The sequence below is a fragment of the Blastococcus sp. SYSU DS0669 genome, assembly GCF_054050895.1.
The window spans coordinates 56105-102994 of the sequence record NZ_JBJHAE010000014.1 but is presented as its reverse complement, the minus strand read 5'-3'; the positions used below and the strand labels follow the sequence as shown (position 1 = coordinate 102994).

Here is a 46890-nt window from a genome sequence, read left to right as displayed (position 1 = left end):
GCGAGCTGACACTCGCGATATCAATCAACCAAAGGAATCCCAGCCACGACCACAAGAATCGCGGCACGGGGTATTACTTGGCACTGACTTTCGGCACGCTGTTGAGTTCTCAAGGAGCGGACGCGCAGAAACTCGACCCTTCCGGGCTTCGTCCCTGGCTGGAGGTCCCACTCTACGCCGGTTTCCAGCAGCCCGTCTAGCGGGGGGCTGGTCCGGCGGCCCTCCCGGGCCGCGTGGCGCAGATAGAAAGTTACGTGCCCCCGCAGGCGGTGTCAAACGAGCTGCAGGTGACGCGCGCCACGCCCCCCCCCGCCGCCTGGGGTCGGCCCGTCCAGAGGCTCGCGCCGAGCCTGCGAGGCGTGAGGAGGACGGGGCCCTCTCAGAGCCCCAGGAAGCCCTCGATGCCGACGGTGAGACCGGGCCGACGCCCGATCTCCCGGACGGCGAGCAGCACCCCGGGCATGAACGAGGCGCGGTCGAACGAGTCGTGCCGCAGCGTCAGCGACTCCCCCGCCGCCCCGAGCAGCACCTCCTGGTGCGCAACCAGACCGGCCAGCCGCACGGCGTGCACGCGCACCCCCTCGACGTCGGTGCCGCGCGCCCCCGGCAGCTCGTCGGTCGTGGCGTCCGGCGCCGGCGGGAGCCCGGCCGCGCGGCGCGCCGAGGCCACCAGGCGCGCGGTCCGCACCGCCGTCCCCGAGGGGGCGTCCACCTTGTTCGGGTGGTGCAGCTCGACGACCTCCACGGACGGGAAGAAGCGAGCCGCCTCCTGGGCGAAGCGCATCAGCAGGATCGCCCCGATGCCGAAGTTGGGGGCGATGACGACCCCGAGCTCCGGCTTCGGCTCGAGCCACTCGGCGACGGTCGCCAGTCGGGCCTCGTCGAACCCGGTGGTGCCCACGACGCAGTGGATGTTGTTGTCGATGCAGAACCGGATGTTGTCCATCACCACGTCGGGACGGGTGAAGTCGACGACCACCTGGGCGCCGGCGTCGGCGACGTTGAACAGCCAGTCGCCGTCGTCGACCATGGCCACCAGCTCGAGGTCGTCGGCGTCGTTCACCGCCCTGACCACCTCGGTGCCCATCCGGCCGCGGGCGCCGAGCACTCCCACCGGGATGAGGGAGGACTCCCCCTCGACGGAGGCGGGCTGCTGGCCGGGCGCGCTCGTGGTCACGCGGTCAGGTTTCCCGGCTCGGCCCCGCGATGCAAGACAGGGCCCCGGTCAGCGCGTCCGCCGGGCGAGGGCGGCCCACGCGAGCAGCCCCACGAGGATCCCCGCGACGTCGGCGACGACGTCGGCGAGGGACATCGAGCGGCCGAGCGGCGTGAACCCCTGCACCAGCTCGCTGGCCACCGCGTAGGCCACCAGCCCCGTCGCCAGCGGCACCCCCTGCATCCCGGCCCACCGGCCGGTCAGCGCCAGGGCGCCGAAGACGAGCAGGTGGACCGCCTTGTCGGTCCCCGGGGGCGCGGTCGGCACCCCCGAGGCCGGCAGGAAGAGCACGACGGCCGAGACCAGCACCGCGAGCGCGAAGGCGGCCTGCGGCAGGGAGGTCCGGGTCGTCGGCATCCGCGAGGTCAGAGCCGGTCGAGGTCGGACTCGCGGTAGGGCCCCACCACGGCCAGGCAGGTCTCCCGGCCGAACAGCTCCCCTGCCACCGACCGGACCTGCGCCTCGTCGACGGACTCGATGCGCGCGAGCACGTCCCGCACCGGGACGTACTCCCCGTAGGACAGCTCGCTCTTGCCCAGCCGGCTCATGCGCGAGCCGGTGTCCTCCAGCCCGAGCACCAGCCCGCCCTTCAGCTGACCGCGCGCCCGGGCCACCTCCTCGGTGGTGAGCCCCTCGGCGGCGACCCGCCCGAGCTCCTCCCGAACCAGGCGGAGCACCTCGGGCACGCGCTTTTTGGAGCAGCCCGCGTAGACGGAGAAGGCGCCCGCGCCGGCGTAGTGGGTCAGCGCCGACCCGACGCTGTACACCAGCCCGCGCTTCTCCCGGATCTCCTGGAACAGCCTCGAGCTCATGCCGCCTCCGACGGCGGCGTCCAGCACGGCGGCGACGTACCGGCGCTCGTCCAGGCGCCCCATGGCGGGCGTGCCGAGCAGCAGGTGGGTCTGCTCCGTCCGGCGGGAGATGAGCCCGGCCGGCCGCGCGGGCCGCTCGAGCGCCACGTCGCCGGTGCGCAGCGGCGCGGGACGGGCCGTACCTGACAGCCGGTCGCCGAATGCCGCCGTCACCAGGTCGAGGACCTGCCGGTGGTCCACCCGCCCGGCCGCGGTCACCACGATCGAGGGCACGGCGTAGCGCGAGCGGTACCAGCCGTCGACGTCCTCCCGGGTGAGCCCCTCGATCGACTCGACGGTGCCCAGGACCGAGCGCCCGAGCGAGGTGTCGCCGTACAGCGTCTCGGCGAAGAGGTCGTGGACGGCGTCCGAGGGCTCGTCGTCGCGCATGGCGATCTCCTCGAGCACCACCGTGCGCTCGGACTCCAGGTCCGCCGCCGTGTTGGTCGCCTCGGTGACCAGGTCGGCCAGCAGCGTCACCGCGAGCGGGAGGTCGCTGGCGAGCACGTTGGCGTAGTAGCAGGTGTGCTCCTTGGCGGTGAACGCGTTCATCTCACCGCCGACGGCGTCCATGGCGGTCGCGATCTCCAGCGCCCCGCGCGACGTCGTCCCCTTGAACAGCAGGTGCTCGAGGAAGTGCGAGGCCCCCGCGACGGCCGGCGTCTCGTCGCGCGAACCCACGCCCACCCAGATGCCCAGGGTCGCCGACAGCACCCCCGGCATCGTCTCGGTGAGCACCCGCAGGCCCCCGGGGAGCTCGGTGCGCTCCACCCGGCCGCCGACCTCGTCGAGGTCCAGCAGCGCGGTCGTCCCGACGGGAACCGGGGTGGGGGCCGCTCCCGGAGAAGCGGCGCCCACCCCGGCCCGGATCAGATCAGTCGTGGTCACTCACCCGCAGGGGCGGACTCGGCCGGGGCCTCGGTGGAGGCCTCGGCGCCGTCGGCACCGTCGGCGGCGACCGGCGCGAGGCTGATCTTGCCGCGGGCATCGATGTCGGTGATCTCCACCTGCATCTTGTCGCCGACGTTGGCGACGTCCTCGACCTTGCCGATGCGCTTGCCCGCACCGAGCTTGCTGATGTGGACCAGCCCGTCCTTGCCCGGGAGCAGGGAGACGAAGGCGCCGAACGGCGTGGTCTTGACGACCGTGCCGAGGAAGCGCTCGCCGACCTTGGGCATCTGCGGATTGGCGATGGCGTTGATCCGGTCGACCGCGGCCTGGGCCGAGGGGCCGTCGGACGCGCCCACGTAGATCGTGCCGTCGTCCTCGATCGTGATGTCCGCGCCGGTCTCGTCCTGGATCGCGTTGATCATCTGGCCCTTGGGGCCGATCACCGCACCGATCTTGTCGACCGGGATGCGCACCGTGGTCACCCGGGGGGCGTACGGGCTCATCTCGTCGGGGGCGTCGATGGCCTCGTTCATCACGTCCAGGATGTGCAGCCGGGCGGCGCGGGCCTGGGTCAGCGCCTGGGCGAGCACGTCGGACGGGATGCCGTCGAGCTTGGTGTCCAGCTGCAGCGCGGTGACGAACTCCCGCGTGCCGGCGACCTTGAAGTCCATGTCACCGAACGCGTCCTCGGCACCGAGGATGTCGGTCAGCGCCACGTACTCGGTCCTGCCGTCGACCTGGTCGGAGACCAGGCCCATGGCGATGCCGGCGACCGGGGCCTTGAGCGGCACGCCGGCGTTGAGCAGCGCCAGCGTCGAGGCGCAGACCGACCCCATGGAGGTCGAACCGTTGGAGCCGAGCGCCTCGGAGACCTGCCGGATGGCGTAGGGGAACTCCTCGCGGTCGGGCAGCACCGGCAGCAGCGCACGCTCGGCGAGCGCACCGTGGCCGATCTCGCGCCGCTTGGGCGAGCCCACGCGACCGGTCTCGCCGGTGGAGTACGGCGGGAAGTTGTAGTTGTGCATGTAGCGCTTGCGGTTGTCCGGCGACAGCGTGTCGAGCTGCTGCTCCATGCGCAGCATGTTCAGCGTGGTGATCCCCAGGATCTGGGTCTCCCCGCGCTCGAACAGCGCCGAGCCGTGCACGCGCGGGACGACCTCGACCTCGGCGGACAGCGGCCGGATGTCGGTGACGCCGCGGCCGTCGATGCGGACCTTGTCGCGCAGGATCCGCTGCCGGACGACCTTCTTGGTGACGGCGCGGAAGGCGGCCGAGACCTCCTTCTCGCGACCCTCGAACTGGTCGGCGAGCGAGGCCTTGACCTCGTCCTTGAGCGCCTCGGTGGCGTCCTCGCGCTCCTGCTTGCCCGCGATGGCCTGCACCTCGCCGAGGCGGGTCAGGGCGGCGGACTCGACGGCGGCGTAGACGTCGTCCTGGTAGTCCAGGAAGCGCGGGAACTCCGCGACCGGCTTGGCGGCCTTGGCGGCCATCGCGCTCTGCGCCTCGCACAGCGCCTTGATGAAGGGCTTGGCGGCCTCGAGGCCCTGGGCCACGACCTCCTCGGTCGGGGCGCTGGCGCCACCGGCGACGAGCTCGATCGTCTTCTCGGTGGCCTCGGCCTCGACCATCATGATCGCGACGTCACCGTCCGGGAGCAGGCGACCGGCGACGACCATGTCGAAGACGGCCTCCTGGAGCTCCGAGTGCGTCGGGAAGGCGACCCACTGGCCGCGGATGAGCGCGACCCGGGTGCCACCGATCGGGCCGGAGAACGGCAGGCCCGACAGCTGGGTCGAGGCCGACGCGCCGTTGATGGCCATGACGTCGTAGAGGTGCTCGGGGTCCAGGGCCATGACGGTGATGACGACCTGGACCTCGTTGCGCAGCCCCTTGGCGAAGGTCGGCCGCAGCGGGCGGTCGATCAGCCGGCAGGTGAGGATCGCGTCCTCGGACGGCCGGCCCTCGCGGCGGAAGAACGAGCCGGGGATGCGGCCCGCGGCGTACATCCGCTCCTCGACGTCGACGGTCAGCGGGAAGAAGTCGAAGTGCTCCTTGGGCTGGCGGCCCGCCGTGGTGGCCGACAGCAGCATGCTGTCGCCCATCGTCACGACGACCGAGCCGGCGGCCTGCTTGGCCAGCCGGCCGGTCTCGAAGGTGATGCTGCGGCTGCCGAAGCTGCCGTTGTCGATGACCGCGGTGGCGGTGGTGACCCCGTCCTCGGGGTCGAACTCGGCAGCGATGCTGCCCTGGGTGGTGGGTGCGGACACGTGTCCTTCTCTCTTCGTCGCATACCGCGACGTTCCTCTTGCGGCGCCTCGCGCCGACCTGCTTCCGGGGGCGACCGGTCTTCGATCGAAGCCCTCGGGCGGTGCTGTTCCCCGGAGGTGGGGAACCGATGCGTCCCGGGGGCCACTACCGAGGACCGGCCCTTGGCGGGGCGGTCGGCCGGAGGGCCTCGAACTCGGACGGCGGGTGCCGTACGAGAGAGGGGACCGCCCCGGATCGATCCGGGAGCGGTCCCCTCGACGTGCTAGCGGCGCAGGCCGAGCCGCTCGATCAACGACCGGTAGCGGTTGATGTCGGTCTTCGCCAGGTAGTTCAGCAGCCGGCGACGCCGGCCCACCAGCAGGAGCAGGCCCCGCCGGCTGTGGTGGTCGTGCTTGTGCGCCTTGAGGTGCTCCGTCAGATCGCTGATCCGGCGGGTCAGCATCGCGACCTGCACCTCGGGCGAACCGGTGTCCTTGTCGACCGTCGCGTACTCGGTCATGATCTGCTGCTTCGTCGCGCTGTCGAGCGCCATGGTTCGCCTCCTGGGCGGGTCACGTGTGGCCCCCGGTCTGACTCACGAGGGCAGCGTTCACACAGCCGTGCGTGCACGGCTGCCACGAGACTACCAGCGGTGATCAGCCGGTCGGACCGAGTGGCTGCCGGCCGGGGTGCCGTCCGGAGGACGACGCCGTCACAGGCCCAGCAGCGCCCGGGTGTCGGCCACGTCCTTGGCCATGGCGGCCAGGAGCCCGTCGACGTCGGCGAAGGCGGCCATCGCCCGGAGCCGGTGGGCGAACTCGACGCCGACGTGCTCGCCGTAGAGGTCGCCGTCGTAGTCGAGGACGTAGGCCTCGACCGTCCGGCGGCTGCCCTGGAAGGTGGGGTTGGTCCCCACGGAGATCGCCGCGGGGAACCGTTCCCGGCTGGCCGCGCTGCGCGGGTCGCGGGTGACCAGGTGCCCGGCGTAGACGCCGTCGGCGGGGATGGCGGTGTACGGCGGGGTCTCCACGTTGGCGGTCGGGTACCCCAGGTCGCGGCCGCGGCGGTCACCGCGCACGACGACGCCGTCGACCCGGTGCGGCCGGCCGAGCGCGCGGGCCGCCGGGACCATGTCCCCCGCGGCGACGCAGGCGCGGACGTAGGTCGAGGAGATGGTGACCTCGCCGTCCTCCGAGGCGTCCTGCGCCAGGGACACCCCCTCGACGGCGAAGCCGAAGCGGCGCCCCTCCGCGGTGAGCGAGGAGACCGTGCCGGCGGCGCGGTGGCCGTAGGTGAAGTTCTCCCCCACCACCACCTGCGCGGCGTGCAGCCGCTCGACCAGCACGGTGTGCGTGAAGGTCTCCGGCGGGAGCTTCATGAACTCCGCGGTGAACGGCAGCACGCACATGGCGTCCACGCCGAGGTCGGCGACGAGCTCGGCCTTGCGGTCCAGCGAGGTGAGGATCGCCGGGTGCGACCCCGGCCGCACGACCTCCGCCGGGTGGGGGTCGAAGGTCAGCAGCAGGCAGGGGCGGCGCATGGCCCGGGCCCGCGCGACGGCGGCCCCGATGAGCTTCTGGTGCCCGCGGTGGACGCCGTCGTACATCCCGACGGTGACCACCGTGCGCCCGAGATCACCCGGGGTGGCCTCGAGCCCCCGCCAGCGCAGCACGCGACAACCCCCGCCGCGGTCAGGAGACCTGGTGCAGCCAGCCGTGGGTGTCGGCCACCCGCCCGTGCTGGATGTCGAGCAGCGTCTCGCGCAGCCGCATGGTGACCGGGCCGGGCTCGCCGTCGCCCACGGTGAAGTCGCCGGTGCGGGCGCGGATCTGACCGACCGGGGTGATGACGGCGGCCGTCCCGCAGGCGAAGGTCTCGGTGATCGAGCCGTCGAGCGCGCCGCTGCGCCACTCGTCGAGGGTCACCTTGCGCTCGGTCACCCGGTGTCCGAGCTCCCGGGCGACGGTGATGAGCGAGTCGCGGGTGATGCCCGGCAGCAGGGTGCCGGAGAGCTCGGGGGTGACCAGCTCGGCGTCCTCGCCTGAGCCCAGGACGAAGAACAGGTTCATCCCGCCCAGCTCCTCGATGTAGCGCCGCTCCACGGCGTCGAGGTAGACGACCTGGTCGCAGCCGAGCTCGCTCGCCTGCTGCTGGGGCCGGAGGCTCGCCGCGTAGTTGCCGGCGCACTTCACGTCGCCGGTGCCCCCGGGCGCGGCCCGCACGTAGTCCTCGGAGACGAAGACGGAGACCGGGTGCACGCCGCGCGGGAAGTAGGCGCCGGCGGGGCTCGCGATCACCAGGAAGAGGTACTCGTGCGCCGGGCGGACGCCGAGGAAGGACTCGCTGGCCAGCTGGTAGGGGCGCAGGTACAACGTCTGGTCCGGCCCCGTGGGCACCCACGCGCGGTCGGCGTCGACGAGCGCGTCGACGGCGGCGAGGAACGCCTCCTCGGGCACCGGCGGCATCGCCAGGCGCTCGGCGCTGCGGATGAAGCGCGCCGCGTTGGCCTGCGGCCGGAAGGTGGCCACGCTGCCGTCGGGCTGGGCGTAGGCCTTGAGCCCCTCGAAGATCGACTGGGCGTAGTGCAGGGCGGCGGTGCCGGGGTCCATCGGCAGCGGGCCGTACTGCGTCAGCCGGGCGTCGTACCAGCCGCGACCGGCCTGGTACCGGGCCACGAACATGTGGTCGGTGAAGTAGCGGCCGAAGCCGGGGTCGGCCAGCAGCTCCTCGCGCTCGGTGGTGGAGCGGCGCTGCACGTCCTCCACGACCACCGGCACGCCCTCGACGAACGTCCGGGACGTGGTTCGGCTGTCGGCGAGCGTGTCGGTCATGGCTCCTACCCGGGCGTGCGAGGGGACGGCACCGGCCCGCGGGCGTGCGGGGCCGGTGCCGTCACACTAACCCGGCTCAGGCCCCGTCTTCGTGCTCGCCCTTCGGGCCGGCGGTCTCCAGCACCTCGTAGGTCCAGACGTGCGCCGAGTGCGGGGCGGCCGAGGCGAGGGTGTCACCGCCACCGGAGTGGGCCCGGTCGAAGTCCTGACCGGACTGCCAGGCCTCGTAGGCCTCGACGCTGCTCCACCGCGTGTAGACCAGGTACTGGTCGGTGCCCTCCACCGGCCGCAGCAGCTCGAACCACTCGAAGCCGGGGGTGGTCTCCACGGCTCCGGCGCGCCCGCGGAACCGCTCCTCGAAGCGCTCCTGCTTGTCCTTCGGCACGGTGATCGCGTTGATCTTGACGACGCTCATGGTCGTGCCCTTCCCGGGCGGGGTGGCCGCCAACCGCACGACCACCCCCGCGTGCGGCAGGCTGGTGCAGGTGAGCGCACCCCGCACCGCAGACCTGGGCTTCGCCCGCCTGGACCTCGACCGCGAGACCCGGACCGGTACGCCCGAGGTCGTGTTCGCGGCCGGCAAGACCCCCGCCCAGACCGTGGCCTGCCTGGCCGCCCTGCTGGAGGGGTCACCGGCGCCGTTCGCCTGGGCCAGCCGGGTCGACGACGCCACCGCGGCGGCGGTGCTCGAACGGTGGCCCGACGCCGTCGTCGACGCCGAGGCGCGGTGCGCCTTCGTGGGCACCCTGCCGGACCCGGTCGGCGAGGTGCTCCTGCTGACCGCGGGCACCTCGGACGGCCCGGTGGCCGCGGAGGTGGCGGCCACGCTGCGCGCGTGCGGCGTGGGCTGCCGCCGGGTGGACGACGTCGGGGTGGCGGGGATCCACCGCGTCCTCGGCGTCGCCCCGGACCTCGGGGCGGCCGACGCCGTGGTCGTCGTCGCCGGCATGGACGGTGCGCTGCCCAGCGTGGTCGCCGGGCTCACCGACCGGCTCGTCGTCGCCGTCCCCACGTCGGTGGGCTACGGCGCCGCCTTCGAGGGGCTGGCCGCCCTGCTGACCATGCTCACCGCCTGCGCCCCGGGGGTGCTCGTCGTCAACATCGACAACGGGTTCGGGGCCGGGGTGGCCGCCGCGCGGATCGTCCGCTCGGCTCAGCGGTAGCGCACGGGGTCGGGCAGCAGCTCGTTCATCGCCCCCGACCGGAAGCCCCGCGGGTCGAGCTCGACCCGGGCGAAGCCGGGGACGGCGGCGTGCAGGTCCACCCGCGCCGCGAGGTCGGCCACCAGCGCGGCGTCGACCTCCACCCGGGCGACGTCGTCGCCGAGGTCGCGCACCCGCAGGTCGCGCACCGGCAGCCCGGCCGCGACGAGTGCGGTGCGCAACGCGGCCTCCGCGTGCTCCACGCGGGCCAGCCCCGCGGCAGACACCGGCACCCCGTAGGCGATCCGGCTGGCCAGGCAGGCGGCCGCGGGCTTGTCGGCCAGCGGCAGCCCCCACCGGCGGGCGGCGGCGCGGACGTCGTCCTTGGTGAGCCCGGCCCGCGCCAGCGGCGTCCAGGCCCCGCGCCGGGCCGCCGCGCGGATGCCCGGCCGGAACCCCGCGACGACGTCGCCGGCGTTGGTGCCGGTGACCACGTCGGCGATGCCGAGCCGGTCGGCCAGCGGGCGCAGCACCTCGACCAGCTCGGTCTTGCAGAAGGCGCACCGGTCCCCGCCGTTGGCCCGGTAGCCCTCGCGGGAGAGCTCGTCGGTGCGTGGCCGCTCGTGCCGCACCCCCAGCGACGCGGCGAACTCCCCCGCGCCGGCGAGCTCGGCGGCCGGCAGGCTCGGGGAGACGGCGGTGGCGGCGACCACCCGGCCGGCGCCGAGCGCGCGTACCGCGGCGGCGAGCAGGACGCCGGAGTCGACCCCGCCGGAGAACGCGACGAGCACCCCGGGCAGCGGGCGCAGGAGCGCGTCGAGGTCGGCCAGGCGGGCGGCGAGGGTCACGGTGGCCAGGCTGCCACCGCCTCAGGCCGGCGGGAAGCCGACGACGACGCGCGCCGTGCGACCGGCGTCCTCGACGAGGGCCGCCAGCCGGCCGTCGGGGTCCACGGCGGCGTGCAGCCCGGCCGCCCCGGTCGCGGGGATGCGCTGGCCGTAGCCGAGCGCCCGCGCCTCCTCCGGGGTGAGCGGCCGCTCGGGGAAGACCAGGCGCGCCGCCTCCGTGAGCCCGAGGAACCCGGGCCCGCCGCCGGCGACCAGCGAGGCGGCTGCGTCCTCGACCGTGCCGGACTGCGCGACCGCGAACGGCCCCGAGGCGGTGCGGCGCAGCGCCGTCAGGTGGCCGCCGACGCCCAGCGCCGCGCCCGCGTCGCGGGCGATGGCGCGGATGTAGGTCCCGGCGGTGCACTCGACCGTGACGTCGACGTCCACCAGGTCTGGCTCCGGCCGGCTGAGGCGGTGCACCTCCAGCCGGTGCACGGTGACCGAGCGGGGGGCGAGCTCGACGGCCTCCCCCGCCCGCACGCGGTCGTAGGACCGGCGGCCGTCGACCTTGACCGCGCTCACCGCCGAGGGCACCTGCTGCAGCGGTCCGGTCTGCGCGGCGAGGGCCGCGCGGACGGTGTCGTCGTCGAGGTGCGCCGCGGAGGTGGTGGTGAGCACCTCGCCCTCGCGGTCGTCGGTGACCGTCGCCTGCCCCAGCCGGATCCTGGCCTCGTAGGTCTTGCCGTGCCCGCCGACGTACCCGAGCAGCCGGGTCGCGGTGCCGACGCCCAGGACCAGCAGCCCGGTGGCCATGGGGTCGAGCGTCCCGGCGTGCCCGACCTTGCGCACCGACAGCGCGCGGCGGGCGCGGGCGACGACGTCGTGGGAGGTCATGCCGCCCGGCTTGTCCACCAGCAGCAGTCCGGGCGGGACGTCGGCATCCGGGCGTCGGCTCATTGCTCGACTCCGCCCTCGTTCCGCTCCTCGGTCGCTGGCGCTCCCTGCGATGCTCGCTCGGGCGTCGTTCTCGCGGTGCTCACGGGGCAACCGTCTCAGGCGCGCCCACCCACCGGTCACCCGCCACCCGCAGCAGCACCGCGACCAGCCGCAGCACGATGAAGAGCGTGAGCCCGGTCCAGATGCCGGCGAGGCCGAGGTCCAGCGGCCCGGCGAGCAGCGACAGGGGCAGGAATCCGACGAGCGCGGCCGCGATGGTGACGGTCCGCAGGTAGCCGACGTCGCCGGCCCCCATCAGCACGCCGTCCAGGGCGAACACCACCCCCGCCAGCGGCTGGAAGCAGGCGAGGAACCACCAGACGAGGGCGGCCTGCGCCAGCACCGCCGGGTCGTCGGTGAACAGCGGCGGCAGGACGTCCCGCAGCGCGATCAGGACGGCGGCCACGAGGCAACCGGTGACCAGGCCCCAACCCACGACGCGGCGCGCCGTCGCGCGGGCCTCGTCGGGCCGCCCGGCACCGAGGGCGTGGCCGACCAGGGTCTGCGCCGCGATGGCGTAGGCGTCGAGCACCAGGGCGAGGAAGAAGAAGAGCTGCAACGCGATCTGGTGGGCACCCAGGGCCGCCGTCCCGGCCCGCGCGGCGACCCCGGCGGCGACCAGGAAGGACAGCTGCAGCACCGCCGCCCGCAGCAGCAGGTCGCGGCCGATGACCAGCTGCCGCACGATCGCCCGCGGGTGCGCGCCCCAGTCAGCGCCCTCGCGCAGCAGCGCCCGCACGAAGAGGGCGGCGGTGAGCGCCTGCCCGGCGACGTTCGCCACCGCCGAGCCGACCAGGCCCAGCCCCACCGGGTGCACGAGCAGCGGGCAGAGGACGAGGCTGAGCAGGCTGCCCGCGACGACGTAGCGGACCGGGCGGCGCAGCTCCTGGACACCGCGCAGCCAGCCGTTCCCGGCCAGCGACACCAGCAGCAGCGGGGCCCCGAGCGAGGCCACCCGCAGCCAGCCCTCCCCCGCCTCCGCGACCGGCCCCGCGCCCCCGGCGAGGACCCGGGTCAGCGGCCCGGCCAGCAGCTGGAAGAGGGCGAGCACGAGCACCCCCAGGGCGAGCGCGAGCCAGGTCGCCTGCACGCCCTCCTCGACCGCGCCGGCCCGGTCACCGGCGCCGGCGCGGCGGGCGGCGCGCGCGGTCGTGCCGTACGCCAGGAAGTTCAGCAGCGCGGCTGCCCACGCCAGCAGGCCGCCACCGACGGCGAGCCCACCGAGGGCGACCGTGCCCAGGTTGCCGACGACGGCGGTGTCCACGAGGAGGTACAGCGGCTCGGCCGCGAGGACGACGAGCGCCGGGGCGGCGAGGGCGAGGACGGACGGGGAACCGGATGGCGGGGGCCGGACGCCTCCCGATCCGGTTCCTGGATCCGGCTCGGCGGCCTGATCGGCCCCGGTGCGGGGGCCCACGCCCGGCCGGCGAGGCGTGGGGGGCACGGAGATCCTTCTACCCACCTGGTCGCGGTGGCCGGCCCGCGGCCGACAGATCGCAGAGCTCCCGGCGCAGCGCCGCGACGGTGCCCTCGCGGTCGAGGTGCGAGGTGTACCCGGCGGCCGCCCGGTGCCCGCCGCCGCCGAGCGCCGTCGCGACCCGCGCGACGTCGCTCCCCCCGCGGGACCGCAGGGAGACCGACCAGGACCCGTCGTCCTGGCCCTTGAGCACGCAGGCGACGTCCGCCTCCTGGGTCGAGCGGACGACGTCGACCAGCGCCTCGAGCTGTTCCCCGGGCAGGCCGTGCTCGGCTGCCTCGGCGGTGCTGGACCACGTCCACACCAGCCCGGCGCCCACCTCCGGCTCGAGCACCGCACGCCCGGCGACGACCGAGAGCAGGCCGAGCCAGCCGAAGGGGGCCGTGTCGAACAGCCGGCGGCTGATCGCGGCCTGGTCGATGCCCGTGGCGAGCAGTCGCGCGGCGAGCTCGTGGGTCTCCGGCCGCGTGCTGCCGAACCGGAAGGAACCGGTGTCGGCGGCGAGCCCGGCGTACAGGCAGGTGGCCAGTTGGGCGTCGAGCGCCACGCCGAGGCCGTCGAGGAGGTCGGCGACGAGGGTGACCGTGGCGGGGGCGGCCGGGTCCACGAGCCGCAGGTGGCCGAAGCCGGGGTTGCTGGCGTGGTGGTCGACGACCACGGAGGTGCCGGCGCGGTCGAGCAGCGGAGCCAGCTCGCCGAGGCGCCCCGGGGAGGCCGCGTCGAGGCTGACGAAGACGTCCGGGGACGAGGGGACGGCGCCCGAGGGCACCAGCCCCTCCGCGCCGGGGATCCATCCGAGCGACGCCGGGAGGGTGAACGGGCCCGGGAAGGTGGCGAGCACCCGGGCACCGCGCCGGCGCAGCCCCTCGGCGAGCGCCAGGGTGCTGCCGAGGGCGTCGGCGTCGGGTTGGACGTGCCCGGAGAGGACCACGGTCGCCCGCGCATGCGCCGCCTCGGCGAGCACGGCGGCGACCGACCTCGTGGCGGTGGTGAGGTCCGGGACCGCACCGCCGCCGGGGTTGGCGGGGGTCACCCCGCCGGGTCGGGGTCGGCGACCCGGCCGCCCTGGTGCTCGGTGATGTCGCCGCCGCCCACGGGATAGCCCGGGCCGCCGTCGTCCGGCTCGTCCTCCGCGATGCTCGGCGCCTCCCCGATCTCGCCACGCTTGCCGCCCTGGGTGGGGTCACCGGCGTCGGGGGCCGGGCGGCCGCCGAACTCCGAGCGGCCGTGACCCTCGTCGGGCAGGTTCGGGTCGGGGTCGTTCTCGCTCACAGCGCACTCCTCGTCCGGGGCGTCAGGTCCTCGCCGCTGTCATCGGCAGCCCCGCCGCCGGCCGGTGCGTCGTCGTCCCCGTCCTCCGCGGGGCGGCGGTAGGGATCGGGCTCGCCGGCGTAGCTGGCGCCCTCGCGGGCGCGGGCCAGCTCCGCGTCGGCGTGCCGGGCCCGCTCCAGCGCCTCCTCGAGCTCGCGCGCGGTGTCGGGGACGATGTCGGCGACGAAGGTCAGCGACGGGACGAACTTGATCCCGGTCTGCCGGCCGACGGTGGAGCGGAGCACCCCGGTGGCGCTGGTGAGCGCCTTGGCCGAGTCGGCGACCTGCGTCTCGTCGCCGTAGACGGTGTAGAACACCGTGGCCTCGCGGAGATCGCTGGTCACCCGGGCATCGGTGACGGTCACCATGCCCAGCCGGGGGTCCTTGATCTGGGACTCGATCGCCGCGGAGACGATCTGTCGGATGCGCACCGCCAGCTTGCGGGCGCGGGCCGGATCGGCCATCAGGGACCTCCTTGGGACTGCCAGGTCGCTACCTGGGTGGGTCGGGCGGCCTCGTCGCCGGGGCCCGCCCCCCAGACTGCGAGGGGGTTGTGGGCGACGAGGTCCTCAATCGGTGTCGCTGACGAGCTGCCGGTGCGTCGACAGCAGGGTCACCTCCGGCCGCTCGGCCAGCAACCGCTCGCAGGCGTCGAGGACGTCGGAGACCTGGGCGGCGTCCCCCGCGACGGTGGCGACCCCGATCTGCACGCGGCGGTGCAGGTCCTGGTCGCCGACCTCCGCCGCTGCGACGGCGTACCGCCGCCGCAGCTCGGCGACGATCGGCCGGACGACCGACCGCTTGCCCTTGAGCGAGTGGACGTCGCCCAGCAGCAGGTCGGCGGTGAGCGCGCCGGTGAACACTAGGAGGACCCTCCTGCCCCCCACCGCTCGCGAGCTCGCGCCGGGACCCTGCAGGAGGGCCGTTCCAGCACGTCACCCGCTCGCAGTGGGGGGCAAGGGATCATCTGGTTCAGTCGCGCGGCTTCTCGCGCAGCTCGAAGGTCTCGATCACGTCGTCGACCTTGATGTCGTTGTACGACCCCAGGCCGATACCGCACTCGTAGCCCTCGCGGACCTCGGTCGCGTCGTCCTTGAACCGGCGGAGGGACTCCACCGACAGGTTGTCGGCGACCACGGCACCGTCACGGATCAGGCGCGCCTTGGAGTTGCGCACGATCGTGCCGCTGCGGACCAGCGAGCCGGCGACGTTGCCGACCTTGGGCACCCGGAAGACCTCGCGGACCTCCGCCGTGCCCAGCTGGACCTCCTCGTAGATCGGCTTGAGCATGCCCTTGAGCGCGGCCTCGATCTCGTCGATCGCCTGGTAGATGACCGTGTAGTACCGGACGTCCACCCCTTCGCGGTTGGCGAGCTCGGTGGCCTGGCCCTCGGCCCGGACGTTGAAGCCGAGGACGATGACGTCGTCGGCCAGCGCCAGGTCGATGTCGCTCTTGGTGATGCCGCCGACGCCGCGGTGGATGACCCGCAGCGAGATCTCGTCGTCGACCTCGATCTTCATCAGCGCCTCTTCGAGCGCCTCGACGGTGCCCGAGTTGTCGCCCTTGATGATCAGGTTGAGCTGACGGTTCTCCTTGAGCGCCGCGTCGAGGTCCTCCAGGCTGATCCGCTTGCGCATCGAGGCGTTCTGCGCGTTGCGGATGCGGGCCTGGCGGCGGTCGGCGATCTGCCGGGCGACGCGGTCCTCGTCGACGACGAGGAAGGTGTCGCCGGCGCGGGGCACCGAGGTGAGACCCACGACCTGCACGGGGCGGGCCGGCAGGGCCTCCTTCAGCTTGTTGCCGTGCTCGTCGAGCAGCGACCGGACGCGGCCGTAGGCGTCGCCGGCCACGATGGAGTCGCCCTGGCGCAGCGTGCCGCGCTGGACGAGCACCGTGGCGACGGGGCCGCGACCCTTGTCCAGCTTGCCCTCGATGACCACGCCCTGCGGGTCCTGCTCGGTGTTCGCGCGCAGGTCCAGCGAGGCGTCGGCGGTGAGGAGCACCGCCGCGAGCAGGTCGTCGAGGCCCTGCCGGGTGATCGCCGAGACGTCGACGAACATCGTGTCGCCGCCGTACTCCTCGGCGACCAGGCCGTACTCCGTGAGCTGCTGGCGGATCTTGGCGGGGTTGGCCCCCTCCTTGTCCACCTTGTTCACCGCGACCACGATCGGGACCTCGGCGGCCTGGGCGTGGTTGAGCGCCTCGACCGTCTGCGGCATGACGCCGTCGTCGGCCGCGACGACCAGGATGACGATGTCGGTGACCTTCGCGCCGCGGGCACGCATCGCCGTGAACGACTCGTGGCCCGGGGTGTCGATGAAGGTGACGGGACGCTCGTTGCCGTCCAGCTCGGTGACGACCTGGTAGGCGCCGATGTGCTGGGTGATGCCGCCGGCCTCGCGGGCCACGACGTTCGCGTCGCGGATCGCGTCCAGCAGCTTGGTCTTCCCGTGGTCGACGTGACCCATGACGGTCACGACCGGCGGACGGGCGGACCAGTCCTCCTCGTCGCCCTCCTCGTCACCGAAGGTGAGGTCGAAGGTCTCGAGCAGCTCGCGGTCCTCGTCCTCGGGGCTGACGACCTGGATGACCCAGCCGATCTCGGCGCCGAGCAGCTGGAGCGTCTCGTCGTTGACCGACTGCGTGGCGGTCACCATCTCGCCCAGGTGGAACAGGGCGGTGACCAGCGCGGCCGGCTGCGCGTTGATGCGCTCGGCCAGGTCGGTCAGCGAGGCGCCACGGGGCAGCCGGACGGTCTGCCCGTTGCCGCGCGGCAGGCTGACGCCGCCCATGCTGGGCGCCGCCATGGAGTCGAACTCCTGACGCCGCTGCTTCTTGCTCTTGCGCCCGCGGACCGGACCCCGGCCGCCGGGACGCCCGAAGGCACCGGCCGTACCGGCTCCCGAGCCACCGCGACCACGGCCACGACCGCCGCCACCGCCGCGGAAGCCACCGCCGGCGGGCGCGCCGGCGCCGGGAGCGCCACCGCCACCGCCGGGACGGAAGCCACCGCCACCGCCACCGCCGGGACCACCCGGACGACCGCGACCGGCACCGCCGGGCCCACCGCCCGGTCGGCCGCCACCGGCGGGTCGGGGCGGCATCATGCCGGGCGAGGGGCGCTGCGGCATCATGCCCGGGTTCGGGCGCGGACCGCCGGGACCGGCCGCCGGACGGGGACCACCGGCGCCGGGACGGGGACCGCCCGGACCGGGGCGCGGACCACCCGCACCGGGCGCCGGACGGGGGCCGCCCGCGCCGGGCGCCGGACGGGGACCACCAGCGGGGCCCGGACGCGCGCCACCGGCCGCGGGGCCGGGGCGGGGCGTGCTGCTGAAGGGGTTGTTGCCCGGGCGCGGGGCCGGCCGCGGACCGGGACGCGGACCACCCGGGGCAGCGCCACCGGCGGGAGCCGGCCGGGATGCCGCGGGACGGGGAGCGGACGGCTGCTGCACCGGGGCCCCAGGAGCCTGCGCGGCCGGGGCCTGCGCGGCCGGGGCCTGCGGAGCCGGGGCCTGCGGAGCCGGGGCCTGCGGAGCCGGGGCCTGCGGAGCCGGGGCCTGGGCGGCCGGGGCCTGCGGGGCGGGCGCCGCGGGGCGCGGACCCGGACGGGGTCCGGGAGCGGCCGGGCGGGACGGGGCCGACGCCGCCGGGGCCTGCGGAGCAGCAGGGACCTGCGGGGCCGCCTGCGGCGCCGGAGCGGCGGGACGGGGAGCGGGCGCGCTCGGGCGCGGGGCAGCGGCCCCGTCGTTGCCGCCGCTGGTGGCGGCGCCGAGCGCCTCGCGCAGCCGACGGGCCACGGGGGCCTCGACGGTGGAGGACGCGGACTTCACGAACTCGCCCTGCTCCTTGAGCTTGGCGAGCACGGTCTTGCTGTCGACACCGAACTCCTTGGCGAGTTCGTGTACGCGGGCTTTGCCTGGCACGGGTCTCCTCTTGGTGAGGCCGGCGGCTTGCCCGCTCGACCTCGTCGTTAGTGGCGCATGGTCATCGTGAGAACTTCACGGCTGAGTCATCCGACGGTGTCCTGTCGACGTGCGGACCGGCCTGGTGCCGGCCCGACTGTGCAGTGCTGTCGCCCTCTCCCGGCCCGGTCCCGGCGACCTCCGCGGAGGCGCCCAGGACGTGGGCCCGGAGCGGACCGACCTCCACGGGGGCGCTGGTGCGCAGCGCCCGCGGGAAGGCCCGGCGTCGCTCCGCTGCGCGCAGGCACTCCGCCGTCGGGTGCAGCGAGGCACCGCGACCGGGGAGCCGCCGCCGCGGATCGGGAACCAGGTTCCCGTCCACGACGACCACGCGCAGCAGGTCATCGACCGAGGTTCGCTTCCGGCACCCCACGCAGGTGCGGACCGGATCCGACTTTTCGGCCACCCGTCACTCTAGCGCGTGGCCGGCCCGCGGTGTTCCGCGCGGCGTGGAGCCGAGCGCGGACCGCCCGCGGGAGCCTGCGCGCGGGACCCCGGAGCCCCGCCGCGCCCCCCGCCCGGGTGAGGCGGCAGGCCGGAGCGCAGCGGCGGGCGGCCCACCCCCGGCGAGGGGGTTGCGCCGGCGTCCTCGTCCTGGGCGTCGCTGCGGATGTCGATCCGGCAGCCGGTCAGCCGCGCGGCCAGGCGGGCGTTCTGCCCCTCCTTGCCGATGGCCAGCGACAGCTGGTAGTCGGGGACGACGACACGGACGGCCTTGGCCTGCGGGTCGACGAGCTGGGCGCTGGACACCCGGGCCGGGCTGAGCGCGGAGGCCACGAAGGACGCCGGGTCCTCCGACCAGTCGACGATGTCGATCTTCTCGCCGTGCAGCTCGCTCATGACGTTGCGCACCCGCTGGCCCATCGGCCCGATGCAGGCACCCTTGGCGTTCAGCCCGGGGACGGAGGTGCGCACCGCGATCTTCGTGCGGTGCCCCGCCTCGCGGGCGACCGCGACGATCTCGACGCTGCCGTCGGCGATCTCCGGGACCTCGAGCGCGAACAGCTTGCGGACCAGGTTCGGGTGGGTCCTCGACACGGTGACCTGCGGGCCCCGGTAGGTGCGGGAGACGGCGACGACGTAGGCCTTGATCCGGCTGCCGTGCGGGTAGGACTCCCCCGGCACCTGCTCGGCGGAGGGCAGCACGGCCTCGACCTTGCCGATGTCGATCATCACGATGCCGCTGGCGTTGCGCCGCTGGTCGGCCTGGACGATGCCGCTGACGATGTCGCCTTCCTTGCCGGCGTACTCGCCGAAGGTCTGCTCGTGCTCGGCGTCGCGGAGCCGCTGGACGATCACCTGCTTGGCGGTGCTCGCGGCGATCCGGCCGAAGTCCGAGGGGGTGTCGTCCCACTCGCGGACGACCTCGCCGTCGGGGCCGATCTCCTGCGCCAGGACGGCGACCTCGCCGCTCTTGCGGTCCACGTGCACGCGCACGTGCTTGGCCGCCCCGTCGGCGTGCCGGTAGGCGGTCACGAGGGCGGTCTCGAGCGCCTCGATGACCGTGTCGACCGGGATGCCCTTCTCCCGCTCCACCGCCTTGAGCGCGGTGACGTCGATGTTCACTTCTCTCCTCCGTCGTCGTCCGCGAGCGCGGCCTGGTCCAGGTCGTCGCGCTCGTCGGCGTCGTGCTCCGCGGTGTCGCCCGCGATCTCGTCGGTGCTGTCGTCGGCGTGGGAGTCGGCCCGGCCGAACTCGACCTGCACCCGCCCCGCGCCCAGTTCGGCCCAGGGCACGCGGCGCGGCTGCGGCGGACGCTTCTTCGCCCCCGGCTTGCCCTTGGCCTCGACGGCCAGCGTGACGCCGTCGCCGTCGACCTCGGTGATCCGCCCGGTGAGCTGCTCGGCCGCCCCCGCGGCACCGACCGCGACCACCACCAGCCGTCCGGAGTTCCGGCGCCAGTGGCGCGGCTCGGTGAGCGGGCGGTCGACCCCGGGGCTGGTCACCTCCAGCACGTAGGGGGTGCGGCCCATGCCGTCGTCGTTGCGGTCCAGCACGTCGGAGACCGCCCGGCTGACCTCGGCGATGTCGTCGAGGGTGATCCCCGCATCGCGGTCGACGACGACGCGGACGACGCTGCGCCGGCCGGCGGGGGTGACGACGAGCTCCTCGAGGTCGTACCCCGCCTCGGTGACGACCGGGCGGATCCAGCCGGTCAGCCGGTCGGTGGCGGGGTCGCTCCGCTGGGTTCCGCGAGAGGCGGACACGCTGGCCTCCTCAGGCTCGGTCGGCGGCACGGTGCCGTGCGCGCAGTTCTGCGGCCCGGCGCCGCGGACCTGCGTCGCTGGCCGGGCCCGGTGTCGAGGGGAAGTGCTCAGGCTACCGCCCGCACCGGCACCCCGGCCCGGCGCGGGGCGGCCGGACGGGACCGGCCGGGTGGTGCGCCCACCGGCGGGCACGGCGGGTGCGGTGCACCTCACGTCCACGCGGCACGCCCGTCCGACCGGAGGACCGGCTGCGGGGGCCGGCGGCTGCGAGGATGGGGGTGATGTCTTCCACCCCCCGTCCCGGCCCGCGGACGCTCACGCGCCGGACCCTTCTGGTGGCCTCCGCCGCCGGCGTCGCCGCCGTGGCCACCGGGTGCACCTCCTCTCCCGCGGTGGAGGAGCGCGACACCGTGACCAGCGCGCAGGCCGACGAGCTGGCCGCGCAGGTCGGCGTCCAGGAGACCCTGGTCCGGGCCTACGAGCTGGCCTTCGCCGCCGATCCCGCGCTCGCCGCGGCGGTCGGTGTCCTCGCCGACCAGGCGGCCGAGCAGCTGGACCGGCTGCGCGCGGCGGCGCCCGGCAGCAGCCCCTCGGCCGCCCCGCCGGCGGACGCGCCCCTGCCCGGGGAGGCGCAGGCCTGGCTGCGGGCGCAGGTCGCCGTCGCGGCCACCTCCCACGCCGCCGCGGCGCTGGGCCAGGCCGGTGCGCGGGCCGCCCTCCTGGGCTCCATCGCCGCGGGGCTGCGCGGGCACGAGGCACGACTGGCATGACGGAGGACGGCCATGGCTGACGAGGACACCACCGCCACCTCCGCCGAGGACGCCGCGCTGGATGCCGCGCTCGCCGCCGAGCACGCCGCGGTGTGGGGCTACGGCGTGGTCGGGGCCGCGCTGCCACCGGAGCAGCGCGGCGCGGCCGCGGCCGCCGAGACGGGCCACCGCCAGGTGCGCGACCGGGTGACCACCCTCCTCGGCGAGCGCGGAGCCGATCCGGCGCTGCCCGAGGCCGGGTACGCGCTGCCCTTCCCGGTGCTGTCGCCGGTGGACGCCGCAGCGCTCGCCGCCGTCCTGGAGGAGGGCGTCGCCGCCGCCTGGGTGCGGGTCCTGGACCGGGCGGCGGAGCGGACCACGCGGGCGCTGGCCGTGGAGGCGCTCACCGCCGCCGAGGTGCGGGCCGTCGCGTGGCGCCAGGCCGCGGGCCTGAGCCCCGTGACGAGCGCTCTCCCGGGGCTCTCCGCGGGGTAGGCCGGGGCCGAGGTCAGCCCAGGTTGCCGAGGAAGGCGTCGGTGACGGCGACCGCGGCGCTGCTGGACTGCCCGGCCTCGACGAGGGTCGCGAAGGCGATGTCCCCCTGCGGGCCGGCCAGCTGGTAGCCCATGAACCAGCCGTGCGACTCCGGCGGGCTGGCCGTGCCGAACTCGGCCGTGCCCGTCTTCCCGTAGACCTCGCCGCGGTCGGCCAGCGCCTGCGCGGTCCCCGACAACACGACCTGGCGCATCATCGGCCGCAGGCCGTCGAGCACCCCGGCGGCCGGGCCGCTGGGCACCGGCCCCGCCGCCTCGGCGCCCACGACCTCGACCGGAGCCACCGGGGTACCCCCGGCGATGCCCGCGGCGACCAGGGCCAGCTGGGCGGGGCTCATGAGCACCTGCCCCTGCCCGATCGCGTTCGCCGCCTTCGCCGTCCCGGTGCTGTCGCCCGGGACGCTGCCGCTGAAGACGTCGACCGGCAGGTCCCAGTCGGTGCCGACGCCGTAGGCGGCCGCCGCCTCGGCCAGCGCGGCGTCCGGCAGCTGCAGGCCCTGCTGGATGAACGTGGTGTTGCAGGACTGCGCGAAGGCCTCGGTGAAGGGCACCGTGCCGAGGTCGAACTGGTCCTGGTTCTCGAACTCGCGTCCTTCGACGACCGTCGTCGCCGGGCAGGGCACCGGTGTCTGCGGGGTGAGTCCGCCCTCGTCCAGCAGTGCGGTCGCCGTCACCGCCTTCATGCTGGACCCCGGCGGGAACTGCCCGGTGAGCGCGTTGGCGGGGTTGGCCGCCTCGTTCGAGGCCACCGCGAGGATCTCGCCGGTCCCGGGGCGGACGACGACGAGGTGGGCGGGCAGGGGCTGGGCGGCGACGGCGGCCTCGGCGGCGGTCTGGATGGCCGGCACGAGCGGCGTCCGCACCGGCTCCCCCGCGACGGGCGGCACGGAGGCGATCTCCCGGCCGGACCCCTCCTCCGTACCGGCCACCGCGACGGTGAAGCCGGCGGTCCCGCTCAACTGCTCCTGGTAGGCCCGCTGCAGCCCGGACAGCCCCAGCTGGTCTCCGGCGGCGTAACGGGGCTCCCCGTCGACCGCCGTCTCCTCCAGGAGCTCCGCCGTCGCCGCGCCGACCCGGCCCAGCAGCGCGACGGCGAACCTCGACGAGGGCGCCAGCGACCGGGTCTCGGTCGGGAAGACGGCGCCGGGCAGGTCGAACACCTGGCCGCGGATCTGCTCGAACTGCGGCCGGCGCAGGTCGATGACCGGCACGAACTGCCCCTCCGGCGCGGCCTGCACGTCGGCGATGATCTCCTCGGCGGCGACGCCGGTCGCCGCCGAGAGCGCCGCCGCCAGCGCCGGCAGGTCGGTCACCTGGGCGGGGTCGACGCCCACCCGGACCACCTCGGTCGGCGTGAACAGCGGGGCGCCGGAGGCATCGGTGATCGCCGCCCGCTCGGGCAGCTGCCGGTCCAGTTCCAGGTGCTGCCCCTCGCCCAGCTCGGGGTGGACGACCGCCGGTTCGGCGACCACCTGCCACGCGTCGTCACCCTCGCGCAACCGAAGGGTGCCCTCGTAGCTCCACTCCGGCGCCGCCTCCAGGTCCCAGGTGGCGGTCCAGCCGACGGTGGCGACGCCGTCGTCGACGGCCACCTCGCCGATCTCGGCGGTCAGGGCCGCGCCGGGGAGGTCGGCGGCGGTCTGCTCGAGCAGCGCGGTGGCGGCGGCGGGGTCGGTCGTGGCACCGGCCGCGGCGCTGAGGTCACCCGCCGTCCAGTCCTCGAGGAAGGCCTCCGCCGCCGCGCGCACGTCGTCCTCGCTGCCCGAGCAGCCGGCCAGCACCGGGACGGCCAGCAGGATCGGGATCAGCAGAGCGGGGGCCGGGCGGGTGCGCACCCACACAGGTTCCCAGACGGGAGCGACGGTTCAGAACAGGACGCTGGCGTACTCGCCGACCTCGCGGAAACCCACCCGGCGGTAGGAGGCGCGGGCCCGCGTGTTGTAGTCGTTGACGTAGAGGCTGACCACGGGGGCGATGACCGCGCGGGCGTACTCGACGACCGCGGCGGTGCAGGCCGTGCCGATGCCCTGGCCGCGCAGCGCCGGCGCGACCCAGACGCCCTGCACCTGGCACGCGGCCCGGCAGGCCGCGCCGATCTCGGCCTTGAACAGGACCCGCCCGTCCTCGATCCAGGCCAGCGACTGGCCGGCCCGCACCAGCTCGTCGACCCGTGCGCGGTAGCCGGCGCCGCCGTCGACCCGCAGCGGGCTCACGCCGACCTCCTCGGTGAACATCGCCACCGCGGCCGGGAGCAGCACGTCGAGCTCCCCGGGGCGCACCGGCCGCACCCGCGGCTCGGGGGCGACGGCGGGCGGGCAGTCGATCGCCATGAGCGGCTGCCGGGGCCGGTGGTCGCGGGGCGGCCCCCACGAGGGCGCCAGCAGGTCCCACAGCGGCGCCACGGCGGCGGAGGGGCCCACGATGGTGGAGCAGCGGCGCCCGGCCCGGCGGGCCCGCTCGGCGAAGGCGACGGCGGCGGCGCGCTCGCTCCCGGGCAGCGCGAAGGGGATGAGGTTCGCGCCGGCCAGGCAGACCGCGTCCAGCTCCCGGCCGCTGCCGATGCCCCACAGCGGGGCGCCCAGCGAGACCGCCGCCGTACCCGAGGCCTCGACCCGGCCGGCGATCACGCAGGCCGCGACGGGGTCGGTCGCGAGCAGCCGGTGCACGGCCGGCTCGTCGGCCTCGTCGAGGACGCGGGCGGCAGGCGTACGGAGCACGGGTCAGCTGACGGAGACGACCGGCGGCCCGGAGGGCTCACCGGCGTCGACGTGCTCGCCGGCGATCCGCATGGCCTCCTCGATGAGGGTCTCGACGATCTGCGACTCGGGCACGGTCTTCACGACCTCCCCCTTGACGAAGATCTGCCCCTTGCCGTTGCCGGACGCCACCCCGAGGTCGGCCTCGCGGGCCTCACCGGGGCCGTTGACGACGCACCCCATGACGGCCACCCGCAGCGGGACCTCCATGCCTTCGAGGCCGGCGGTGACCTCGTCGGCGAGCTTGTAGACGTCGACCTGGGCGCGCCCGCACGAGGGGCAGCTGACGATCTCCAGGCCGCGCTGCTTGAGGTTCAGCGACTCCAGGATCTGGTTGCCGACCTTCACCTCCTCCGCCGGCGGGGCCGAGAGGGACACCCGGATGGTGTCGCCGATGCCCTTGCTCAGCAGGGCGCCGAACGCGACGGCGGACTTGATCGTGCCCTGGAAGGCGGGCCCGGCCTCGGTGACGCCGAGGTGCAGCGGGTAGTCGCACTGCGCGGCCAGCAGCTCGTAGGCGCGCACCATGACCACCGGGTCGTTGTGCTTGACCGAGATCTTGATGTCCCGGAAGTCGTGCTCCTCGAACAGCGAGCACTCCCACAGCGCGGACTCGACCAGCGCCTCCGGGGTCGCCTTGCCGTACTTGGCGAGCAGCCGCTTGTCCAGCGAGCCGGCGTTGACGCCGATCCGGATCGGGATGCCGGCACCCCTGGCCGCCCGGGCGATCTCGCCGACCTTGTCGTCGAACTTCTTGATGTTGCCGGGGTTCACGCGGACGGCGGCGCAGCCGGCGTCGATCGCGGCGAACACGTACCGCGGCTGGAAGTGGATGTCGGCGATGACCGGGATCTGCGACTTCTTCGCGATGATCGGCAGCGCCTCGGCGTCGTCGGTGTCGGGCACCGCGACCCGCACGATCTGGCAGCCCGACGCCGTCAGCTCGGCGATCTGCTGGAGCGTCGCGTTGATGTCCGCGGTCTTCGTCGTGCACATCGACTGCACGCTGACCGGGAAGTCGCTGCCGACACCGACACCGCCGACGTCCAGCTGCCGGGTCTTCCGACGCGGGGCCAGCACGGGCGGAGGGGCAGCGGGCATGCCGAGGCCGACGGGGATCGCCATGTCGCCAGTATCCCCCGCCGGACGGCCGGGCCGCTGTGACGTGCGCGTCCGCAGGGTGCAGGGCGTGCGCCGGCGCCTCAGGCCGGGTAGGCGGCAGCCTCGGCCACGCCCTCGCCGACGACCGCCCGCACCGCGCGCTTGTCCTTCACGAACGTCGACCGCAGGCTCGCGGTGTGCCGCTCCGCGACCGCCTCCTCGCCTGCTTCGTCGCGGTGTGCTGGGGGCTCAACTTCCCGGCCACGGCCCTCGCCCTCGAGCAGTTCCCGCCGCTGTCCATGGTCGCGCTGCGCTTCGCGCTCGTGGGGCTGCCCGCGCTCCTGCTGATCCCCCGGCCGGTCGTCCCCCTGCGCTGGCTGATCGGCGTCGGGGTGGGCATCGGGATCCTGCAGTTCGCCTGCCTCTACGCCGGGATGGCCGCCGGCATGCCCAGCGGCCTGGCGTCCCTGGTGCTGCAGGCGTCGGCGCCGTTCACCGTCCTGATCGCCGGGGTCTGGCTGCACGAGCGGCTGTCCGCGCGGCAGCTCGGCGGGGTGGTGCTCGCCGTTCTCGGTCTCGCCGCGATCGCGGTGCACCGGGCGCAGACGGCCGCGTGGCTGCCCGTCGTCCTCACCCTCTGCGGGGCGCTCGGCTGGGCGATCGGCAACGTCTGCAGCCGCCGGGCCCAAGCGCCGAACGCGTTCCACCTGACGCTCCGGACGGCGGCGATCCCGCCCGTGCCGATGCTGGTGCTCGCGCTGGCCGTCGAAGGGCCGGACCGGATCGTGCGCTCGCTGGCGACCGCTGCGACGGCCGAGGCGCTGCCGGCGGTGCTGGGGCTCCTCTACGTCGTCGTCGTCGCCACGCTGGTCGGCTACGGGATCTGGAACACGCTGCTCTCCCGGCACCCGTCGAACGTGGTGGCGCCGTTCTCCATGCTCGTGCCGGTGGTCGGCGTGCTCGCGTCGTGGCTGGCGTTCGGCGAGGTGCTGGACCCGGTGGAGCTGGTCGCCGGCATCCTCGTGGTGGGCGGCGTGCTCGTCGCCTCCCGGCCGGCCCGCGGTGCCGCGACGCCGGCCGCGCCGATCACCCAGCCAGCCTGACCGGGTTGACCACGTCCGCGATCAGCAGCAGCAGCGAGAGCCCCAGGAAGAGGCCTGCGACGGCGTAGGCCACCGGCATCAGCCGGGCGATGTCGAACGGCCCGGGATCGGGCCGCCCCCGGAGCCGCGCGACCGTCGAGCGCGCCTTCTCGTACAGCGCGCCGGCCACGTGGCCCCCGTCGAGCGGGTAGATCGGGAGCAGGTTGAACAGGAACAGCACCAGGTTCAGCCCGGCCAGCAGCTGGATGAAGTAGCCGATCTTCTGCACCGGCGAGAGCTGGTCGAGGGCGAAGACCTCACCGGAGATGCGGCTGACGCCGACCACGCCGATCGGGCCCAGCGGGTCGCGCTCCTCGCCGAGGAACGCCGCGCGGAACAGCTGCGGCACCCGCTCCGGGATCTCCACCAGCCGGTCCACCGACCGCACCAGGATGTCGCCGAAGTGACCCGGCACCTCGCTCAGCGGCTGGCGCACCTCGCGCTGCAGCGGGCTGATGCCGACGAAGCCGACGACCTGCGTCGCCTCGCCCTCCTCGTCGGCGTAGACGACGTTCTCGATGGGGGTGACGGTGAGGTCGCGCCGCTCCCCGTCGCGCTCGACGGTGAAGACCACCGGCTCGTCGGCGCTGGTGCGGATCGCGTCCTGCACCTGCTGCCAGCCGACGTCGGTCTCCTGGGAGACGGGCTCGCCGTCGAGCGCGAGCACGGTGTCGCCCGGCTGCAGGCCGGCCCGCGCGGCGGGGCTGCGTGCCGGCAGGGCGCAGCCCGCGGCGCCGGCCTCGCACAGCTCCCCCTCGGACGTGATGGGGATCGAGCAGGGGTCCTCCGCACCGGCGCTCGCGGCGCCGGCGGGGAGGACGCAGTCGGGCACCTGGCGGATCGTCGTGGTGATCTCCGGGATGCCGAAGCCCATCAGCACGACCGCGAAGAAGATGACGGCGAGCACCAGGTTGTGGAACGGCCCCGCGAACATCACGACGACCCGCTGCCACCAGGGCTTCTTGTAGAAGACGCGGTCGCCGTCGCTGGGGCGGACGTCGTTGAGCGCCTGCCCGCGCACCTCGGCGATGAAGCTGCGCATGCGCGTGGCGCGCTTGCTCTCGTTCTCCTCGGCCGGCGGGATCATGCCGACGATGCGGATGTAGCCGCCGAGCGGGACGGCCTTGATGCCGTACTCGGTCTCGCCGCGGCGCCGGGAGAAGACGGTGGGCCCGAAGCCGACCATGAACTGCGGCACCCGCATGCCGAACTTCCGGGCCCAGTAGAAGTGCCCCGCCTCGTGGAAGGCGATGGAGAACATCAGGCCGAGGGCGAACAGGACGATCCCCAGGATCGTCAGCAGGAATCCGCTCAGCTCAGCCTCCGCCGATCACACCCCGGGCGTGCTCCCGGGCCCACTTCTCCGCCGCCAGGACGTCCTCGACGCAGGTGGGGGCGCCGAGGTCCGGCGCGGCGTCGAGGGTACGCGCGACGAGCTGGACGATCCCTGGGAACGAGAGCCGACCCGCCGTGAACGCGGCGACCGCCTCCTCGTTCGCGGCGTTGTACATGGCCGGGACCACGCCGCCGGCCTCCCCCGCCGCGCGGGCCAGCCGCACAGCGGGGAAGGCCTCCTCGTCGAGCGGCAGGAACTCCCAGGTGCTCGCTGCCGACCAGTCCAGCGCCGGCTGCACGACCGGCAGCCGGTCGGGCCACGCCAGCCCCAGGGCGATGGGCAGCCGCATGTCCGGCGGGCTGGCCTGCGCGATCGTCGCGCCGTCGGAGAAGGTGACCATGGAGTGCACGATCGACTGCGGGTGCACGACGACGTCGATGTCGGCGTAGGGGACGCCGAAGAGCAGGTGGGCCTCGATCAGCTCCAGCCCCTTGTTCACGAGCGTCGCCGAGTTGATGGTGACGACGGGCCCCATCGCCCAGGTCGGGTGGGCGAGCGCCTGCTCGACGGTGACCTCCGCGAGCTCGGCGGCCGTCCGGCCGCGGAAGGGCCCTCCGCTCGCGGTGAGCACCAGCCGGGCGACCTCGGCCCGCGAGCCGCCGCGCAGGCACTGTGCGAGCGCGGAGTGCTCGGAGTCGACCGGCACCAGCTGACCGGGGGCGGCGGCGGCCAGCACCAGGTCACCACCGGCCACGAGCGATTCCTTGTTGGCCAGGGCGACGGTGCGCCCGGCCCGCAGCGCCGACAGCGTGGGCCCCAGGCCGATCGAACCGGTGATCCCGTTGAGGACGACGTCGGCCGGGCGGGCAGCGAGCTCCTCGGCGGCGCGCGGGCCGGCCAGGATCTCCGGCAGCGAGAAACCCCCCTTCGCCCAGCCGCGCTGCTGCGCCGCGGTGTAGAAGGCCAGCTGGAGGTCCTGGGCGGCGGTCGCCCGCGCGACGGCGACCGTCCGGACCCCCAGCGCCAGCGCCTGCTCCGCCAGCAGCGAGACGTCTCCTCCCCCGGCGGCCAGGCCGGTAATCCGCAGCCGGTCGGGGTTCTGCGCGGCGACCGCCAGGGCCTGGCGGCCGATGGAGCCGGTGGAGCCCAGGACGGTGACCTCGCGCGGCTCGCTCATGCGGGCATCCTGCCAAGCCCCCCGCCACCGGCCGCACCCACAGGCCGCCCCGGCCCCGGCCTGGCGGAACGGCAAGTTATGCCATCAGCCGCACCGGAGCTGGGCAGTTTCGATCCTAGGCGCCGCGCTCGGGCGTCTCGGGCGGGTGTGGATCGACGAGGACCTGCACGTCGAGCGGCGTGTCGTCGTCGATCCGCTACATCTGGCCCCGCTGCGTGCCGATACTCACCGCGACGGCTCGGAGATCCGGGCCCCCGACCATCGGAGCTCGCCATGTCGCACCGCACCACCAAGCGCGTCGCCGCCGCCACCGGCTTCGCCGTCGCCACGGTCTCCCTCGGCATGGCCTTCGCGCCCGCCGCCCTCGCCGCACCGACCGGGCTCGCCGCACCCACCGGCCCGGCGAGCGTGCAGGCCGGGCAGGTGTTCGAGGTGAGCGGCAGCGGCTGCGTCGCCGACGATCCGGAGAACCCGGACTACGAGGCCGGCGTCATCGTCTTCACGGACATGACGGACCTCGACGACGACAACTCCCCCCTGTTCCTCGCCGTTCCCACGGCCGAGGGCGACTGGACGGCGGAGATCTCCTTCCCGGCCGGCACGCCGGCCGGCGCGCACGAGGTGTACGCGGACTGCGACTACGCCTACAGCGCCGAGCTCGCCGAGTACCCGACCCTCACCGTGACCGTGCAGGCGCCGGCCACGACCACTCCCACCCCGCCGCCGGCCGCGCCGAAGACCGACGCCCCGGTTCCCGGCGCCATCCGCGGCACCTCGTCGAACACCCCCGGGGTCGCCGTCCAGACCACGGGTGCCACCACGAAGGACGCCGTCCTCGGCCAGAAGGTCGTCAAGGTCTACAAGGGCTTCCAGCCCTTCGAGAAGGTCACGCTGACCATGCACTCGACCCCGACCACGATCGACACCTTCACCGCGACCGCCGAGGGCGTCGTCACCGCCGAGTTCACGCTTCCCGCGGGCACGACCGCGGGCACCCACACGCTGGTGCTCGAGGGCGACCAGGGCACCTACTTCCAGGAGTCCCTGCAGGTGGCGGCCGCCACGAGCAGCACCGGCAGCCTGGCCTACACCGGTGCCAGCGTCGGCCTGCCGCTGGCCCTCGGCGCCGGCCTGCTCGTCGCGGGTGGCGGCGCACTTGCCCTCTCCCGTCGCCGCGCGGAGGCCTCGCAGGCCTGAGCATGACCTCTCCGCACGACCCGGAAGCCGGCCAGGGCACCCCTGGCCGGCTTCCGGCGCGTTCCGGGGCCCGACGGCGGCTGCCGGCGGTGCTGGTGGCGCTGGTGGCGCTCCTCGGGGTCGTCGCCGTCGACGTCGTCGCGGTCGCGGCGCGGGTCGAGCGCCTGGATGCCGACCTGGCGAACGGCTCCGGGGACGCCGACGGCCGGACCTGGGTCCTCGTCGGCGTGGACTCACGCGAGCGGTTGCCCCAGGGAACCGACGCGCGTGACTTCGGCACGGTCGAGACGGTGCCGGGCAGCCGTGCGGACGTCGTCCTGGTCGTGCACCGGACCGACGCCGGGACCACGGTGTTCTCCGTCCCCCGCGACGTCCTCGTCCGGCACGGCCGCAGCGTCGACCGGCTCGCCCTGACCTGGCTCGACGGCCCCCAGGCCACGGTGGACGCGCTCTGCACCCTCGGCATCCCCACCGACCACCTGGTGAGCGTCGACCTCGCCGGTTTCGCCGCGGTCGTCGACGCGGTCGGCGGGTTGCGCGTGGACGTCCCCCGGCCGGTCCGCGACCCCGCTGCGGGGTTGCTGCTGGAGACCGCCGGGCGTACCCACGTCGACGGGACGACCGCGCTGGCCATGGTCCGCTCCCGCCACCCGCAGCACCTGGTGGACGGAGCCTGGGCCCCCGCTCCCGTCGACCCGGACGGGCGGGCGGACGCGGCCGGCGACGTCCTGGCCGCGCTGGCCACCCAGGTGCGGGCGTCGGCCGCACGCCCCTGGCTGCTGCAGTCGGTCATCTGGACCGCCTCGGGCGCCGTCGCCCTCGATCCCGGCACCTCGGTGGCCGACCTGCTCGACCTGGCCCTCTCCGACGTCGGCGAGGTCTCCGTGCTGCCCGTGGGCGACCCGGTGGGGGACGGGCTGGCCCGCCTCCCGACGGCCGCGACCACCGCCGCCGTCGCGGGGGCCGGGCTCTCCTGCGACGGCTGACGACCCGCCGGGCCACCACCTCGGAGCGTGGAGTGCGCCGGCTCCTGCCAGAATGGTCGGGTGACCGAGGCACTGCACTCCCCGTCGACCCAGCGGGTCAACCAGCCCGGCCGTGAAGAGGCCGTCGTCCGCGCCGGCGAGCACCCCGTCGAGCACGAGGAGCCCCAGGACTGGGGCTGGCACGGCGAGACCGGCGCCTGGGGCCGGATCGGCGCCGTCGTCGCCTTGGGCTTCCTCCTGCTCATGCTGGCCGGCAACGAGCCGTTGATCAGCACCGGGCACGTCTGGGTCCTCGCCCTCACCGCCCTGGGCGCGCTGGTGCTGTTCATGGACTGGCGCCGCCGGAAGAACTCCTGGCGCAGCCGCTAGACCGGCTCGGCACCCCTGCGCGCGGCCCCGGGCGACGCCCGGCGGCCGCTCAGGTGACGGCGACCCCGATCGCCGCGCCGATCAGGTAGGTCACCCCGGCCGCGGCCGCCCCGAACAGGAGCTGGCGCAGACCGGCGTACCACCACGGCCGCGGGGTGAAGCGTGAGGAGAGGGCTCCGGCCAGCAGCAGCCCCAGCCCGCCGCTGAGCAGGGCGACCCAGAGGACCGGCACGCCGAGGAAGTACGGCAGCAACGGCAGCACGGCACCGGTGCCGAAGGTCAGGAACGACGAGACCGCGGCGACCCGTGGCGAGGGCCGGTCGTCGGTGCTCACGCCGAGCTCGGCCAGCACGTGCAACCGCAGCGCGACCTCCGGGTCGGCCGAGAGCTGGACGGCGACCTGCCGGGCCAGCCGGGCGTCCACCCCGCGGTCCTGCAGCATCGCGGTCAGCTCCGCGAGCTCGCCGACGGGGTTGCGGGTCAGCTCGCGCCGCTCCTTCTCGACCTCGAGGTCGAGCTGCTCGTTCTGCGTCTTCACCGAGGTGTACTCGCCGAGCGCCATCGACACCGCGCCGGCGACGAGGCTGGCGACACCGGCCAGCACGATGGCACGGGGGGCGGCACCCCCGCCCGCGACGCCGGCGACGAGCGCGGTGTTGGTGACCAAGCCGTCCATGGCCCCGAAGACGGCGGCCCGGAGCCAGCCACCGGAGACGTCGGCGTGGGTGTGCTCGTGCGCCTCGGCCTCGCGCGGCGCCGTGCTCACGCCTGGTCGGCCTCCGCGCCGAGCGGGACAGGCGCCTCGGCAGACGGCGTGGGCAGGGCCACCGCGGGCACGCCCTCGACCCGGTCGGCGGCGGCGAGCTGCCCGCAGGCACCGTCGATGTCCTGCCCGCGGGTGTCGCGCACCGTGGTGGCGACGCCGGCCGCCCGCAGCCGGGCGACGAACTCCCGCTGGGCGGGGAGCGGGCTGGCGTCCCACGGGCTGCCCGGCGTGGGGTTGAGCGGGATGAGGTTCACGTGCGCGAGCTTCCCGGCCAGCAGCTTGCCGAGCAGGTCGGCGCGGAACGGCTGGTCGTTGACGTCGCGGATGAGCGCGTACTCCACCGAGTAGCGGCGCCCGGTGCGCTGCGCGTAGGCGTCGGCGGCGTCGACGACCTCGCCGACCTTCCAGCGCGTGTTGATCGGCACCAGGGTGTCGCGCAGCTCGTCGTCGGGGGCGTGCAGGCTCACCGCGAGGGTGACGTTGCGCCCCTCCTCGGTGAGCCGCCGGATGGCCGGCACCAGGCCGACGGTGGAGACCGTCACCGACCGCTGCGAGAGGCCCAGCCCGTAGGGGGTGGTGCCGAGCAGCGCGTCGAGGGTGGCCCGCACGCGGGCGTAGTTGGCCAGCGGCTCCCCCATGCCCATGAAGACCACGTTGGAGAGCCGCCCGGGCCCGCCGGCGATCTCGCCGTTCGCCATCGCCGCCGACGCCGCCACCGCCTGCCCGATGATCTCGGCGGCGGAGAGGTTGCGGGTCAGGCCGGCCTGGCCGGTGGCGCAGAACGGGCAGGCCATGCCGCAGCCGGCCTGGCTGGAGATGCAGACGGTGGCGCGGTCGGGGTAGCGCATGAGCACGCTCTCCACCAGGGCGCCGTCGTGCAGCCGCCAGAGGGTCTTGCGGGTGCGGCCGTTGTCCGCCGTCTGGTGGCGGACCACGGTCAGCAGGCCGGGCAGCAGCGCCTCGCGCAGCGTCTCGCGGACGGCGGCCGGGATGTCGGTCATCTCGGCCGGGTCGGTGACCCCGCGGTAGAAGTGCCGGGCGAGCTGGTCGGCGCGGAAGGCCGGCTGGCCGAGCTCGACCACCGCCGCGCGGGCCTCCTCGCGGGTGAGGTCGGCGAGGTGGCGCGGGGGCTTGCCGCGGCGGGGGGCGTCGAAGACCAGGGGGAGGGCAGTCATGGCGCTCTCCATCGTCCCACTCCCCCGGCCCGGGGACCCGGTCCGGAGAGGCAACTCACGCGGACGGGCCGGATCCCTGGCAGTCTCCGGGTGCATGAGCAGGCTGGACGACGTCGACCTGAGCCTCCACCTGGACAAGAAGGAGGCCAAGAAGCAGCTCGCCGCCGCCCAGGAGCGGCTGGTGCACCTGCGCCTGCTGCTCGGCGGCCAGATCGGGCCCGGCGAGCTCGGCCCGCCGCTGCTGGTGCTCTTCGAGGGCTGGGACGCATCGGGCAAGGGCGGGGCGATCCAGCGGCTGGTCGGCGAGCTCGACCCGCGGCACGTGCGGGTGGCGCAGTTCGCCGCCCCCACCCCCGACGAGAAACGGCACCACTTCCTGTGGCGGTTCTGGCCGGTGCTGCCGGGATGGGGCGGTATGGCCGTGCTCGACCGCTCGTGGTACGGCCGGGTGCTGGTGGAGCGGGTGGAGGGTTTCGCCGAGGAGGAGGCGTGGCGCCGGGCCTACCAGGAGATCGTCGACCTGGAGACCTCGCTGGCCGCCGAGGGCACGGTGCTGGTGAAGTTCTGGATGCACGTCTCCCCCGAGGAGCAGCTGCACCGGTTCGAGTCGCGCCGCGCGAACCCGTACAAGGCCTGGAAGCTCACCGACGAGGACTGGCGGAACCGGGAGAAGCGCGGCGAGTACGAGGCGGCGGTCGAGGAGATGCTGGAGCGCACCGACACCCCCGAGGCGCCGTGGCACGTGATCCCCGCCGACGACAAGCGGTGGGCCCGCGTCGCCGTCGTCCGGACGGTCTGCGAGGCGGTCGAGGCGGCGCTGCACGCCCGTGGCATCGACCCCGACCCGCCGCTGACCGGGGATCAGGACTAGCGCGCGGCCCCCAGGTCGGCGTGCCGGCGCACCCAGGCGTGCATGGCGATGCCCGCGGCGACGCCGGCGTTGATCGAGCGGGTGGAACCGAACTGGGCGATCGAGACCGTGAGGGCTGCCCCGGCCCGCGCCTCCTCGGTGAGCCCCGGCCCCTCCTGGCCGAACAGCAGCACGCAGCGCTCGGGCAGCTCGGCGGTCTCCAGGGGGACGGCGCCGGGCCCGTTGTCGACGGCGACGACGGCGAGCGCCCGCTCCGCCGCGAACGCCAGCAGCCCGCCGACGTCGTCGTGGTGGCGCAGGTGCTGGTACCGGTCGGTGACCATGGCGCCGCGACGGTTCCACCGTCGCCGGCCCACCACGTGCACCTCGGCGGCGAGGAAGGCGTTGGCGGTGCGCACCACCGTGCCGATGTTCAGGTCGTGGCCGAAGTTCTCGATGGCGACGTGGAAGGGGTGCCGGCGCCGGTCGAGGTCGGCGACGATCGCCTCGACCGTCCAGTAGCGGTACCGGTCGACGACGTTGCGCCGGTCGCCCTCGGCGAGCAGCTGCGGGTCGTAGCGGGGGTCGTCCGGCCACGGCCCCGCCCACGGGCCCACGCCGACCGTCGCGCCCCAGTCGGTGGGGCCGGGCTGTTCGTCCTCGTGCACGCAGGGAGGATCGCAGGGTGACCGACGACGTCCTCCTGCACCTGGTCGAGCCGGCCGCGTGGCGCGCCGCCCTGGGCAGGGGCGCGATCGCCCCGGCGGCGGAGGGCTTCGTGCACCTCTCGACGCCGGAGCAGGTGCACCTGCCCGCGCAGCGGCTGTTCCCCGGCCGCCGTGACCTGGCGCTGCTCGTCGTCGACCCCGCACGGCTCCCCCACTCGGTGCGGTGGGAACCCGGGCATCCTGACGACCCGGCGGGGATGCTGTTCCCCCACCTCCACGGCCCGCTGCCGGCGTCATCGGTCGTGGCGGTCGTCCCGTACCGGCCGCCGGCGCCGCTCGTGCTACCCGCGCCGGGCGACGCCCTCGCCCGCGCGGTGGCGCTCTACGCCTCGGTACCGGTCCGGCGGGCCGTCGGCGTGGGGGACGTACCGGGTGGCGTGGCGGTGCTGGACCCGGACGTCCCGCACTCCCGGGACAACAACCGGCTGGTCCTCACCGGGCCGGTCGACGCGGCGACCGTCGAGGCCTCCGCCGAGGAGGTCGGTGGCAACGCCGGGTGGCCGCACCTGGCAGCGCTCCTGACCTGGCCCGGCGCCGCGTCGGTCGCCGCCGAGATCGCCGCCCGCGGCTGGGCCGCCGAGGAGCTCGTGCTCATGGGCCGCCCCACGGCGCTCGCCGTGCCGGCCGCCGCCGTGCGGGCCGAGGTGGTCGACCAGCGGGAGGTCCACGGCCTGTGGGACCGGGGCTGGCGCCGAGACCTCGCCGCCCTCGGCGACCGGCTGGAGCCGGTGGTGCGGCAGCTCATCGGCCGGGAGCAGCTCAACGACCGGGTGGTCGCGGTGACCGACGTGGTGGTGCGGGAGGACGGCCGGGTGGTGGCCGCCGCGCAGTTGCGGGTGGACGGCGCCACCGCGGCCGTGGAGTCGGTGATGACCGATCCGGACGCCCGCGGGCGCGGGTACGGCGACGCGGTGCTCGCCCGGGTGCTCGAGCTGGCCGCCGAGGCCGGCTGCGACCTGGTCGTGCTGGAGGCCGCGGGCGACGACTGGCCGCGGCACTGGTACGCCCGGCGCGGGTTCGCGGAGCTGGGCACGACCTGGTCCGTCGACCGGGAGCCCTAGACGGGCGCGAGGACCGCCAGGAGCAGGTAGGCCGCCGCCGCGGACGGAAGCAGCGAGTCCAACCGGTCCATGATGCCGCCGTGACCGGGCAGCAGGTCCCCCATGTCCTTGATGCCGAGGTCGCGCTTGATGAGCGACTCGGCGAGATCCCCCACGGTCGCCGAGACGGCGATCGCGGCCCCGAAGACCAGCCCGCCCCACCAGGGTGCGCCGAGGCCGAGCACCAGGATCGGCGTGGCCATCAGCATGCAGGCGAGCACGGACCCGGCCATGCCCTCCCACGACTTCTTGGGGCTGATCGAGGGCGCCATCGGGTGCTTGCCGAACAGCACCCCGGCGGCGTAACCCCCGACGTCGCTGGCGATGACCGTGGCGATGAAGGCCAGCACCCGCACGGCGCCGTCCTCGGGCACGAGCAGGAGGACGGCGAAGCCGGCCAGCAGGGGGACGTAGAGCGCGACCAGGACGCCGGCGGCCGCGTCCCGCCGGTAGCCGACCGGGCCGGCGGCCAGTCGCCACAGGAGCACCGCCAGGGCGGTCAGGAGGAAGCCGGTGAGCAGGCCGGTGGGGCCGCGCGTCCAGGCGAGCGCCTCCATGGCGAAGGCGCCGACGAGCAGCGGCACGAGCGGCGCGGAGTACCCGCCCTTGTCCAGGGCCCGGGTGAGCTCCACGACGGCGACGAGGATCGCGGCGACGAGCACCCCGAGGAACGCCGGGCGCCAGACGAACAGTGACACGACGATGACCGCGACCAGCCCGACGCCGACGCCGATGGCCGCGCGCAGGTTCCGGCCGGCGCGGCTCACCGGCTGCTCCGTGGTGGGCAGCTGGGCGACCGCCTCGGGCAGCGGCATGGCCGTGGCCGTGGGGACGTCGTCGGCGGCATCGGGGGTCGGCCCGGGTTCGTCGGGGACCGGAAGCGGCGAGCGGGACGGGAGCGGCGGCAGCGGGCGGGACGCCGCGACCGGCACCGGCCCGGTGTCGCCGTCCCGCCGGCGCCCGCCCGACCCCGGGCCACCCACCCGCGGGTAGGACTGACCCCCCGGGCGCACTGAGCCCGGGCGGTCGGCGGGGGGAGGTGTCATCGGAGCGGCGGCCGAAGTGGAGGTCAGACCTCGAGGAGCTCGGTCTCCTTGTTCTTCATCGCCTCGTCGACGTGCGCGACGTGCTGGGCGGTGAGGTCGTCGAGCTCCTTCTCCGCGCGACGCACGTCGTCCTCGCCGGCCTCGCCGTCCTTGGCGATGCGGTCGAGCTCCTCCTTCGCGCGGCGGCGGATGTTGCGGAGCGCCACCTTCGCGTCCTCGCCCTTGGCGCGGGCCTGCTTCACCAGGTCGCGACGGCGCTCCTCGGTGAGCTGCGGGAACACCACGCGCAGGATCTGACCGTCGTTGGTCGGGTTGACACCCAGGTCGCTGTCGCGGATGGCCCGCTCGATGGCCGTCAGCTGCGACATGTCGTAGGGCTTGATGACCGCCATCCGCGCCTCGGGCACGGTGATCGAGGCCATCTGGGGCACCGGGGTGTAGGCGCCGTAGTAGTCGACCATGATCTTGCTGAACATCGAGGGCGTGGCACGGCCGGTGCGGACCGAGCCCAGGTCCTCGCGCGCCACCGAGAGGGCCTTGTCCATCCGCTCCTCGGCGTCGAGCAGGGTGTCGTCGATCACGGGGTGTCCCTCCTGCGGCGGTTCTCGTTCCGCCGGCGTCCTCGTCTGTGCCCGATCGGTGCAGCCGGCGTCACGCCGGCTGGCTGATCAACGTGCCGATCTTCTCACCTGCGGTGGCGCGGGCGATGTTGCCGTCGCGCAGCAGGTCGAACACGACGATCGGCATGGCGTTGTCCATGCAGAGGCTGATCGCCGTCGCGTCCGCGACCTTGAGCTGCTTGGCCAGCACGGTCGCGTAGTCGAGGTCGTCGTACATGACGGCGTCGGGGTTGGTGCGGGGGTCGTCGTCGTAGACGCCGTCGACACCGTTCTTGCCCATGAGCAGCACCTGGCACTCGATCTCCAACGCCCGCTGGGCGGCGACGGTGTCGGTGGAGAAGTACGGCATGCCGGCGCCGGCGCCGAAGATGACCAGCCGGCCTTTCTCCAGGTGCCGGATCGCCTTGCGCGGGATGTAGGGCTCGGCGACCTGGCCCATCGTGATGGCCGACTGCACCCGGGTCTCCAGCCCCGCCTTCTCGCAGAAGTCCTGCAGCGCCAGGCAGTTCATGACCGTGCCGAGCATGCCCATGTAGTCGGCCTTGGTCCGGTCCATGCCGGCCTGCGAGAGCTCCGCGCCGCGGAAGAAGTTGCCGCCGCCCATGACGACGGCGACCTGGGTGCCCCGGGAGACGACCTCGGCGAGCTGCTCCGCGATCCCCTTGACGATGTCGGCGTCGACGCCGACCTTGCCGCCGCCGAAGGACTCACCGGAGAGCTTGAGCAGCACGCGCTTGTAGCCGTCCCCGTCGGCCGGCTGGAAGGCGGTGGGGGCGGACAGCGGCGCGGTGGTGGTGTCGGTCAACGGTTCATCCCTGGGTGGAGTCGATGGGTGCTGTCGGTGGAGTGATCCTGCCGCATCCGGGTGCCCCGCTCCTGCCGAGCGAGGGCGTCCGCACAGCAAAGGACCCCGCTGCCCCCCACGCTCGGCGCGGGCCCCTGCACCGGGGCCGAATGGGGACGCGGGGTCCTCTGCTGTACGGCTCGTTACGCCTGGCCGACCTCGAAGCGCGCGAAGCGCTCCACGGTCAGGCCGGCCTCGTCGACGATCTGCTTGACCGTGCGCTTGGGCTCGGTGATCGACGGCTGCTCGAGGAGGACGAAGTCCTTGTAGTAGGCGTTGACCCGCCCCTCGACGATCTTGGAGATCGCCTGCTCGGGCTTGCCCTCCTCCTTCGCGGTCTGCTCGGCCACGCGGCGCTCGGTCTCGACCGCCTCGGCCGGGACCTCCTCACGGGTGAGGTAGCGCGGCCGTGCGGCGGCGATGTGCATCGCCAGGCTGCGGGCGGCGTCCTCGCTGCCACCGGAGTACTGCACGGCGACACCGATGGCCGGGGGCAGGTCGGTGGCCCGCTTGTGCAGGTAGGTGGCGGTGGTGCCCTCGAACGCGGCGAACCGGCTCAGGACCAGCTTCTCGCCGATGCGGGCGGACTCGCCCTCGACGAGCGCGGCCACGGTCTGGCCGTCGACCTCGCTGGTGAGCAGGCTCTCGGCGTCGGAGGCCTTGTTCGTCAGGCCGATCTCGAGCAGGCGCTCGGCCAGCGCGATGAAGTCGGCGTTCTTGGCGACGAAGTCGGTCTCGCAGTCGAGCTCGAGCAGCGCGCCGTCCTTGCTGACGACGATGCCGTTCGTGGTGGAGCGCTCGAGACGCTTGCCGACGTCCTTGGCGCCCTTGACCCGCAGCAGCTCGACGGCCTTGTCGTAGTCGCCGTCGGCCTCGGTGAGGGCCTTCTTGCAGTCCATCATGCCGGCGCCGGTGGCGTCGCGGAGACGCTTGACGTCGGCCGCGGTGAACTCAGCCATGTCACTTCCTTCTGGATGTGGTGAAGCGGAACGCCCGGAAAGCCCCGTCCCGAGGCTCACCCCGAGCTTGCGAGGGGTGAGAGGGACGGGGTCCTTTCTCAGACGGCGTTGTTCTCCTTGCCACCGGTGGTGGCGGGGACGTCCTCGACCGGGGCGACCTCGCCGACGGTGACGTCGGCCGGCTGCGCCGGGGTCTCCGGCAGCGGCGTGGCGGCGGCCTGCTCGTCGGCGGTACCGCCGGTGAGCAGCTCGCGCTCCCAGTCGGCGAGCGGCTCGCCGGCGCCGACGGCGGGCTCGCCGTCCTCGCGCCCGGCGTTGGCCTGCGCGGCGGAGCGGGCCATGAGGCCCTCGGCGACGGCGTCGGCGATGACCCGGGTCAGCACGGTGATGCTGCGGATCGCGTCGTCGTTGCCCGGGATCTTGTAGTCGACCTCGTCGGGGTCGCAGTTGGTGTCGAGGATCGCGACGACCGGGATGTTGAGCTTGCGGGCCTCGCCGACGGCGATGTGCTCCTTCTTGGTGTCCACGATCCAGATGGCGCTGGGCACCTTCTGCATGTCGCGGATACCGCCGAGCGAGCGCTCGAGCTTGGCCTTCTCCCGGCTGAGGACCAGCTGCTCCTTCTTGGAGAGGCTGACCAGCACGCCGGTCTGCTCCATGTCCTCGAGCTCCTTGAGGCGCTGGAGGCGCTTGTGGACCGTCTGGAAGTTGGTGAGCATGCCGCCCAGCCAGCGCTGGTTGACGTAGGGCATGCCGACCCGCGTCGCCTGCTCGGCGACGACCTCCTGCGCCTGGCGCTTGGTGCCGACGAACAGGATCGAGCCGCCGTGGGCGACCGTCTGCTTGACGAACTCGTACGCCGAGTCGATGTACCCGAGCGTCTGCTGCAGGTCGATGATGTAGATGCCGTTGCGCTCGGTGAAGATGAAGCGCTTCATCTTCGGGTTCCAGCGACGGGTCTGGTGCCCGAAGTGGACGCCGCTGTCGAGCAGCTGCTTCATGCTGACGACTGCCATATCGCAGCCTCTCTGCTCTCGCGCGCGACCGAGGCCGCGCGGATTCCGGTTGTCGCGGGCACCGGGTGGTGCACGCCCTGACGTCCTGCGGCGCCACTCACCCGGCTGGGCCGGGACCGAGGTGGCGACTGCCCCGCCGATCGGCGGGAAGAGGACGCGCGAAGTCGACCCGCTCGCACGGGCCGCACCGGACAGCATACGCGTCGTCCACCGGCACCCTCGTCGCGCCGGTCGGCGACCCGTCCACAGCGGGTACGGGCGTCCACACGTACCGGCCGCCCGCCCTCCAGCACGCCGCCCGCGACCAGCATCGGGGGATGCCCCTACGCGCCCGTCCGCTGGCCGCCCTGTTCCTCGGTCTGCTCGTCCTGGCCGGCGTCGTCCCCGCCACGGCGTCGCCGACCACCGCCGGGCCGTCCCGACCGGAGCCGCTCTGGAGCGCTCCCCTGCCCGGCGAGCCGGTGGTCACCCGCCCGTTCGAGCCACCTCCGCACCGGTACGGGCCCGGGCACCGCGGGGTCGACCTGGCAGCCGCTCCCGGCTCCCCGGTGCGGGCGGCCGGCGACGGGGTCGTCGTCTTCGCCGGGATGGTCGCCGGGCGGCCCGTGGTCAGCGTCGACCACGCCGGAGGGCTCCGGACGACGTACGAGCCGGTGACGCCGTCGGTGGGCACCGGCCGGTCCGTCGTCCGTGGAGCTCGTCTGGGCGTGCTGCTGGCCGGCCACGACGAGTGCCCGGTCGCCGCCTGCCTGCACTGGGGGGCGCGCCGCGGCGAGGTCTACCTCGACCCCATGTCGCTGCTCCGGCCCCCGCGGGTGCGACTGCTCCCCCTTGCCGGCGATGCCCACGGTGCACCACAGCCAGTCAGCGCGCGGTGACAGGTCGTACGCACCGTCCCTGCGGGGATCCCGGGCGACCCGGCACCCCGGCGCTACCGTCCAGGTGTGCGATTCCGACGCAAGCGTGCCGCCAACCCGGGCTCCGGCGAGCCCACCGGTGTCGAGCAGGCCGGTGCCGGGACGACCGACGTGCAGCCGGCCGAGGCCCCGGCCCCGGCGATCGCGGCCCGACCGGTCGAGAGCGGGCCGGTCGAGAGCGGGCCGACCGAGGGCGAGCAGGACGCCGACCAGGTGCTGAGGGGCCTGCACCAGGTGATCGACACCTTCGGGTGGGCGGTGCTGCACGGTGGCGGCACGCCCGGCGAGCCGCGCTACTCCTACACGGTGGGCCTCGCAGCGTGGGAGCACCCCGAGGTGGTCGTGGTGGGGCTGCCGTTCCCCGCCGCGGAGAAGTACCTGAACCTGGTCGGCGAGGCGGTCCGGGGCGGGGCCCGGTTCGCGCCGGGTACCGCCACGGCGGCGCTGACCGACGAGGACTCCCCCGTGGTCTTCCTCCGCGTCGAGGACACCGAGCGGCTCACCGTGATCGAGCAGCTGCACGGCACCGTGGACGCGCTGCAGCTCATCTGGCCCGACTCCACCGGCCGGCTGCCCTGGCAGGAAGGGCACCGCAATCCGCCGGGCACTCAGCCGCTGCTGGGCCCCCGTCCGGACGACGACCCGGCCGGCAACTGACCGCCGTCCCCAGCGGAGACGCCGCTGCCCGACGTCAGGCGATGTCGGCGAGCTTGGTGCGCAGGTGCAGGACCGCCTTGGTGTGCAGCTGGCAGATCCGGCTCTCGGTCACGCCGAGCACCCGCCCGATGTCCGCGAGCGTGAGGCCCTCGAAGTAGTAGAGCGAGACGACGACCTTCTCCCGCTCGGGCAGCTGCTCGACCGCGCGGGCCAGCAGCTGCCGGGCCTCGCCGTGTTCCGCCATCGCCTGCGGGTCCAGGGCGCTGGGGTCCTGCAGGGTGTCGCCGAGGCGCGGGGAGCCGCCCTCGTCGTCGGTCAGCAGCTCGTCGAGGGCCACCACGTTGACCAGCGAGAGCTGGCCCAGGAACTTCCGGATGTCCTCGACGTCCATGTCCATGGCGTCGGCGACCTCTTCGTCGGTCGGCGTCCGGTGCAGCCTGCTCTCGAGCTCGGCGACGGTGCGCTCGAAGGCCCGGGCCTTGACGCGCACCGACCGCGGGATCCAGTCGGTGTTGCGCAGCTCGTCGATGATCGCGCCGCGGATGCGCGCCATCGCGTAGCTCTCGAACTTCACCTCGCGGGTGGGCTCGTAGCGGGTGATCGCGTCGATGAGCCCGAACGTCCCGTAGGAGATGAGGTCGGCCTGCTCGACGTGCGCGGGCAGACCGCTGCCCACCCGGCCGGCGACGTACTTCACCAGCGGCGCGTAGTGGAGGATCAGCCGGTCGCGCAGGCCGGCGTCCCGGCCCTCGACGTACCGCGCCCACAGGTCGGCCAGCAGGGCATCGGCGTCCTCACCGGACTCGTCGATGCGACGGATGGTTGCCTCAGACACGGTGGCGCTCCTCGGTCGTGCTGCGCGGGCACCGTCCGTGGTCCCGCGTGGTCCTGACTGCGTCCGCAGATCCCGCCACCCGGCCGCGCGCGTCAGGCACGGGGGTGCGCCTGGGCGTGGACCGCACGGAGCCGCTCGACCGTCACGTGCGTGTAGATCTGTGTCGTCGCGAGGCTAGCGTGGCCGAGCAGCTCCTGTACGGAACGCAGGTCCGCGCCGCCCTCGAGGACGTGCGTGGCCGCGGAGTGCCGCAGCCCGTGCGGACCGATGTCCGGCGCCCCCGGGACGCCGGCCGTCGCGGCGTGCACCGTCCGCCGGGCCTCCCGCGCGTCGAGGCGGCCGCCGCGCAGCCCGAGCAGGAGCGCCGGCCCGGAGTCCGGCCGGGCGAGGGCCGGGCGCCCGCGGGTCAGCCAGGCCTCCAGCGCCCGCTCGGCGGGCACGCCGTACGGCACGCTGCGCTCCTTCCTGCCCTTGCCCAGCACACGCAGCAGCCGTCGCCCGCGGTCGACGTCGTCGACGTCCAGGCCGACGAGCTCGCTGACCCGGATGCCGCTGGCGTACAGCAGCTCCAGGACGACCGCGTCGCGGAGCTGCACCGGCTCCTCGGCGCCCGCCGCCGTCTCCACCAGGGCCCGCGCCTGCTCGGGCGCCAGGACATCGGGGAGGGTGCGGTGCGCCTTCGGGCTCACCAGGCGCTGGCCGACGTCCTCGGGGGTGAGGGCGGCGCGGCGCAGCCAGGCGGTGAACGACCGCGCGGCCGACGCGTGGCGGGCGGTCGTCGAGCGGCTGTGCCCGCGGGTGCGCCCCTGGGCCAGCCAGCTCCGCAGGGTGGCGAGGTCGAGGTCGTGCGGCTGGGTGCCGCTGCGCCGGGCGAGGTGGTCCAGCAGCCGGGCGACGTCGCCGACGTAGCTGCGCACGGTGTTCGCCGAGAGGTCGCGCTGCCCGGTCAGGTGCTCCTCGTAGCCGGCCAGCGCCTCGGCCAGCGCGGGCGGCAGCCCGGCGCGGACCTCGTCGGTGCTGGGCGTGGCCACGGGGGCACCGTCCGTCGGCGCCCGGCCCCGGTCAAGCCGCCGCGCCGGGCGGCTTCGGCGGCGGGGCCAGCCGCCAGCCCGTGCTCGTCCGCTGGACCAGCTCCGCCACCTCCAGTGCCGGCAGCACGCGCAGCACCTCGAGCACGTCGCAGCCGGCGGTGCGGGCCAGCCGCTCCGGGCTGACGCCGCTGCGCACCGGGCAGGCGTCGAGCACCCGCACGGCGAGGTCGGAGAGCCCGTCGCGCGGGGAGGCAGGCCGGGGAGCGGCCTCGGCCAGATCGACACCGATGCCGCCGACCTCCTCGATGACGTGCGCCGCGCAGGTCACCAGCCGAGCGCCACCCTCCTCGTCCCGGAGGAGCTCGTGGCAGCCCACGCTCATCGCCGAGGTGACCGGACCGGGGACCACCAGCACCCGTCGCCCGAGGTCGCGCGCGCGGTTCGCCGTCGCCTGCGCGCCCGACCGGGCCGCCGCCTCGACCACGACCGTGCCGCGGCTCAGCGCCGCGATGAGGCGGTTGCGGACCAGGAAGCGGTGCTGGTGGGGCGCGGCACCCGGGGGCCACTCGCTGACCAGCAGGCCGCTCGCGGCGATCCGGTCGAGCAGCGTCCCGTTCCCCGCCGGGTACGGGCGGTCCACGCCGGAGGCGAGGACGGCGATCGTCGGCCCCTGCGCCGCGAGCGCACCGCGGTGGGCGGCCGCGTCGATCCCGAAGGCGCCCCCGGAGACCACCGTCCAGCCGCGAGCGGCGAGCTGGTGCCCCAGCTCGGCGGCCACGTGCTCGCCGTACGCGGTCGAGGCCCGGGAGCCGACGACCGCCACGGAACGGTCGGTGACCTCGGCCAACCGGGCCGTCCCCCGCACCCAGAGGGCGAGTGGCGGCACGAGCGCCTGCGTGCGCTTCGCCTGCCGCGTGCGGTCGTGCGGCTGCTGCAGCGCAGCCATGGTCAGCGCGTGCAGCGCGAAGGCCGGCCACTCGTCGTCCTCCGGCACCACCAGCCGGGCGCCGCACCGCTCCGCGCGCTGCAGATCTGCCGCCGTCGCGTCCTGCCCCGCCCGGGCGCCCACGATGGCCCGGACCCGGTCGGGAGCCGTTCCGGCGCGGATGCATCGGGTGGCTTCCACCGGGCCGACGTCCTCGACCCAGCGCCAGAGGTCGACGACCCCCGGCTCGACCGCCCGGCTGAGCCACGCCCGCGCCCGGCGGACCCCCGGGTGCACCTCGCCCGCCACCGGCGGCGCGCCGGCCGCGTCCTCCAGGTCCTCCTCGAGGGTGGTCACGCCACGGCCCGCTGCAGCCGCATGCCGAGGGCCTCGGCGACGTCGTCGGTGCACGGCACGCCGCGCCCGGCCAGGTCGGCGACCGTCCACGCGACGCGCACCACCCGGTCGAAGCCACGCACCGAGATGGAGCCGCGCTCGAGCGCCCGCTCGGCCAGCCGGAGCGACGCCCGCGGGATCGCGAACCGGTCGCGCAGCAGGCGACCCGGCACCTCGCTGTTGAGCGCGAGCCCGGTGCCGGCGAGCCGCGCCCGTGCCGCGGCCCGCGCCCGGGCCACCCGCGCGGCGACCACGTCGGTGGACTCCGGCGCGGGGAGCCCGTCGAGCCAGGCCGCCCGGGTGACCGGGGGCAGCTCCACCCGCAGGTCGACGCGGTCGAGCAGCGGACCGGAGAGGCGTGCCTGGTACCGCCGCCGCTCCAGCGGGCTGCAGGTGCAAGCGGTGTCCCCCGCGGCGGTGGCGCACGGGCAGGGGTTCGCCGCCAGCACGAGCTGCGCCCGGCACGGGAACGTGGCCGCGCCCGCGGCCCGCTGGATGGTGACCTGCCCCCGCTCCAGGGGCTGGCGCAGCGTGTCGAGCACCGCCCGGGGGAACTCGGGCGCCTCGTCGAGGAACAGGACCCCGCGGTGCGCCCGGCACAGCGCGCCCGGCCGGATCTGGCCCGAGCCACCCCCGATCAGCGCCGCCATCGTCGCCGAGTGGTGCGGCGCCTCGAAGGTCGGCCGGGTGATCAGCGGCGCCTCCGGCGGCAGAGTGCCGGCGATGGAGTGGATGGCCGTGACCTCGAGCGCCGCCTCTTCGTCCAGCGGGGGCAGCAGCCCGGGCAGCCGCTCGGCGAGCATCGTCTTGCCGGCACCGGGCGGCCCGGCGAGGTAGAGGTGGTGCCCGCCGGCGGCGGCGACCTCCACGGCCCGGCGGCCGGCGGCCTGGCCGACGACGTCCCCGAGCTCCGGCACCGGCGGCTGCGCGGGCGCCGCCCCGCGGACGTGCGGGGTCAGTCGCGCCGCGCCCAACAGGTGCGCGACGAGCTGGGTGAGGGTCGCGACGGCGAGCACCTCGACCCGGTCCACCAGGGCCGCCTCGGCGGCGTTCTCCACCGGGACGACGACCTGCGCGTGCCCGGCTCGGGCCGCCGCGAGGACCGCCGGCAGGACGCCGCGGATGGAGCGCACGGAGCCGTCCAGGCCCAGCTCGCCGAGGAGCACCAGCCGGTCGACGGCGCCGGCGGGCACCGCGCCCGCGGCGGCCAGCACCCCGGCGGCCACGGCGAGGTCGAACCCGCTCCCCTGCTTGGGCATCGACGCGGGCGAGAGCCCGATGGTCACCCGGCGGACGGGGAACTCGCCGCCGGCGTTCGCGATCGCGGCGCGCACCCGGTCGACCGACTGGCGGACCACCGCGTCGGGCAGCCCGACGAGCACCACACCGGGCAGCCCGGCGGCGATGTCCACCTCGACCTCGACCATCGCGCCGCGGACGCCGGCGAGCCCGACCGACCACGTGCGGGCCAGCGTCACGAGAAAGCCCCCCGCAGGTGCGTGACGACCGCCGGGCGCTCCGGGCGCACCAGCACGCCCACCACGTCGAAGCGCACCTCGGGGGCGTGGTGGTCGTGCACGGCCAGCCAGCGCTGCGCCAACGTCCGGATCCGGCGCCGCTTGGCGAGGGTGACCGCCTCGACGGGATGGCCGTAGCCCGTGCCCCGCCGCGTCTTCACCTCGCAGAAGACGAGGGC

The 46890-nt window shown here is 74.8% G+C and carries 49 protein-coding genes and 1 pseudogene (1 of these 50 running past the window's edge); 12 read left to right on the top strand and 38 right to left on the bottom strand.

All coding sequences use genetic code 11. The features are described from left to right. A partial coding sequence (locus ACI792_RS14745; protein WP_456603242.1) for a hypothetical protein occupies nucleotides 1-200 on the top strand: 200 nt, incomplete at its 5' end. 179 nt (nucleotides 201-379) lie between these two features. On the opposite strand, the gene dapB is transcribed toward ACI792_RS14745, so the two are convergent. The 8 genes from dapB to ACI792_RS14705 all read right to left on the bottom strand — a co-directional run bounded on the left by dapB (nucleotide 380) and on the right by ACI792_RS14705 (nucleotide 8451). Further along, on the bottom strand, nucleotides 380-1177 hold the full coding sequence (gene dapB / locus ACI792_RS14740) for a 4-hydroxy-tetrahydrodipicolinate reductase (protein WP_456603241.1): 798 nt from the start codon (nucleotides 1175-1177) through the stop codon (nucleotides 380-382). 48 nt (nucleotides 1178-1225) lie between these two features. Beyond that, nucleotides 1226-1573 carry a VanZ family protein gene (locus ACI792_RS14735; protein ID WP_456603240.1) on the bottom strand — a complete coding sequence of 116 codons (348 nt, stop codon included), beginning with the start codon at nucleotides 1571-1573 and terminating at the stop codon, nucleotides 1226-1228. Nucleotides 1574-1581: 8 nt separating this feature from the next. After that, on the bottom strand, nucleotides 1582-2955 hold the full coding sequence (locus ACI792_RS14730) for a M16 family metallopeptidase (protein WP_456603239.1): 1374 nt from the start codon (nucleotides 2953-2955) through the stop codon (nucleotides 1582-1584). Beyond that, nucleotides 2952-5225, bottom strand: a complete 2274-nt coding sequence (locus ACI792_RS14725; protein ID WP_456603238.1) for a polyribonucleotide nucleotidyltransferase — start codon at nucleotides 5223-5225, stop codon at nucleotides 2952-2954. The genes ACI792_RS14730 and ACI792_RS14725 overlap by 4 nt, the downstream gene beginning before the upstream one ends. Before the next feature lie 263 nt (nucleotides 5226-5488). Continuing rightward, nucleotides 5489-5758 carry a 30S ribosomal protein S15 gene (gene rpsO / locus ACI792_RS14720; protein WP_456578995.1) on the bottom strand — a complete coding sequence of 90 codons (270 nt, stop codon included), beginning with the start codon at nucleotides 5756-5758 and terminating at the stop codon, nucleotides 5489-5491. A 159-nt stretch (nucleotides 5759-5917) separates the two neighbouring features. Further along, the gene (locus ACI792_RS14715; protein ID WP_456603237.1) at nucleotides 5918-6877 is read right to left on the bottom strand and encodes a bifunctional riboflavin kinase/FAD synthetase; all 960 of its coding nucleotides are present in this window, start codon (nucleotides 6875-6877) and stop codon (nucleotides 5918-5920) included. Between the two features lie 19 nt (nucleotides 6878-6896). Continuing rightward, nucleotides 6897-8036 carry a branched-chain amino acid aminotransferase gene (locus ACI792_RS14710; protein ID WP_456603236.1) on the bottom strand — a complete coding sequence of 380 codons (1140 nt, stop codon included), beginning with the start codon at nucleotides 8034-8036 and terminating at the stop codon, nucleotides 6897-6899. A 76-nt stretch (nucleotides 8037-8112) separates the two neighbouring features. Next, complete coding sequence (locus ACI792_RS14705) at nucleotides 8113-8451, bottom strand: antibiotic biosynthesis monooxygenase family protein (protein ID WP_456578998.1); 339 nt, start codon at nucleotides 8449-8451, stop codon at nucleotides 8113-8115. Here ACI792_RS14705 and larB point away from each other — a divergent pair. Then, on the top strand, nucleotides 8432-9199 hold the full coding sequence (larB, locus tag ACI792_RS14700) for a nickel pincer cofactor biosynthesis protein LarB (protein ID WP_456603235.1): 768 nt from the start codon (nucleotides 8432-8434) through the stop codon (nucleotides 9197-9199). The genes ACI792_RS14705 and larB overlap by 20 nt on opposite strands. On the opposite strand, the gene larE is transcribed toward larB, so the two are convergent. The 12 genes and pseudogenes from larE to rimP all read right to left on the bottom strand — a co-directional run bounded on the left by larE (nucleotide 9190) and on the right by rimP (nucleotide 19962). Beyond that, nucleotides 9190-10026 (bottom strand): ATP-dependent sacrificial sulfur transferase LarE, encoded by an 837-nt coding sequence (larE, locus tag ACI792_RS14695; protein ID WP_456603234.1) that lies wholly within the window; start codon nucleotides 10024-10026, stop codon nucleotides 9190-9192. The two genes, larB and larE, sit on opposite strands and share 10 nt — an antisense overlap. 21 nt (nucleotides 10027-10047) lie before the next feature. Continuing rightward, nucleotides 10048-10962, bottom strand: a complete 915-nt coding sequence (truB, locus tag ACI792_RS14690; RefSeq protein WP_456603233.1) for a tRNA pseudouridine(55) synthase TruB — start codon at nucleotides 10960-10962, stop codon at nucleotides 10048-10050. A gap of 79 nt (nucleotides 10963-11041) precedes the next feature. Then, nucleotides 11042-12445, bottom strand: a complete 1404-nt coding sequence (locus tag ACI792_RS14685; RefSeq protein ID WP_456603232.1) for an MATE family efflux transporter — start codon at nucleotides 12443-12445, stop codon at nucleotides 11042-11044. Between the two features lie 10 nt (nucleotides 12446-12455). Next, a complete protein-coding gene (locus tag ACI792_RS14680) occupies nucleotides 12456-13511 on the bottom strand; it encodes a DHH family phosphoesterase (protein WP_456603231.1) in 1056 nt (351 codons plus the stop codon). After that, nucleotides 13508-13750, bottom strand: a complete 243-nt coding sequence (locus ACI792_RS14675; RefSeq protein ID WP_456579004.1) for a hypothetical protein — start codon at nucleotides 13748-13750, stop codon at nucleotides 13508-13510. Before ACI792_RS14675 ends, ACI792_RS14680 begins: the two co-directional genes overlap by 4 nt. After that, nucleotides 13747-14253, bottom strand: coding sequence for a 30S ribosome-binding factor RbfA (rbfA, locus tag ACI792_RS14670; protein WP_456603230.1), 507 nt, complete (start codon nucleotides 14251-14253; stop codon nucleotides 13747-13749). The genes ACI792_RS14675 and rbfA overlap by 4 nt, the downstream gene beginning before the upstream one ends. A 105-nt stretch (nucleotides 14254-14358) precedes the next feature. Then, a complete protein-coding gene (locus ACI792_RS14665) occupies nucleotides 14359-14652 on the bottom strand; it encodes a DUF503 domain-containing protein (RefSeq protein WP_456579006.1) in 294 nt (97 codons plus the stop codon). A gap of 109 nt (nucleotides 14653-14761) precedes the next feature. Then, complete coding sequence (infB, locus tag ACI792_RS14660; protein WP_456603245.1) at nucleotides 14762-16597, bottom strand: translation initiation factor IF-2; 1836 nt, start codon at nucleotides 16595-16597, stop codon at nucleotides 14762-14764. A gap of 975 nt (nucleotides 16598-17572) precedes the next feature. Next, nucleotides 17573-17716, bottom strand: a pseudogene (locus ACI792_RS14655) (translation initiation factor IF-2 N-terminal domain-containing protein); the annotation flags it as partial. A 61-nt stretch (nucleotides 17717-17777) separates the two neighbouring features. Continuing rightward, nucleotides 17778-18128, bottom strand: a complete 351-nt coding sequence (locus ACI792_RS14650) for a YlxR family protein (protein WP_456603244.1) — start codon at nucleotides 18126-18128, stop codon at nucleotides 17778-17780. A gap of 41 nt (nucleotides 18129-18169) precedes the next feature. Then, a complete protein-coding gene (gene nusA, locus ACI792_RS14645; RefSeq protein ID WP_456603229.1) occupies nucleotides 18170-19321 on the bottom strand; it encodes a transcription termination factor NusA in 1152 nt (383 codons plus the stop codon). Further along, nucleotides 19318-19962 (bottom strand): ribosome maturation factor RimP, encoded by a 645-nt coding sequence (rimP, locus tag ACI792_RS14640; protein ID WP_456603228.1) that lies wholly within the window; start codon nucleotides 19960-19962, stop codon nucleotides 19318-19320. The genes nusA and rimP overlap by 4 nt, the downstream gene beginning before the upstream one ends. Before the next feature lie 281 nt (nucleotides 19963-20243). On the opposite strand from rimP, the gene ACI792_RS14635 reads away from it, so the two are divergent. Together ACI792_RS14635 and ACI792_RS14630 are read left to right on the top strand one after the other, a co-directional pair. Beyond that, nucleotides 20244-20732: a twin-arginine translocation signal domain-containing protein gene (locus ACI792_RS14635; protein WP_456603227.1), complete on the top strand. Its 489-nt coding sequence runs from the start codon at nucleotides 20244-20246 to the stop codon at nucleotides 20730-20732. Nucleotides 20733-20744: 12 nt separating this feature from the next. Further along, the gene (locus ACI792_RS14630) at nucleotides 20745-21206 is read left to right on the top strand and encodes a ferritin-like domain-containing protein (RefSeq protein ID WP_456603226.1); all 462 of its coding nucleotides are present in this window, start codon (nucleotides 20745-20747) and stop codon (nucleotides 21204-21206) included. Between the two features lie 13 nt (nucleotides 21207-21219). Here the strand turns inward: ACI792_RS14630 and ACI792_RS14625 are convergent, their stop codons facing one another. Genes ACI792_RS14625 through ispG form a run of 3 tightly spaced genes read right to left on the bottom strand, consistent with a single transcriptional unit; the run spans nucleotide 21220 to nucleotide 25146 of the window. Beyond that, nucleotides 21220-23100 (bottom strand): penicillin-binding transpeptidase domain-containing protein, encoded by a 1881-nt coding sequence (locus ACI792_RS14625; RefSeq protein WP_456603225.1) that lies wholly within the window; start codon nucleotides 23098-23100, stop codon nucleotides 21220-21222. A gap of 30 nt (nucleotides 23101-23130) precedes the next feature. Beyond that, nucleotides 23131-23982 carry a GNAT family N-acetyltransferase gene (locus ACI792_RS14620; RefSeq protein WP_456603224.1) on the bottom strand — a complete coding sequence of 284 codons (852 nt, stop codon included), beginning with the start codon at nucleotides 23980-23982 and terminating at the stop codon, nucleotides 23131-23133. A gap of 3 nt (nucleotides 23983-23985) precedes the next feature. Beyond that, complete coding sequence (ispG, locus tag ACI792_RS14615) at nucleotides 23986-25146, bottom strand: flavodoxin-dependent (E)-4-hydroxy-3-methylbut-2-enyl-diphosphate synthase (RefSeq protein ID WP_456603223.1); 1161 nt, start codon at nucleotides 25144-25146, stop codon at nucleotides 23986-23988. 173 nt (nucleotides 25147-25319) lie between these two features. On the opposite strand from ispG, the gene ACI792_RS14610 reads away from it, so the two are divergent. Further along, a complete protein-coding gene (locus tag ACI792_RS14610; protein ID WP_456603222.1) occupies nucleotides 25320-26225 on the top strand; it encodes an EamA family transporter in 906 nt (301 codons plus the stop codon). On the opposite strand, the gene ACI792_RS14605 is transcribed toward ACI792_RS14610, so the two are convergent. Both ACI792_RS14605 and dxr read right to left on the bottom strand, forming a co-directional pair. Continuing rightward, nucleotides 26209-27543 carry a M50 family metallopeptidase gene (locus tag ACI792_RS14605; RefSeq protein ID WP_456603243.1) on the bottom strand — a complete coding sequence of 445 codons (1335 nt, stop codon included), beginning with the start codon at nucleotides 27541-27543 and terminating at the stop codon, nucleotides 26209-26211. The two genes, ACI792_RS14610 and ACI792_RS14605, sit on opposite strands and share 17 nt — an antisense overlap. Before the next feature lie 37 nt (nucleotides 27544-27580). Then, on the bottom strand, nucleotides 27581-28777 hold the full coding sequence (gene dxr / locus ACI792_RS14600; protein ID WP_456603221.1) for a 1-deoxy-D-xylulose-5-phosphate reductoisomerase: 1197 nt from the start codon (nucleotides 28775-28777) through the stop codon (nucleotides 27581-27583). A gap of 273 nt (nucleotides 28778-29050) precedes the next feature. Between dxr and ACI792_RS14595 the strand changes: the two genes are divergently transcribed. The 3 genes from ACI792_RS14595 to ACI792_RS14585 are packed head-to-tail and all read left to right on the top strand — an operon-like array spanning nucleotide 29051 to nucleotide 31329. Continuing rightward, nucleotides 29051-29974, top strand: a complete 924-nt coding sequence (locus ACI792_RS14595) for a hypothetical protein (RefSeq protein WP_456603220.1) — start codon at nucleotides 29051-29053, stop codon at nucleotides 29972-29974. A gap of 2 nt (nucleotides 29975-29976) precedes the next feature. Further along, complete coding sequence (locus ACI792_RS14590) at nucleotides 29977-30960, top strand: LCP family protein (protein ID WP_456603219.1); 984 nt, start codon at nucleotides 29977-29979, stop codon at nucleotides 30958-30960. 60 nt (nucleotides 30961-31020) lie between these two features. Next, a complete protein-coding gene (locus tag ACI792_RS14585) occupies nucleotides 31021-31329 on the top strand; it encodes a DUF2631 domain-containing protein (protein ID WP_456579019.1) in 309 nt (102 codons plus the stop codon). A 49-nt stretch (nucleotides 31330-31378) separates the two neighbouring features. On the opposite strand, the gene ACI792_RS14580 is transcribed toward ACI792_RS14585, so the two are convergent. Beyond that, a complete protein-coding gene (locus tag ACI792_RS14580; RefSeq protein WP_456603218.1) occupies nucleotides 31379-32095 on the bottom strand; it encodes a VIT1/CCC1 transporter family protein in 717 nt (238 codons plus the stop codon). Beyond that, complete coding sequence (rlmN, locus tag ACI792_RS14575) at nucleotides 32092-33270, bottom strand: 23S rRNA (adenine(2503)-C(2))-methyltransferase RlmN (protein ID WP_456603217.1); 1179 nt, start codon at nucleotides 33268-33270, stop codon at nucleotides 32092-32094. Before rlmN ends, ACI792_RS14580 begins: the two co-directional genes overlap by 4 nt. A 94-nt stretch (nucleotides 33271-33364) precedes the next feature. Between rlmN and ACI792_RS14570 the strand changes: the two genes are divergently transcribed. Further along, nucleotides 33365-34141, top strand: coding sequence for a polyphosphate kinase 2 family protein (locus tag ACI792_RS14570; RefSeq protein WP_456603216.1), 777 nt, complete (start codon nucleotides 33365-33367; stop codon nucleotides 34139-34141). Here the strand turns inward: ACI792_RS14570 and ACI792_RS14565 are convergent. Next, nucleotides 34138-34788 (bottom strand): TrmH family RNA methyltransferase, encoded by a 651-nt coding sequence (locus ACI792_RS14565; RefSeq protein WP_456603215.1) that lies wholly within the window; start codon nucleotides 34786-34788, stop codon nucleotides 34138-34140. The genes ACI792_RS14570 and ACI792_RS14565 overlap by 4 nt on opposite strands. A 17-nt stretch (nucleotides 34789-34805) precedes the next feature. Here ACI792_RS14565 and ACI792_RS14560 point away from each other — a divergent pair, with 17 nt between their 5' ends. Further along, nucleotides 34806-35909 carry a GNAT family N-acetyltransferase gene (locus ACI792_RS14560; protein ID WP_456603214.1) on the top strand — a complete coding sequence of 368 codons (1104 nt, stop codon included), beginning with the start codon at nucleotides 34806-34808 and terminating at the stop codon, nucleotides 35907-35909. On the opposite strand, the gene ACI792_RS14555 is transcribed toward ACI792_RS14560, so the two are convergent. The 5 genes from ACI792_RS14555 to rpsB all read right to left on the bottom strand — a co-directional run bounded on the left by ACI792_RS14555 (nucleotide 35906) and on the right by rpsB (nucleotide 40433). Beyond that, entirely contained in the window at nucleotides 35906-36763 is an 858-nt protein-coding gene (locus tag ACI792_RS14555; RefSeq protein WP_456603213.1) for a phosphatidate cytidylyltransferase, read from the bottom strand. The two genes, ACI792_RS14560 and ACI792_RS14555, sit on opposite strands and share 4 nt — an antisense overlap. A gap of 254 nt (nucleotides 36764-37017) precedes the next feature. Further along, nucleotides 37018-37575 carry a ribosome recycling factor gene (gene frr, locus ACI792_RS14550; protein ID WP_456579026.1) on the bottom strand — a complete coding sequence of 186 codons (558 nt, stop codon included), beginning with the start codon at nucleotides 37573-37575 and terminating at the stop codon, nucleotides 37018-37020. A 70-nt stretch (nucleotides 37576-37645) separates the two neighbouring features. Then, the gene (pyrH, locus tag ACI792_RS14545; RefSeq protein ID WP_456579027.1) at nucleotides 37646-38419 is read right to left on the bottom strand and encodes a UMP kinase; all 774 of its coding nucleotides are present in this window, start codon (nucleotides 38417-38419) and stop codon (nucleotides 37646-37648) included. 182 nt (nucleotides 38420-38601) lie between these two features. After that, complete coding sequence (gene tsf, locus ACI792_RS14540; protein WP_456603212.1) at nucleotides 38602-39417, bottom strand: translation elongation factor Ts; 816 nt, start codon at nucleotides 39415-39417, stop codon at nucleotides 38602-38604. Between the two features lie 98 nt (nucleotides 39418-39515). Then, a complete protein-coding gene (rpsB, locus tag ACI792_RS14535; RefSeq protein ID WP_456603211.1) occupies nucleotides 39516-40433 on the bottom strand; it encodes a 30S ribosomal protein S2 in 918 nt (305 codons plus the stop codon). Between the two features lie 317 nt (nucleotides 40434-40750). Between rpsB and ACI792_RS14530 the strand changes: the two genes are divergently transcribed. Beyond that, on the top strand, nucleotides 40751-41311 hold the full coding sequence (locus tag ACI792_RS14530) for a M23 family metallopeptidase (protein WP_456603210.1): 561 nt from the start codon (nucleotides 40751-40753) through the stop codon (nucleotides 41309-41311). A 66-nt stretch (nucleotides 41312-41377) separates the two neighbouring features. After that, nucleotides 41378-42007 (top strand): DUF4262 domain-containing protein, encoded by a 630-nt coding sequence (locus ACI792_RS14525; RefSeq protein ID WP_456603209.1) that lies wholly within the window; start codon nucleotides 41378-41380, stop codon nucleotides 42005-42007. 34 nt (nucleotides 42008-42041) lie between these two features. Here ACI792_RS14525 and whiG read toward each other — a convergent pair whose 3' ends face one another. From whiG to ACI792_RS14500, 5 genes are all read right to left on the bottom strand, one after another. Beyond that, nucleotides 42042-42842, bottom strand: a complete 801-nt coding sequence (whiG, locus tag ACI792_RS14520; RefSeq protein WP_456579032.1) for an RNA polymerase sigma factor WhiG — start codon at nucleotides 42840-42842, stop codon at nucleotides 42042-42044. 92 nt (nucleotides 42843-42934) lie between these two features. Then, entirely contained in the window at nucleotides 42935-43873 is a 939-nt protein-coding gene (locus ACI792_RS14515) for a tyrosine recombinase XerC (RefSeq protein ID WP_456603208.1), read from the bottom strand. Nucleotides 43874-43904: 31 nt separating this feature from the next. Further along, complete coding sequence (gene dprA / locus ACI792_RS14510) at nucleotides 43905-45155, bottom strand: DNA-processing protein DprA (RefSeq protein ID WP_456603207.1); 1251 nt, start codon at nucleotides 45153-45155, stop codon at nucleotides 43905-43907. After that, nucleotides 45152-46672: a YifB family Mg chelatase-like AAA ATPase gene (locus tag ACI792_RS14505; RefSeq protein ID WP_456603206.1), complete on the bottom strand. Its 1521-nt coding sequence runs from the start codon at nucleotides 46670-46672 to the stop codon at nucleotides 45152-45154. The genes dprA and ACI792_RS14505 overlap by 4 nt, the downstream gene beginning before the upstream one ends. Then, nucleotides 46669-46890: the 3' portion of a YraN family protein gene (locus ACI792_RS14500; protein WP_456579036.1), read on the bottom strand. Its footprint extends 138 nt past the window's final position; the window shows 222 of its 360 coding nt (coding positions 139-360); the start codon falls outside the window, past its right edge; its stop codon occupies nucleotides 46669-46671. The genes ACI792_RS14505 and ACI792_RS14500 overlap by 4 nt, the downstream gene beginning before the upstream one ends.

What these genes read in the sequence shown, in the direction of transcription:
- ACI792_RS14735 (WP_456603240.1), bottom strand. Translation starts at nt 1,573, where the DNA reads ATGCCGACGACCCGGACCTCCCTGCCGCAGGCCGCCTTCGCGCTCGCG.
- rpsO (WP_456578995.1), bottom strand. Translation starts at nt 5,758, where the DNA reads ATGGCGCTCGACAGCGCGACGAAGCAGCAGATCATGACCGAGTACGCG.
- ACI792_RS14710 (WP_456603236.1), bottom strand. Translation starts at nt 8,036, where the DNA reads ATGACCGACACGCTCGCCGACAGCCGAACCACGTCCCGGACGTTCGTC.
- ACI792_RS14705 (WP_456578998.1), bottom strand. Translation starts at nt 8,451, where the DNA reads ATGAGCGTCGTCAAGATCAACGCGATCACCGTGCCGAAGGACAAGCAG.
- truB (WP_456603233.1), bottom strand. Translation starts at nt 10,962, where the DNA reads ATGAGCCGACGCCCGGATGCCGACGTCCCGCCCGGACTGCTGCTGGTG.
- rbfA (WP_456603230.1), bottom strand. Translation starts at nt 14,253, where the DNA reads ATGGCCGATCCGGCCCGCGCCCGCAAGCTGGCGGTGCGCATCCGACAG.
- infB (WP_456603245.1), bottom strand. Translation starts at nt 16,597, where the DNA reads ATGGCGGCGCCCAGCATGGGCGGCGTCAGCCTGCCGCGCGGCAACGGG.
- ACI792_RS14635 (WP_456603227.1), top strand. Translation starts at nt 20,244, where the DNA reads ATGTCTTCCACCCCCCGTCCCGGCCCGCGGACGCTCACGCGCCGGACC.
- ACI792_RS14630 (WP_456603226.1), top strand. Translation starts at nt 20,745, where the DNA reads ATGGCTGACGAGGACACCACCGCCACCTCCGCCGAGGACGCCGCGCTG.
- ispG (WP_456603223.1), bottom strand. Translation starts at nt 25,146, where the DNA reads ATGGCGATCCCCGTCGGCCTCGGCATGCCCGCTGCCCCTCCGCCCGTG.
- dxr (WP_456603221.1), bottom strand. Translation starts at nt 28,777, where the DNA reads ATGAGCGAGCCGCGCGAGGTCACCGTCCTGGGCTCCACCGGCTCCATC.
- ACI792_RS14595 (WP_456603220.1), top strand. Translation starts at nt 29,051, where the DNA reads ATGTCGCACCGCACCACCAAGCGCGTCGCCGCCGCCACCGGCTTCGCC.
- ACI792_RS14590 (WP_456603219.1), top strand. Translation starts at nt 29,977, where the DNA reads ATGACCTCTCCGCACGACCCGGAAGCCGGCCAGGGCACCCCTGGCCGG.
- rlmN (WP_456603217.1), bottom strand. Translation starts at nt 33,270, where the DNA reads ATGACTGCCCTCCCCCTGGTCTTCGACGCCCCCCGCCGCGGCAAGCCC.
- ACI792_RS14570 (WP_456603216.1), top strand. Translation starts at nt 33,365, where the DNA reads ATGAGCAGGCTGGACGACGTCGACCTGAGCCTCCACCTGGACAAGAAG.
- ACI792_RS14555 (WP_456603213.1), bottom strand. Translation starts at nt 36,763, where the DNA reads ATGCCGCTGCCCGAGGCGGTCGCCCAGCTGCCCACCACGGAGCAGCCG.
- tsf (WP_456603212.1), bottom strand. Translation starts at nt 39,417, where the DNA reads ATGGCTGAGTTCACCGCGGCCGACGTCAAGCGTCTCCGCGACGCCACC.
- rpsB (WP_456603211.1), bottom strand. Translation starts at nt 40,433, where the DNA reads ATGGCAGTCGTCAGCATGAAGCAGCTGCTCGACAGCGGCGTCCACTTC.
- ACI792_RS14530 (WP_456603210.1), top strand. Translation starts at nt 40,751, where the DNA reads ATGCCCCTACGCGCCCGTCCGCTGGCCGCCCTGTTCCTCGGTCTGCTC.